Origin of the sequence: Pantoea dispersa, from assembly GCF_014155765.1 — a bacterium.
Classification (GTDB): domain Bacteria; phylum Pseudomonadota; class Gammaproteobacteria; order Enterobacterales; family Enterobacteriaceae; genus Pantoea; species Pantoea dispersa.
In genome coordinates this window covers 603,857-659,548 of the sequence record NZ_SCKT01000003.1, presented here as the reverse complement: position 1 = coordinate 659,548, position 55,692 = coordinate 603,857, and the positions used below count along the sequence as shown (strand labels likewise).

The 55,692-nt window shown below is 60.0% G+C and carries 56 protein-coding genes and 1 tRNA gene (2 of these 57 only partly in view); 11 read left to right on the top strand and 46 right to left on the bottom strand.

The window, feature by feature from the left end; translation table 11 throughout:
- A protein-coding gene (locus H7K56_RS13075; RefSeq protein ID WP_182689022.1) for a mannosyl-3-phosphoglycerate phosphatase-related protein crosses the window boundary here: on the top strand, positions 1-341 show its 3' end. The gene continues 457 nt to the left of window position 1, outside the view; only the last 341 of its 798 coding nucleotides appear in the window; its start codon lies off the left edge, out of view; the stop codon is at positions 339-341.
- A 26-nt stretch (positions 342-367) separates the two neighbouring features.
- The gene (locus H7K56_RS13070) at positions 368-1,588 is read left to right on the top strand and encodes a glycosyltransferase family protein (protein ID WP_058757388.1); all 1,221 of its coding nucleotides are present in this window, start codon (positions 368-370) and stop codon (positions 1,586-1,588) included.
- On the opposite strand, the gene dgcQ is transcribed toward H7K56_RS13070, so the two are convergent.
- The 6 genes from dgcQ to H7K56_RS13045 form a co-directional block, all read right to left on the bottom strand.
- Positions 1,585-3,237 (bottom strand): cellulose biosynthesis regulator diguanylate cyclase DgcQ, encoded by a 1,653-nt coding sequence (dgcQ, locus tag H7K56_RS13065; RefSeq protein ID WP_150361645.1) that lies wholly within the window; start codon positions 3,235-3,237, stop codon positions 1,585-1,587. The two genes, H7K56_RS13070 and dgcQ, sit on opposite strands and share 4 nt — an antisense overlap.
- A 133-nt stretch (positions 3,238-3,370) precedes the next feature.
- Positions 3,371-3,550, bottom strand: a complete 180-nt coding sequence (locus tag H7K56_RS13060; protein WP_010618657.1) for a YodC family protein — start codon at positions 3,548-3,550, stop codon at positions 3,371-3,373.
- 181 nt (positions 3,551-3,731) lie between these two features.
- The gene (locus tag H7K56_RS23400) at positions 3,732-3,866 is read right to left on the bottom strand and encodes a hypothetical protein (RefSeq protein ID WP_254919505.1); all 135 of its coding nucleotides are present in this window, start codon (positions 3,864-3,866) and stop codon (positions 3,732-3,734) included.
- A gap of 36 nt (positions 3,867-3,902) precedes the next feature.
- Positions 3,903-4,814 (bottom strand): DUF808 domain-containing protein, encoded by a 912-nt coding sequence (locus tag H7K56_RS13055; protein WP_058757386.1) that lies wholly within the window; start codon positions 4,812-4,814, stop codon positions 3,903-3,905.
- A gap of 11 nt (positions 4,815-4,825) precedes the next feature.
- Entirely contained in the window at positions 4,826-5,101 is a 276-nt protein-coding gene (locus tag H7K56_RS13050) for a hypothetical protein (protein WP_021509848.1), read from the bottom strand.
- A gap of 70 nt (positions 5,102-5,171) precedes the next feature.
- A complete protein-coding gene (locus H7K56_RS13045; protein ID WP_058757385.1) occupies positions 5,172-5,648 on the bottom strand; it encodes a very short patch repair endonuclease in 477 nt (158 codons plus the stop codon).
- 156 nt (positions 5,649-5,804) lie between these two features.
- Here H7K56_RS13045 and dcm point away from each other — a divergent pair, with 156 nt between their 5' ends.
- Together dcm and H7K56_RS13035 are read left to right on the top strand one after the other, a co-directional pair.
- Positions 5,805-7,202: a DNA (cytosine-5-)-methyltransferase gene (gene dcm / locus H7K56_RS13040; RefSeq protein ID WP_150361644.1), complete on the top strand. Its 1,398-nt coding sequence runs from the start codon at positions 5,805-5,807 to the stop codon at positions 7,200-7,202.
- 150 nt (positions 7,203-7,352) lie between these two features.
- A complete protein-coding gene (locus tag H7K56_RS13035) occupies positions 7,353-8,948 on the top strand; it encodes a methyl-accepting chemotaxis protein (protein WP_104093176.1) in 1,596 nt (531 codons plus the stop codon).
- Between the two features lie 40 nt (positions 8,949-8,988).
- Here H7K56_RS13035 and H7K56_RS13030 read toward each other — a convergent pair whose 3' ends face one another.
- Together H7K56_RS13030 and H7K56_RS13025 are read right to left on the bottom strand one after the other, a co-directional pair.
- Positions 8,989-9,234: a hypothetical protein gene (locus tag H7K56_RS13030; RefSeq protein WP_021509844.1), complete on the bottom strand. Its 246-nt coding sequence runs from the start codon at positions 9,232-9,234 to the stop codon at positions 8,989-8,991.
- Positions 9,235-9,304: 70 nt separating this feature from the next.
- Positions 9,305-10,009 carry a phosphohydrolase gene (locus tag H7K56_RS13025; protein ID WP_058757381.1) on the bottom strand — a complete coding sequence of 235 codons (705 nt, stop codon included), beginning with the start codon at positions 10,007-10,009 and terminating at the stop codon, positions 9,305-9,307.
- A 579-nt stretch (positions 10,010-10,588) separates the two neighbouring features.
- Between H7K56_RS13025 and H7K56_RS13020 the strand changes: the two genes are divergently transcribed.
- From H7K56_RS13020 to H7K56_RS13010, 3 genes are all read left to right on the top strand, one after another.
- The gene (locus H7K56_RS13020; protein ID WP_150361643.1) at positions 10,589-11,269 is read left to right on the top strand and encodes an ASCH domain-containing protein; all 681 of its coding nucleotides are present in this window, start codon (positions 10,589-10,591) and stop codon (positions 11,267-11,269) included.
- A gap of 237 nt (positions 11,270-11,506) precedes the next feature.
- On the top strand, positions 11,507-12,283 hold the full coding sequence (gene mtfA / locus H7K56_RS13015) for a DgsA anti-repressor MtfA (protein WP_150361642.1): 777 nt from the start codon (positions 11,507-11,509) through the stop codon (positions 12,281-12,283).
- Between the two features lie 103 nt (positions 12,284-12,386).
- Positions 12,387-12,462: transfer RNA gene (locus H7K56_RS13010), tRNA-Asn, on the top strand.
- 57 nt (positions 12,463-12,519) lie between these two features.
- Here H7K56_RS13010 and ybiX read toward each other — a convergent pair.
- From ybiX to H7K56_RS12930, 16 genes are all read right to left on the bottom strand, one after another.
- On the bottom strand, positions 12,520-13,197 hold the full coding sequence (gene ybiX, locus H7K56_RS13005; RefSeq protein WP_150361641.1) for a PKHD-type hydroxylase YbiX: 678 nt from the start codon (positions 13,195-13,197) through the stop codon (positions 12,520-12,522).
- Between the two features lie 51 nt (positions 13,198-13,248).
- Positions 13,249-15,534, bottom strand: coding sequence for a catecholate siderophore receptor Fiu (locus H7K56_RS13000; RefSeq protein ID WP_150361640.1), 2,286 nt, complete (start codon positions 15,532-15,534; stop codon positions 13,249-13,251).
- Between the two features lie 348 nt (positions 15,535-15,882).
- Positions 15,883-16,050, bottom strand: a complete 168-nt coding sequence (locus tag H7K56_RS12995; RefSeq protein WP_170264769.1) for a hypothetical protein — start codon at positions 16,048-16,050, stop codon at positions 15,883-15,885.
- 287 nt (positions 16,051-16,337) lie between these two features.
- Entirely contained in the window at positions 16,338-17,528 is a 1,191-nt protein-coding gene (locus H7K56_RS12990; RefSeq protein WP_150361639.1) for a cytochrome c biogenesis protein/redoxin, read from the bottom strand.
- Between the two features lie 136 nt (positions 17,529-17,664).
- Positions 17,665-18,975 carry a sensor histidine kinase gene (locus H7K56_RS12985; RefSeq protein WP_150361638.1) on the bottom strand — a complete coding sequence of 437 codons (1,311 nt, stop codon included), beginning with the start codon at positions 18,973-18,975 and terminating at the stop codon, positions 17,665-17,667.
- On the bottom strand, positions 18,972-19,712 hold the full coding sequence (locus H7K56_RS12980; protein WP_150361637.1) for a response regulator: 741 nt from the start codon (positions 19,710-19,712) through the stop codon (positions 18,972-18,974). The genes H7K56_RS12985 and H7K56_RS12980 overlap by 4 nt, the downstream gene beginning before the upstream one ends.
- Before the next feature lie 73 nt (positions 19,713-19,785).
- Positions 19,786-20,781 carry an alpha/beta fold hydrolase gene (locus H7K56_RS12975; RefSeq protein ID WP_150361636.1) on the bottom strand — a complete coding sequence of 332 codons (996 nt, stop codon included), beginning with the start codon at positions 20,779-20,781 and terminating at the stop codon, positions 19,786-19,788.
- A 17-nt stretch (positions 20,782-20,798) separates the two neighbouring features.
- Positions 20,799-21,251, bottom strand: coding sequence for a DUF6130 family protein (locus H7K56_RS12970; protein ID WP_021509834.1), 453 nt, complete (start codon positions 21,249-21,251; stop codon positions 20,799-20,801).
- Between the two features lie 203 nt (positions 21,252-21,454).
- The gene (locus H7K56_RS12965; RefSeq protein WP_282957661.1) at positions 21,455-21,847 is read right to left on the bottom strand and encodes an aspartate/glutamate racemase family protein; all 393 of its coding nucleotides are present in this window, start codon (positions 21,845-21,847) and stop codon (positions 21,455-21,457) included.
- 297 nt (positions 21,848-22,144) lie between these two features.
- On the bottom strand, positions 22,145-23,566 hold the full coding sequence (locus H7K56_RS12960) for an EmmdR/YeeO family multidrug/toxin efflux MATE transporter (RefSeq protein ID WP_150361634.1): 1,422 nt from the start codon (positions 23,564-23,566) through the stop codon (positions 22,145-22,147).
- 120 nt (positions 23,567-23,686) lie between these two features.
- The gene (locus H7K56_RS12955; RefSeq protein WP_058771132.1) at positions 23,687-24,436 is read right to left on the bottom strand and encodes an ABC transporter ATP-binding protein; all 750 of its coding nucleotides are present in this window, start codon (positions 24,434-24,436) and stop codon (positions 23,687-23,689) included.
- The gene (locus H7K56_RS12950) at positions 24,429-25,304 is read right to left on the bottom strand and encodes an ABC transporter ATP-binding protein (protein ID WP_021509824.1); all 876 of its coding nucleotides are present in this window, start codon (positions 25,302-25,304) and stop codon (positions 24,429-24,431) included. Before H7K56_RS12950 ends, H7K56_RS12955 begins: the two co-directional genes overlap by 8 nt.
- The gene (gene livM / locus H7K56_RS12945) at positions 25,297-26,580 is read right to left on the bottom strand and encodes a high-affinity branched-chain amino acid ABC transporter permease LivM (protein ID WP_150361633.1); all 1,284 of its coding nucleotides are present in this window, start codon (positions 26,578-26,580) and stop codon (positions 25,297-25,299) included. The genes H7K56_RS12950 and livM overlap by 8 nt, the downstream gene beginning before the upstream one ends.
- A gap of 10 nt (positions 26,581-26,590) precedes the next feature.
- Positions 26,591-27,505: an ABC transporter permease subunit gene (locus H7K56_RS12940; RefSeq protein WP_058771130.1), complete on the bottom strand. Its 915-nt coding sequence runs from the start codon at positions 27,503-27,505 to the stop codon at positions 26,591-26,593.
- A gap of 81 nt (positions 27,506-27,586) precedes the next feature.
- Positions 27,587-28,645, bottom strand: coding sequence for a branched-chain amino acid ABC transporter substrate-binding protein (locus H7K56_RS12935; protein WP_021509821.1), 1,059 nt, complete (start codon positions 28,643-28,645; stop codon positions 27,587-27,589).
- 162 nt (positions 28,646-28,807) lie between these two features.
- Positions 28,808-28,969 (bottom strand): hypothetical protein, encoded by a 162-nt coding sequence (locus H7K56_RS12930; RefSeq protein WP_155519940.1) that lies wholly within the window; start codon positions 28,967-28,969, stop codon positions 28,808-28,810.
- 74 nt (positions 28,970-29,043) lie between these two features.
- Between H7K56_RS12930 and H7K56_RS12925 the strand changes: the two genes are divergently transcribed.
- On the top strand, positions 29,044-30,498 hold the full coding sequence (locus tag H7K56_RS12925; RefSeq protein ID WP_150361632.1) for an AMP nucleosidase: 1,455 nt from the start codon (positions 29,044-29,046) through the stop codon (positions 30,496-30,498).
- A gap of 46 nt (positions 30,499-30,544) precedes the next feature.
- On the opposite strand, the gene H7K56_RS12920 is transcribed toward H7K56_RS12925, so the two are convergent.
- Positions 30,545-30,841, bottom strand: coding sequence for a hypothetical protein (locus H7K56_RS12920; protein ID WP_150361631.1), 297 nt, complete (start codon positions 30,839-30,841; stop codon positions 30,545-30,547).
- Between the two features lie 338 nt (positions 30,842-31,179).
- Positions 31,180-32,478 carry an NCS2 family permease gene (locus H7K56_RS12915; RefSeq protein WP_021509817.1) on the bottom strand — a complete coding sequence of 433 codons (1,299 nt, stop codon included), beginning with the start codon at positions 32,476-32,478 and terminating at the stop codon, positions 31,180-31,182.
- A gap of 454 nt (positions 32,479-32,932) precedes the next feature.
- On the opposite strand from H7K56_RS12915, the gene H7K56_RS12910 reads away from it, so the two are divergent.
- Positions 32,933-33,679 carry a response regulator gene (locus H7K56_RS12910; RefSeq protein WP_150361630.1) on the top strand — a complete coding sequence of 249 codons (747 nt, stop codon included), beginning with the start codon at positions 32,933-32,935 and terminating at the stop codon, positions 33,677-33,679.
- On the opposite strand, the gene H7K56_RS12905 is transcribed toward H7K56_RS12910, so the two are convergent.
- The 6 genes from H7K56_RS12905 to H7K56_RS12880 form a co-directional block, all read right to left on the bottom strand.
- Positions 33,616-34,668: a carbohydrate kinase family protein gene (locus H7K56_RS12905; protein ID WP_021509815.1), complete on the bottom strand. Its 1,053-nt coding sequence runs from the start codon at positions 34,666-34,668 to the stop codon at positions 33,616-33,618. The two genes, H7K56_RS12910 and H7K56_RS12905, sit on opposite strands and share 64 nt — an antisense overlap.
- 1 nt (position 34,669) lies before the next feature.
- Positions 34,670-35,530, bottom strand: coding sequence for a ketose 1,6-bisphosphate aldolase (locus tag H7K56_RS12900; protein ID WP_150361629.1), 861 nt, complete (start codon positions 35,528-35,530; stop codon positions 34,670-34,672).
- A 12-nt stretch (positions 35,531-35,542) separates the two neighbouring features.
- Positions 35,543-36,226, bottom strand: a complete 684-nt coding sequence (locus H7K56_RS12895; RefSeq protein ID WP_104093164.1) for a D-lyxose/D-mannose isomerase — start codon at positions 36,224-36,226, stop codon at positions 35,543-35,545.
- A gap of 57 nt (positions 36,227-36,283) precedes the next feature.
- The gene (locus H7K56_RS12890) at positions 36,284-37,222 is read right to left on the bottom strand and encodes an ABC transporter substrate-binding protein (RefSeq protein WP_021509812.1); all 939 of its coding nucleotides are present in this window, start codon (positions 37,220-37,222) and stop codon (positions 36,284-36,286) included.
- Between the two features lie 283 nt (positions 37,223-37,505).
- On the bottom strand, positions 37,506-38,489 hold the full coding sequence (locus H7K56_RS12885; protein ID WP_021509811.1) for an ABC transporter permease subunit: 984 nt from the start codon (positions 38,487-38,489) through the stop codon (positions 37,506-37,508).
- Positions 38,490-38,499: 10 nt separating this feature from the next.
- Positions 38,500-40,005: a sugar ABC transporter ATP-binding protein gene (locus H7K56_RS12880; RefSeq protein ID WP_150361628.1), complete on the bottom strand. Its 1,506-nt coding sequence runs from the start codon at positions 40,003-40,005 to the stop codon at positions 38,500-38,502.
- A 144-nt stretch (positions 40,006-40,149) separates the two neighbouring features.
- Between H7K56_RS12880 and H7K56_RS12875 the strand changes: the two genes are divergently transcribed.
- Complete coding sequence (locus tag H7K56_RS12875; RefSeq protein WP_141495268.1) at positions 40,150-42,735, top strand: ATP-binding protein; 2,586 nt, start codon at positions 40,150-40,152, stop codon at positions 42,733-42,735.
- Here H7K56_RS12875 and phnE (H7K56_RS12870) read toward each other — a convergent pair.
- From phnE (H7K56_RS12870) to phnF, 14 genes are all read right to left on the bottom strand, one after another.
- Positions 42,689-43,573: a phosphonate ABC transporter, permease protein PhnE gene (gene phnE, locus H7K56_RS12870; RefSeq protein WP_125310050.1), complete on the bottom strand. Its 885-nt coding sequence runs from the start codon at positions 43,571-43,573 to the stop codon at positions 42,689-42,691. The genes H7K56_RS12875 and phnE (H7K56_RS12870) overlap by 47 nt on opposite strands.
- The gene (gene phnE, locus H7K56_RS12865) at positions 43,570-44,433 is read right to left on the bottom strand and encodes a phosphonate ABC transporter, permease protein PhnE (RefSeq protein ID WP_058757354.1); all 864 of its coding nucleotides are present in this window, start codon (positions 44,431-44,433) and stop codon (positions 43,570-43,572) included. Before phnE (H7K56_RS12865) ends, phnE (H7K56_RS12870) begins: the two co-directional genes overlap by 4 nt.
- A gap of 209 nt (positions 44,434-44,642) precedes the next feature.
- Positions 44,643-45,572, bottom strand: coding sequence for a phosphonate ABC transporter substrate-binding protein (gene phnD, locus H7K56_RS12860; RefSeq protein ID WP_150360844.1), 930 nt, complete (start codon positions 45,570-45,572; stop codon positions 44,643-44,645).
- 26 nt (positions 45,573-45,598) lie between these two features.
- Positions 45,599-46,426: a phosphonate ABC transporter ATP-binding protein gene (gene phnC, locus H7K56_RS12855; protein ID WP_021509805.1), complete on the bottom strand. Its 828-nt coding sequence runs from the start codon at positions 46,424-46,426 to the stop codon at positions 45,599-45,601.
- An 80-nt stretch (positions 46,427-46,506) separates the two neighbouring features.
- Positions 46,507-47,277 carry a phosphonate metabolism protein PhnP gene (gene phnP / locus H7K56_RS12850; RefSeq protein WP_058774781.1) on the bottom strand — a complete coding sequence of 257 codons (771 nt, stop codon included), beginning with the start codon at positions 47,275-47,277 and terminating at the stop codon, positions 46,507-46,509.
- Positions 47,274-47,810 (bottom strand): ribose 1,5-bisphosphokinase, encoded by a 537-nt coding sequence (gene phnN, locus H7K56_RS12845; protein ID WP_104188816.1) that lies wholly within the window; start codon positions 47,808-47,810, stop codon positions 47,274-47,276. Before phnN ends, phnP begins: the two co-directional genes overlap by 4 nt.
- Positions 47,810-48,946, bottom strand: coding sequence for an alpha-D-ribose 1-methylphosphonate 5-triphosphate diphosphatase (phnM, locus tag H7K56_RS12840; RefSeq protein WP_058774782.1), 1,137 nt, complete (start codon positions 48,944-48,946; stop codon positions 47,810-47,812). The genes phnN and phnM overlap by 1 nt, the downstream gene beginning before the upstream one ends.
- Positions 48,943-49,647, bottom strand: a complete 705-nt coding sequence (gene phnL / locus H7K56_RS12835) for a phosphonate C-P lyase system protein PhnL (RefSeq protein WP_150360843.1) — start codon at positions 49,645-49,647, stop codon at positions 48,943-48,945. Before phnL ends, phnM begins: the two co-directional genes overlap by 4 nt.
- Before the next feature lie 167 nt (positions 49,648-49,814).
- A complete protein-coding gene (phnK, locus tag H7K56_RS12830) occupies positions 49,815-50,576 on the bottom strand; it encodes a phosphonate C-P lyase system protein PhnK (protein WP_150360842.1) in 762 nt (253 codons plus the stop codon).
- On the bottom strand, positions 50,566-51,414 hold the full coding sequence (locus H7K56_RS12825) for an alpha-D-ribose 1-methylphosphonate 5-phosphate C-P-lyase PhnJ (RefSeq protein WP_021509799.1): 849 nt from the start codon (positions 51,412-51,414) through the stop codon (positions 50,566-50,568). Before H7K56_RS12825 ends, phnK begins: the two co-directional genes overlap by 11 nt.
- Positions 51,407-52,483 (bottom strand): carbon-phosphorus lyase complex subunit, encoded by a 1,077-nt coding sequence (locus H7K56_RS12820; RefSeq protein WP_150360841.1) that lies wholly within the window; start codon positions 52,481-52,483, stop codon positions 51,407-51,409. Before H7K56_RS12820 ends, H7K56_RS12825 begins: the two co-directional genes overlap by 8 nt.
- Entirely contained in the window at positions 52,483-53,058 is a 576-nt protein-coding gene (phnH, locus tag H7K56_RS12815; RefSeq protein WP_058771117.1) for a phosphonate C-P lyase system protein PhnH, read from the bottom strand. Before phnH ends, H7K56_RS12820 begins: the two co-directional genes overlap by 1 nt.
- Positions 53,055-53,504 carry a phosphonate C-P lyase system protein PhnG gene (gene phnG, locus H7K56_RS12810; RefSeq protein WP_021509796.1) on the bottom strand — a complete coding sequence of 150 codons (450 nt, stop codon included), beginning with the start codon at positions 53,502-53,504 and terminating at the stop codon, positions 53,055-53,057. Before phnG ends, phnH begins: the two co-directional genes overlap by 4 nt.
- Positions 53,501-54,217 (bottom strand): phosphonate metabolism transcriptional regulator PhnF, encoded by a 717-nt coding sequence (gene phnF, locus H7K56_RS12805; protein WP_021509795.1) that lies wholly within the window; start codon positions 54,215-54,217, stop codon positions 53,501-53,503. The genes phnG and phnF overlap by 4 nt, the downstream gene beginning before the upstream one ends.
- Positions 54,218-54,529: 312 nt before the next feature.
- On the opposite strand from phnF, the gene H7K56_RS12800 reads away from it, so the two are divergent.
- Positions 54,530-55,692 carry the 5' portion of a putative bifunctional diguanylate cyclase/phosphodiesterase gene (locus H7K56_RS12800; RefSeq protein ID WP_150360840.1) on the top strand. The gene runs 1,003 nt beyond the window's last position, so the window shows 1,163 of its 2,166 coding nt (coding positions 1-1,163); its start codon is at positions 54,530-54,532; its stop codon lies off the right edge, out of view.

The window sequence follows — 55,692 nt, the reverse complement described above, 5'->3', positions numbered from 1 at the left end:
CCTTCCGCGCAGCGCTGGCCGGGCACCAGCTGGCCCTGACGCAGGGCGGGCGTTTCTGGCACGTGATGCCGGCGGGCAGCGGTAAAGGCGTGGCGCTGGAACAGTTATTGCAGCACTTGCAGCAGCAGGAAGGCAAGAAGCGCACCACGATTGGTCTGGGCGATGGCCCTAACGATGCGCCGATGCTGGAGCGCGTCGATTATGCCGTGGTGATTAAAGGTTTCAGTAAAACCCCGGTGGTGCTGCAACGCAGCGATCATCATAACGTTTACCACACCGCACACGTTGGCCCTGAGGGCTGGCGCGAAGGTCTGGATTACTTTCTTGCCCAACCTGAATAACGGCAGCTGACCAGAAGGATGAGACGATGAGTGATTTTTACCAGAACGGCGTAATTACCAACTTTCATAATCTCACCCACCGCAGCGTGGAGTCGCTGGAAAAAGAGATGGTGCGCTTTGCGCGCAAGCGCAAAATGGGGCTGATTCTGCCCTCGCTGTTTTCCGAGCTGGAAGGCCCGGCGCTGGATAATATCGTCAATGAACTGGCGAAAGTGCCCTATCTGGAGGAGATTGTGATTGGCCTCGATCGTGCCGATCGCGATCAGTTTCTCTTCGCGCGCGAATTTTTCTCACGCCTGCCGCAGCGCCACCGCATTTTGTGGAACGATGGCCCGCGGCTGAAAGCGCTGGACGCCGAGCTGGATAAAGAGGGTCTGTCGCCCAGCCAGCCCGGCAAGGGGCGCAACGTGTGGTTCTGCACCGGCTACACGCTGGCCTCCGACCGTTCGCAGTGCGTGGCGCTGCATGACTGCGATATCGTGACCTATGAGCGCGGCATGCTGGCACGTCTGCTCTATCCGCTGGCCAACCCGGCATTTCAGTATGAATTCTGCAAAGGTTTCTATGCGCGCGTTGCGGACGGCAAGCTTAATGGCCGCGTCGGACGTCTGCTGGTGGGCCCGCTGCTGCGCTCGCTGCAGAAAGTCTACGGCCATTCGGAGTATCTCGACTATCTCACCAGTTTCCGCTATCCGCTGTCCGGCGAGTTTGCCATGCGCACCCACGTGCTGAACGGCATCAAAATCCCTGGCGACTGGGGGCTGGAGATTGGCGTGCTGTCAGAGATTTATCGCAATTACACCACGCGGCAGACCTGCCAGGTGGAAATCGCGGACAACTACGACCATAAGCATCAGCCGCTGGCAGAAGAGGATGGCACCGGTGGCCTGAAACGCATGAGTAACGATATCGTGCAGTCGCTGCTGCGTAAGCTGGCGACAATGGGCGTGCCGCTCACCAGCGACTCGTTCCGCGTGCTGAAGGCCACCTATTATCGCAACGCGCTCGACATGATGGAGATCTACAACCACGAAGCCACCATGAACGGACTGAAGTTTGATCAGCACATTGAAGAAGCGGCGGTCGAGATGTTCACCCAGGCGATTCTCGACGCCGGCCAGTCGTTCATCGAGCGGCCAAACGAGAAACCGTTTATCCCCAGCTGGAGCCGCGTGCAGTCGGCGTTCCCCGATATCCTGCAGCGCATCTATCAGGCGGTAGAAGAGGATAACGAGGGCAAAGTCTAACCGGCCGCGCACACCCGATTGCGACCGCCGCTTTTCGCCAGATACAGGCGGCGGTCCGCTACCGCCTGCAGGCTCTCTGCATGGTTACTGCCCTGCTCAGTACTGCAACTGACACCTGCTGACAACGTAACGCTAAAGGTGGTGCTGGCGTTGACCAGAATGGTTTTGGCCGCCAGCCGGCTGCGGATACGCTCCGCCACGCCCTGTGCCTCAGCCAGCGTGGTGTGCGGCAGCACGATACAAAACTCTTCGCCGCCGATGCGTCCGGCTACGTCGTAAGGGCGCAGCGTATGTTTGATGACGCCGGCCACGCGCATCAGCGCCTGATCGCCCGCGTGATGGCCCCAGCTATCATTGACCTTTTTAAAATGATCGATATCGAGCTGGATCACCGCCAGCGGCTGTTGCTGCTGTTCGCAGCGCCGCGCCAGCGCGATAAACTGATCGAAAAAGGCGCTGCGATTAAGCAGGCGCGTCAGACCGTCATAATTAGCGCGCCAGGCCAGTCGCGCCGAGAGGTCTTCCAGTCGCCGCACCAGGCGGAAAATCACCTGATGCGCCAGCGCCAGTAACAGCACGAACAGCAGCCACATGCCCAACAGAAACAGCGCTACCCGCCCCAGCTCCTGCGCCAGCCCCTGGCGCAAGCTCTGCACGTTGATTAGCCAGGCATCGACATTTTTTAACTTAACCCAGCTGGCCAGCTGACTGTCCAGCCACAGTGTTCCGGCCGGCTGCTGATGCATCGCCTGCATCAGCTGGCCGCGCTGCGCGGGGGTTAATGCCACATCGTGCGGCGCCGGCAGCCGGGTGATCTCGTTGAGTGCGCGATCTTCGAGCACCAGCTTGCCCTGCAGCACGCTGTGACGCGACTGGTGCAGCAATGCATTAATTCGCTGCTGGGTGAAGTCCATCGACAACACGCCGTACCAGTGCTGATGGGCGATCACCGGTGCGCTCACCGTCAGCATCAACCCTTCGTTGAACTCCCCCTGATAGGCTTCGGTCCAGTGCCATCGCGTCTGCGGCGCCCGGCCCGGCTGCTGGTCGCGAAAATAGGGTCGCTGCGTCATGGTGGCGTAACTTTGTGCCAGCTCCTGCGCGTCGCGCGGCGGACGTGAGCTGATGTAATAGCCCGCGCGTGAGGTGTACCAGAAGCGCGAATGAAAGTCCTGCGCCTCATCGCTGAACTGCATGATAAAGCTGAACTCCAGCGCAGCGCGCAGCTCGGGCAGCAGATAAGTATCATCGCGCTGCAGCAGCGCATCACGCTGCAGCCATTCGTCGCTGACGCCGTTAATCGGCATGCTGCGCAGGTTAGCGATCTGCAACTGCCACACCGGCTGATGGCGCAACTGCTGAAAACGCTGCAGGGCGTGCTGACCATAATCGGCGTCCAGCGGGTGCGTCAGCGCGTAGCTGAGCATCCGCTGATAGTAATTAAGCTCGTCCAGACTCTCCTGAAAGCGGCTATCAAGGCTGCGCTGGATCTCGGACAGCTGGGCGCGCTGCCGCTGCTGATAGTTATTTTTTAATTCCAGCGCTTCATGGACGGTGAGAAAAAGTGAAAAGAGAAAGACCGCCAGAAAACAGAGATGCACGCGCAGCGCAGGCGTCATGCGGCGTGATGACAGTGGCGAGATTGGCATCAGTAGCCAGGCTCCGGATAACAACGAATTGAAGAAGTGTAGTCAGGCGGGAAAACGGCGTACAGGCAGAGATCAGGAAAAACGTGAAAAGTGACAATGACATCGGGACGGCGCGCTGACCGTCCCGAGGGGCTCAGCTGGCCAGCTGGCGCGCGGCCGACAGATGAGTCAGCTCATCACTGCGGAACGCTTCGCGGCGTACACTGTAGCCATCATACCAACGACACTCTACCATTCCGCTGGCATAGCCGGTCACCACCATAGTGGGTCCGCCCTGTTTGTGCTGAACTTCGTCACTGATTGCAAAGGTCATACCGCGCCCTCCCTTCTCACCGTTGAATGAACGGATTAAGGTATAGCAGCTGTGCGCGTTTTTTGCCTATAGGATATTGCTATTACTGTGACAAATTCGGAATAAGCAGTGAAAAATGCCGTAAATAAACAAAGCCGATAAAAGTTATTATCGGCTTTGAACGATTTTCCCGGGTGGAAAATCAGATTTTGCAGCCTTCGCAGTCGGCTTCGTCGCTGATATCCGCCGGCACTTCACTGGCTTTTTCTGCCGCTTTGGCTTCCGCCTGCTCCAGTTGTGCATCGATATCAAATTCAAACATATCGTCGTTCATCATCGTTCTCCTGACCCGTGATTAGAAATTTCCTGCGCTTTATACCGATTTACCGCGCAGCTTCGCAACCAGATTTACCACTAACAGCACAATCGACCCAACGATAAAGCCCAGCACCAGATTCGCGCCGTTGCTCAGCAGCATGGAAACCACGCCCGGGAAGCCGCTGCTGTACTCTTCAATGGCATGATGCAGCGGCGCGATACCGTGCACGATAATACCGCCGCCCACCAGGAACATCGCGACGGTGCCAACCACCGACAGGATTTTCATCAGCCACGGTGCCAGCGCCAGCAGCGCGCCGCCGGTGGCCTGCGCCAGCGTGGAAGACTTCTCACGCAGCCAGTAGCCGAGATCGTCAATCTTAACGATCATCGCCACAATACCGTACACGCCGATGGTCACCAGAATGGCAATACCGGCGAGGATCAACACCTGATTGAGCAGCGGCGCATCCGAAACAATGCCCAGGGTAATCGCCACGATTTCAGCCGACAGAATGAAGTCGGTGCGCACTGCGCCTTTCACCTTATCTTTTTCGAACTGGCGCGGGTCCTGCTGCGCCAGATTATCCAGCCGCTTTTGCCGCGCTTCCGGGCTCTTCTCCGCTTTGTCGTGGTGCAGGCTGTGCAGCACTTTTTCCACTCCTTCAAAGCACAGATAGGCACCGCCAATCATCAGCAGCGGCGTAATCAGCCAGGGCGCAAACGCGGAGATCAGCAGCGCCAGCGGCACCAGGATCAGTTTGTTGATAAACGAGCCCTTCGCCACGCCCCACACCACCGGAAGCTCACGATTGGCCTTCACGCCCGTCACCTGCTGTGCATTGAGCGACAGGTCATCGCCCAGCACGCCGGCGGTCTTTTTTGCCGCCACTTTGCCCATGACGGAAATGTCGTCGAGCAGCGTGGCAATATCATCCAGAAGAGTCAGTAAGCTGGTTCCTGCCAAAATGTCATTCCTTATTCCGGTTCGTGATCCTGACAACAGGGGCACCGCTCAATCGCCGTCACCGTCATATCGGCGATGCCCGCACAGTCCCATTCGACGCGTAACGTTTTCCCGTGCAGATCGTCGGCGTGCAGATACTTGCTCACCGGACTTTCTGTCATGCCGCTTATCTCCTCGGTGGCCACCAGCGTATCGTCCAGGTAAATGCGCGCCGTGGCATGCGCATTGACCATGCGCTCATCGCGCAGTTGATACAGGCGTCTGACCGTCAGTTTGATGCTGCTCATGGTGGTGTTCCGCGTCCCAGAGAAAACGCTGATCTAAACTGTTATGGCAGGTAAAAGCAATCACCCTGCCTTAATCCGCCCGATAGTGATGCAATCCCTGATGATCGATCTCGCTGCTGTGCGTGGCAGCCAGCAGCCACTCTTCCAGCCGCTCCACCAGCGCCTCATCTTCCAGCCGCAGTTTGCCGCGCAGCGCGCATTCCCAGACGATCAGCACCTTCCAGCCGCTTTCCTGCAGCTGCTGCACATAGCGCCGGTCACGCTCCACGTTACTGTTAATTTTGCCGCTCCAGAATTCGGTGCGCGTGGCCGGCATTTTGAACAGATAACAGTGGTGACGATGCCAGAAACAGCCGTGCACAAAGATAATGGCTTTGTGCTGCGGCAGCACAAAATCCGGCCGGCCCGGCAGCGCTTTGTCCTGTACACGAAAGCTAAAGCCGCGATCTTTCAGCAGCAGCGCAATACGCTGCTCAATCGCCGTATCCTGATTGCGAATGGCGCGCATATTTTTGCTGCGAATATCATGCGAGTGGACGTCTGCCATGGCGTCTCCTTTTTTGCGGGCTTCTTCAACTTTAGCGCGTTGAGGCGAAAGCGAAAGTTTGTGCGAAGCAGATTGCGAGACGCTGCGCAGCCATCGTTAATTTCCACGCCGCGCCAGGAGTGGTAGCATAGCCACTTCACTGTTAAGGAAAAACGCATGCTTGCACTCGATCCCGCCGCGACGGCTTCGCCCTCCCCGCACTCCGCTGATGATGACGCCACCGTGTTACTGCTGCAGGTACTGGATATCTACGCGGCCCGCGATCTGGTGGTCATCCTGAGCGAGGCCGGCGGCCGCGACTGGAGTATCACGCAGCTTAACCGTATTCGCGCGGGAAAAAGTGCCGCGCCCGCGCTGTCAGCGGCGGAGGTCGCCCGTCTGCAGGCGCTGCTGCCGTCGCGACCGGCGCATTATGACAATCCCCGCTTTCAGTTTATCGATCTGTTTGCCGGCATCGGGGGAATTCGCCGCGGCTTTGAGCAGATTGGTGGCCAGTGCGTATTCACCAGCGAGTGGAATAAAGAAGCGGTGCGCACCTACAAAGCCAATCACTACAGCGATCCCGCCCGGCATCAGTTCAACAGTGATATCCGGCTGATTACTCAGCCGGCCGGTTTGCCGGATGAGCAGGCGATTTATCAGCATATCGATAAGACGATTCCCGACCATCAGGTGCTGCTGGCCGGCTTTCCCTGTCAGCCCTTTTCGCTGGCCGGCGTCAGTAAGAAGAATGCGCTGGGTCGCGCGCACGGTTTTGAATGTGAAGCCCAGGGCACGCTGTTTTTTGATGTGGCGCGCATCCTCGCCGCCAAAAAACCGCCGTTTTTCGTACTGGAGAATGTGAAGAACCTCAAGAGCCATGATAAAGGCCGCACCTTTGCCATTATTATGGCCACGCTGGATGAGCTGGGTTACGACGTCGCTGACGCGGCTGACGACTCATCGCCGGATGCCAAAGTTGTCGATGCGCGTCACTTCCTGCCACAGCACCGCGAGCGCATCGTGCTGGTGGGGATCCGGCGCGATACCGGCCTGAGCGAGGGTTTTTCTCTGCGCGCGCTGGCGGCGCTCTATCCGCCTGAAGTTCCGCCGCTGCACAGCCTGCTGGAGCCGCAGCCGGCGGCAAAATATACCCTGTCGCCCACGCTGTGGCACTATCTCTACCAGTATGCGAAGAAGCATAAAGCCAAAGGCAACGGTTTTGGCTTTGGCCTCAACGATCCGCGCAATCCGCACTGCTGCGTGCGCACGCTGTCAGCACGCTACTATAAAGACGGGTCGGAAATCCTGATCGATCGCGGCTGGGATCACGCGCTGGGCGAGCAGGATTTTCAGCAGGCCGCGAACATGGCGCGCCGCCCGCGCCGCCTGACGCCGCGTGAATGTGCCCGCCTGATGGGCTTTGAAGCGCCGGGCGAAGCGCGCTTCCGCATTCCGGTCTCCGACACACAAGCCTACAAACAGTTTGGTAACTCGGTGGTGGTACCGGTGTTCGCCGCCGTAGCGAAACTGCTGCTGCCGCTGATTGAGCAGCACGCGCGTCAGCGCCGCTGAAAACGCAGCCGCGCTTCACGCCCCGGTTTTCCGCCCCGCAATTTGCTTTAGTAACGCGCGATGTGCTGTTTTGCCGCCCATCGCGCGCACTGTCACCGGACTGTCACGCATCAAACCAATACTGCGTTTTATTTTTTGCGGAGCTGTTTGATGTCTCTCCTGTCTGTAATCTCCCTGCCGCTGCGGCTGCGACCTCGTTTTACCCTGCGTCTGCCCGTCTGGCTCTCCAGCCTGCGCAGCCAGTTCATGCTGTTTATTGTGCTGTTTTGTCTGCTGCAGTTTGCCGGGGTGCTGTTGCTCAACCAGCACGTGAATCAGACGCAACACTCATTGCAGCAGGCCAGCCAGTTGCGCGAACGGCTGGCCCTGCTGGATAAAGCACGCATTGAGTTACTCACCGCCAGCGACAACAGCCATCGTGCCGGTATTTATCTGATGCAGGACCAGCAGAGCGGTTCGGTCGACAGCTGGAAAAGCCTGGCGGCGGCAGCCACTACCTCATTGCAGCAGGCGCAGCAGCTGTTTGCTGCCTATCAGGCGAAAAGCGATAGCCCGCTGGCACAGGGCTTCGTGCTGCTGGCTGGCGGGCTGCAGGAGCAGCTGAAAGGGCTGGCAGCCAATGATATCAACGCATTTTTTATGGTGCCGATGCAGGCTTTCCAGCAGCAGTTCAACGATGCCTGGTTTAGCGAAATCGAACAGGCCAATCAGCAGCTCGGCAGCGTCAACCAGCATTCGCTCAGCACGCTCAAGCAGAGCCGCAATCTGGCGCTGGCGATTGCCGCGTTATTAATGGCGCTGCTGCTGCTGGCCGCCGCGCTGCTGATGCGCGGCGTGTTGCTGCCGCTGCGTCACGCCAACGCCCAGCTGGCACAAATCGCGACGGGCGATCTGGTCGCCAGCCCGGCACCGACGCGTCGTCAGTCGCTGGAAACGCGCCAGCTGCTCCTGTCCATCGATACCATGCGTCAGGGTTTGCAGCAGATCGTCAGCGACATCACGACGGTAGCAACCCGGGTGGCGGCCGGCGCTGACGAGATGCAGCAGCATAATCAGCAGGTGATGCAGCAGCATCAGGCGCAAAATGCCAGCTTCCATCATCTGTCGCAGCGGCTGCATCGCGTGTCAGAAGAGGTGGAAAAAGGTGCACACTTCTCGCAACAGGCGACGCACGACGCGCAGTCCGCGGATGCGCTGATGCGTCACTGCGCCCATGAAGTCGACAATATGGAACACCAGATGCAGCAGATCGTCGCGGCCGCCGGCGATATCGCTGGCATCGTCGGCATGCTGGACAGCCTGTCGATGCAGACGCGTCTGCTGTCGCTTAATGCGGCGATAGAATCTGCGCATGCTGGCGCTTACGGGCGCAGTTTTTCGGTCGTCGCCAAAGAGATGGGATTGCTGTCGCAGCAGAGCGGCGCATCCACGCGGCAGATCGACGGTTTAATCCAGCACACGCAGCAGCACGTGCAGGATGGCTTTGCGAAGGTGCAGGCGCTGGAAGTGCTGTTTGCGCGGATTGGCCAGGCGGTATCAGGCGTGGTCAGCCAGCTGAATGAGCTGCAGGATAACAGTACGGCGCAGAGCCATCGCGTGAGCAAAATTGCCCGGGAAGTGGTGGAAATGAGTCTTCAGCTCCAGCAAAACGAAGCCCTGACTGATCAGCAAGTGCAGGCAGCGGCGCAGCTGAGTGAACTTTCAGCGCGACTGACGCAGCGCGCGCAGCAGTTCCGCGTTAGCTAAGGCGCAGAAAGAAAAAACCCGTCAGCGACGGGTTTTCGTATTATTTCTTTTTCTTACTTTTCTTCAGCAGTGCACGCACCTGCTTCAGCTCGGCGGCGCTCAGTTGATCGCCCGCCTCTTCAGTATGCAGGCTGTCGACGGCCGGTGGCTCAACGGCATCTAAACTGGCCTGCAGGCGGTTAACAATCTCCTGGCTCATGGAGATTTGGTTATCAGCGGCTAACTGTTTAATGTGCTCTTTCAGCGCCGGGTCAATTTTAATGGTTAAGTTAACGGTCTCGGTCATCTTCACACTCCCTCTTGATTTACAACAACGTAGCGGAAGCAGATGAAAGTTAACAGACTGTCATAAAAATTTAATATTGTGCCGGTATGGGACTGAAATCGCGTAACACGGACTCATCAATATCGGTCAGATTCCCCTGCAGTTCGGCGCACAGCTTCGCCATATAGCGGACGAGAAAATCGGCGTTGTGTTCCGCCAGCAGACGGCCGGTTTCCGTCTGCATGGTCTGCGGCAGGCTCAGCAGTTTCTTCTGGAAATGATCCAGCGTCCACTTTACGTCATCCAGTTCACGGTCTTTACCCAGCGGATCGTCGCTGTCGAACAACGGCCGTCCCAGCGCACCTGCGGTATAGAAAACGCGCGCAAGGCCAATCGCGCCTAATGATTCGAGACGATCGGCGTCCTGAACGATCTTCGCTTCTAACGTTTTTGGCGTAATGCGGGCGCTGAAACTGTGGGCCTGCACCGCATGCGCCACGCTGTCCAGCAGCGCTGAGGGGAAGTCCGGAAAATCCTGTTGCAGAATGCGGCGCGTCTCTTCCGCCGCGTAAGTCGAAGCCAGATGGCGTTCCGGATGGTTTTTCGGCAGGTTCACCACATCGTGAAAATAGCAGGCGGTCAGCACCACCAGCGGATCGGCATTGGTGTTTTGCATAATGCGGGCCGCGCTCATCCAGACGCGGCGCAGGTGCGCGATATCATGGGCTTTATCATCGTGCAGCCAGTTCAGCTGCAGCCAGCTTTCGTAACGGTGTTGCCAATGGGTCAGTGACATCGTGCTTCTCCTGTTATTGCTATTATTTCGCACCGGGTACGGCTTGCGCCCATCATAGCGGCCCGGTGATGACACTTTCTTTACACCCTTCCCGGATGTCCAGCGCAAAAAAATGCGATCCCGATCATGTTATAGCGCTGTTAAAGCCGCTTGCCCAGTCGCGATGCGGTTTTCAGTATTTCCTTAACCTGTTTTAGTTAAGCCACTCTGTTTAATTTCGGTGATGCATTTTCCGCTGGGTGAATTTTCAGCATTGCCAAAGGTCCAGTTTAGCCTGTCGCAACCCCAGCATTAAAACGTCCATTTGCATAGCGACATAATCTGAAAAGATTCCCATTGCGACCGTTATAACGTACTGTATAGGGGAAATATACGGCTCTCACCTGTACCCGGAGCCTTCGTCAGCACACTGTTTGCTTATGAGCCATTTTTAATACCGGAAGCGGCAGTTATTGCCCGATAATAAGGCGACAAATTATTAAGCAAATTGATTCAAACCCATTATGCTAATGCTCTCATCCGAGGATACGGATGTTTCGTCGAAGTTCTCCGGGTACGTGATACAACATGAGGTACATAATGAAAGAACGGCCGATTCTTTTTTCCGAACAGCGGGTGCGCGCCCTGCTGGTTGGCCAGCAAACTCAGACCCGGCGCATTATGAAAACTCAGGCGTTTGGCCCGGGACAGGATCATCATGAAGGCGTGCACGCGTTTGATGTCAGCGCTAATCATCTGCATGGCTATAAGCTGATGTCGATGGCGGACATTGGCGCCCAGTGCCCGTTTGGCCAGGTCGGCGATCGCCTGTGGGTGCGTGAAACCTGGCGGGGTCCGATTGTGCCTGAAGCGCAGCTGGCGGAATACGAGCGCGATCCGCTGCCGTTCCGCAATCCGGCGTTTTGCCAGTATCGCGCCGACAGCCATGAACTTGGACAACAGGAAGACAATCAGCAGGTCGCCGAGCAGTTTGGCTGGCAGACCGCCATCCATATGCCGCGCTGGGCCAGCCGCATCGATCTGGAAATCACGGCGGTACGCGCGGAGAAAATTCAGGACATCAGCGAAGACGACATCATGGCGGAAGGCGTGCAGACCGATTCGCACTTCCTCAATAATTTCTTCACTATGAACATGAATTCCGAATCGCCGAAAGAAGCTTACCGCAAGGCGTGGCAGAAGCAGTACGGCGCCACCAGCTGGGAGGTGAATCCCTGGGTTTGGGTCATCGCATTCCAGCGTGTGGAGCGTGAAAGCTAACCGTTTGCCCTCTTCCGCACGGAAGAGGGCGTCGTCTTTTGCGCGATTCAGTGAGTCACCAGCCCTTGCCTCCTCACCGGCGGCACAGCGCGCCCCTTTCCCACCTTGCCAGTTTGCAATCCCTGTCACAGACAAATCCGCCGCTAACAGGTTGAATAAGCGGCTTTGATTCCACGCTGGCAATTTATCGTCTGCCGCGTCAGGATATGATTTCCGCCCTGCAGAGTGAGTGACGCAATGATCAAATGGCCGTGGCGTGCACAAAAAGATGCTGCCGTGACTGCCCTGCCCTGGCAACAGGCGCTGGGGCAGCCGATCTTTTCTCTGCTGAACAGCGACGAACAGCAGGCGCTGGTAGCGCTGGCGCAACGCTTCCTGCTGCAGAAAAAAATCACCCCGCTACAGGGTCTGAAACTCAGCGAACTGCGCCTGGCTCGCCTGTCGTTGCTGTTTTGCCTGCCGGTATTGAAGCTGGGTCTGGAATGGCTCGACGGCTTCCACGAAGTGCTGATCTACCCGGAGCCGTTCAGCGTTGACGATCGCTGGGAGGACGACAGCGGCCTGGTGCACCACGCGCCGGCCGTGCATGCCGGCCAGAGCTGGACGCAGGGACCGGTGGTGCTGAACGCGCTGGACATCCAGGACTCATACGATCTCTCTGGTTACAACCTGGTGATCCACGAAGTGGCGCACAAGCTCGACGCGCGCGGCAGCGGTTACACCAGCGGTATTCCGGCCATTGCGCTGCGCGATGTGGCCAGCTGGGAGAAAGATTTACTGCAGGCGATGGCCGAGATTGAGGCGGAAGTGGAGCTGGTAGGCGAACAGGCCGCGACCCTCGATCCTTATGCCGCCAGCGATCCGGCGGAATGTTTTGCCGTGCTGTCGGAGTACTTTTTCAGCGCCCCCGACCTGCTCGCCAGCCGTTTTCCGGCCATGTATCGCCACCTGCAGCAGTTTTACCATCAGGATCCGCTGGCGCGTCTGGCGCAGCAGGCACCGGAATCTGCTTAAATCACGATCGCTTTGCCGCTTTGCTAGCCAGTTGAATACAAATGTGTTTTTAGCGGTTGACACCCACAGGGGCTGCCATTAATATTCGCCTCGTTCCAACGATTCCTCTGTAGTTCAGTCGGTAGAACGGCGGACTGTTAATCCGTATGTCACTGGTTCGAGTCCAGTCAGAGGAGCCAGATTTAAAGAAGCCCGCTCAGGGAAACCTGAGCGGGCTTTTTGTTATTGCGTGACGGCTAAACTTCTGTCCAGCCGCGCAGCAGGTTGTGGTACATATTCAGCAGCGACAGCAGTTCTTCGCTGTCACCGTGGCGCGCTTTCAGGCTCTGAATGTTGCGGTCCAGTTCAAACAGCATCGCGCGCTGCTTATCATCGCGCACCATCGACTGAATCCATAAAAACGAGGCGACCCGCGCGCCGCGCGTGACCGGCGTGACGCAGTGCAGGCTGCTGGAGGGATAAAGCACCAGGTCGCCCGCCGGCAGTTTTACGCGGTGCTGACCGTAAGTATCCTCGATCACCAATTCCCCGCCCTCGTAACTGTCGGGTTCACACAGAAACAGTGTGGCGGAGAGATCGGTACGCATCCAGCCGGCCGCGCCATTGTGGCGTACCGCACCATCAACATGAAAACCGTAGGTTTCCCCCTGCTGATAACGGTTAAACAGCGGCGCAGAAAGCGTGCGCGGCAGCGCGGCGGCAAAGAAGAGCGGATGGCTATTCAGTGCCTGAAGCACTGCAGCCTGCAGCCGTTCATAGAGTGGCGTGCCGGTGTCAATCTGCTGGTTATTTTTTACGGTCGCGCCCTGGCTGCCGACCGTCGCCCGTCCGTCAACCCAGTCAGCCTGCTGCAGCTGTGCGGTAAAGTGCGCCAGCTGTTCAGCGTTTAGCACGGCAGGAATGTGATACATCATCGCGGAGTTCTCGCCATTAAGCGTGGAGCGCGAACGCCCCACGGTTGACCATCAGAAATGCACATTAGCCGTCAACAGGAAGGTACGCGGCTCGCCCGGATGATAGCGGTAGCCACTCTTGTTGATCGATGCCACATAGTTGGTATCAAACAGGTTATACACGTTGAGCTGCAGGTCGAGGTTATTGTTGACCTTATACCCAAGCTTCGCGTCAGCCACCCAGTAGCCTTCGGTGTGATCCGGCGTGCCCGCGGCCCCATCGCTGCCGCGACGCAGGCTGCCAACGTAACGTGCGCCCGCGCCCACCGACAACGCATCAGTAGCCTGATAGTTGGTCCACAGCGTAAAGGCGTGCTTCGGCGTATAGGCCAGCGCAGATGAGCCATCCTGCGCCACGCTGGCACCTTCACGCACCGACGCGTGCTGCATGGTGTAACCGGCAATGATTTCCCAGTCCGGCGTTATGTTGCCGGTTGCTGAGAGTTCATAGCCTTCCACGCGCTTCTTGCCGGTTTGCGAGTAAGTGCCGTCATCATTGGCATCGACCTCATTTTCGATGTCGGTGCGGAACAGCGCGGCGTTCAGCAGCAGCCGCTTGTCCAGCACCTGCCACTTGGTGCCCACTTCGCTGGATTTGGCCTTCTGCGGTTTAAAATCGGTACGGTTAGCGCTGTTGCCGCTGCCACCCGCCGCCAGCGCGAAGCTGCTGCCACCCGGCGGCTGCTGGGAGATGGCGTAGTTCACATACAGGTTGCCCTGTTCGGTCAGACGATAGAGCGCCCCCGCTTTCCAGTTCACCAGATTGCCGGATTTTGCCGTATCCACCGTGGTCACCGGCGTATTGCGCGCCACACCCGCCGGACAAGCCAGCGCGCCGCGTCCGGTGCCGCCACAGGCCGTCGCGCTGTCGTACTCGGTGTGATAGTTGTCGAGACGAATGCCGCCGTTCAGCTCAAAGTCAGGGGTAATCGCCAGCGTATCAAATGCGTAGATGCCAAACGTGTCAGTCTGCCCGTTAGCGTTCGCACCGTTGCGGTCCAGACCGCCAATCGAAATGCTGCTGATGGGATGGTAGATATTCACCGCAGGTGGGGTCAGCGCGTTGACGCCATAGGTGGTCTGGTTTTCACGTGTGAACTCTACGCCCGCACTCACATCATGCCCGACGGAACCAGTGGCAAATTTCGAGGTGATATTGGTCTGGTTGGTGAGAATACGGTTGCTGATATCTTTGGTGTTTGCCAGGCGCGACCAGCGCCAGCTGCCAACATCGTTCGGGTTGGGTGCAGTAATGTTACTGGCTCCGCCCATCACCGCCGTCAGCAGATACTCCTGCTTCACCCGCGACCAGCGCGTGGTGTTGCGCAGCGTGGTGTTATCGCTCAAATCGTGTTCAAAGCGCAGCGTGGCACTGTCGGTAGTCGATTTGTCGAAATCAGAATCGGTGCCGTAGTAGTTGCTGGTGGCGACCTTGCCGGAATTGTTCAGCGCAGCATACGCGGCAGACGGTGCCGAATAGCCGGGCAGGCCAACCGTCGGAATACCGCCGTCCGGTGTGTTGTTCTGGTGGACGTGTAAATAGTTGACGTACAGCCGCGTTGCGGTGTCCAGCCCCAGCGCCAGCGAAGGCGCGACGCCATAACGCTCGTTCTGGATGTGGTCACGCGCCGCATCATGGGTTTTTTCACCCATCAGATTAAGGCGAAACGCCGCATTGTCGTTGATTGCCTGGTTGTAATCGAGCGTGCCGCGGCGCATCCACGCGCTGCCGGCGCTGACTGACGCGTCAAGCCCGGTGTCCAGCCGCGGTTGTTTGCTGATCATATTGATCGAGCCGGATGGTGCGCTGCGACCATAGTCGGTGCCGGAAGGCCCTTTGATCACCTCCACCTGCTGCGTGTTGAAGGTGTCACGCGTGACGCTGGCGATGTCGCGAATGCCATCCACGTAAATGCTGTTGGAGGTATCGACACCGCGCATGTACACCGCATCGCCGGTGGTTGAGCTGCCGTTTTCCCCGGCATAAAACGCCCCGACGCCCGGCACGTTTTTCAGCGCGTCGGTCAGATTGGTGACGCCCTGATCTTTAATGACCTGATCCGGAATCACCGTCATGGTGCGGGTGGTATCCACCAGCGGACGGGTAAATTTGGGATCGGCCGAGGCATTTGGCGCGTACAGCGAAGGCGTGCGCGCTTCAACCACTAACGTATCATCAGATTTTTTGCCGGAGTTATCGGCACCCAGCGCCGCAGCCGGCGAAATACCAATACAAAGCCCGGTGAACAGGGTCAGCGAATTGAAGCTACCAAACGGCAGCTGGCGATTTTTATCCATGTTAAAAGGTGAGTTTCTTATCGTTATTAACGCACTCATTGTCTTAACCGCGCCTGCCATTCAGGCATAGCACTGAATCAACACGGTTTTCCCAGACAACACCTAAATGATAACGCCAATGGTTATCATTTACCTTTATATTCTTACACGCACACTGCCGCTTGGGAATACTTTTCTTTACGTTAAAATTACGAAATCAATACAATTGAACAAACCGGCGGGACGTTACGGCAATTTTTTCATCAAGCGGGCAAACAGCATAAAAAAACCCGCTCGGCGTGAGCGGGTTTTTAGTCTGGCGTGCACAGTTCATTCCAGTAGCAATAGCGCATGCGCTGGTGGCGGCGGTTATCGTTCATAGTAGCGATACACGGAAGGATGAAACTCCACGCCGTACAGCTGGCTGATCGGGATCAGCAGATCGATATGCTCACCGGGGTCGAATTCGCGCCCGTCAGGGGTGCCGGCTTTGCTGGCTGCCAGACGCGCCAGCCACTGCTGCAGGATCTTCTTCATTGTCAGCTTCTCCATAAAAGGTTAACGCTGACAGTAAACCCCAGCCCGAACGCGGAACCAAACGACAAGTTATGCGTTGGATTACTGCATTTTGCATATCGGGATGGTCAGGGGGGCTGCGCCATGACGGTCACCCTGAAGAGTGACCCTACGGGCTGGGAGGTCCTGGCAATGCCGCACGCTGTTTACCTGATAGTCCCTGTGTCACCCCCGGCTTCCAAAGTCGTACCCCGCGAACCACAACCTAAATGAGAAGCAGTGGCGGCCCGGGCGGGCCGCCTGACCTGTCATGCACGCGCCTCTTTCAGCAACTGCTGAATTACCCTCTCCTGCTCTTCATAGTTGCCTTCACCAAACGCGGTGTAGCGCAGCTGTCCGTGTGCATCAAAGATGTAGTGCGCGGGCCAGTACTGATTACCAAAACGGTTCCAGATGCTGTAGTGGTTATCCGCCACTACGGTGTAGGGCAGCTGCCAGCGCGTAATCGCGCGCTTCAGCGCCTTTTCATCCCGCTCCCACGGGTACTCCGGCGTGTGCACCCCCACAACGACCAGCCCGTCACGTTGGTACTTACTGGCCCAGTCGCGCACGTATGGCAGCGTATGCTGGCAGTTAATGCAATCCCAGGTCCAGAAATCGACCAGTACCACTTTGCCCTTTAACGTGGCAGGCGTCACCGGCGCCCCGTTCAGCCACGCTGTGCCCCCCTCCAGCGACGGCAACGCGCTGCTGGTTTGCGGCTGGCTAACCGGCTCCAGGCGTACTTTGGGTGCCGGCGTGGTCAGCCACTGGCTCAGCTGCTGCTCCAGGTTCAGGGCAAAAGCGGGCGCTGCCTGCAGCTGGCTCTGTGAGCCGGTAACAATCACGCCCACCGAGGCGAGCATCAGCACGCCCGCCGCCTGACGCAGCCGCGCACTCATCGCCAGCCCCGGACGCAGTCGCGCCACCAGCGATCGTCCGGCGAAATAGAGCAGCGCCAGCATCAGCGCGGCACCGCTGCCATACGCCAGCAGCAATACGCCAACCGACAGGGGATGATCGCCCACGACGGCCAGGCTGAGGATCGCGCCCAGCACCGGTCCGGCACAGGGCGACCACAGCAGACCGGTTGCCAGGCCCGCCAGCAGCGCGGCGAGCACCCCGCTACGTCGCTGGCTGGCATCGTTGAGGAGATTACCCAGCGCGACAAACGGCCGGGTAACGCGTTGGGCGATGCGCGTGGAGATTAACGTCAGTGCGACTATCGCCAGGAACAACAGCGCCAGGTCGCGACCAATGCTGGTGACCTGACTGACCCAGTGGCTGGTAAGCGATACCAGCAGCGCCACCAGCGTGAACATCAGGACCATGCCGCTCAGCAGCGCCAGCAGCTGTCCGCGACGGCCGCGTACGCTGGCAAATACAAAAGGAATAATCGGTAAGGTACAGGGGCTGAGCAGCGTCAGCATCCCGGCGAGAAAAGCGATAAGCAGTGTCATAGAGAACCTCATACGGTGGATAAACGTCTGCGCGTCCGGCAGTACGTCTATTACATCCACCGCATGTGTTCAGGCTGTGTCGCGGGAACGCCGTTTTGTCGGGTTATGTGTGTGGCGGGCAGGCAGATACATCAGGTTACACATCCTGCTGCTGCAGGATGATGCACGCTTCCAGCCCGCCAGCTGCCCGGTTACGCAACTGCAGGCTACCCGCCATCTGGCTCACCAGCTGGGTGGCGATCGCCAGGCCGAGCCCGGTCCCGCCGGTGTGGCGATTGCGCGAACTCTCCACGCGGTAGAAGGGCTCCAGCACCGCCTGTAACGCCTCCTCCGGGATGCCAGGCCCGTTATCACGCACCCGAATCTCTACGCTGTCACCCTGGGGCGAACAAAGTTCAACCTCCGCTTCGCCGCCAAACTTGAGCGCATTATCGATCAGGTTGGTCATGATGCGCCGGAGTGCCTGCGGCCGCACGGCGAAGGTGTCATGGCCGGTGCACGGCACAAAGTTCACCGCTTTACCGACATCCTGATAGTCACAGACTACGCTATCCAGCAGCGCGTTGAGGCTGACGCTCTGGCGCTTCTCCTCCAGCACTTCCGATGAGCGTGCATAGGCGATGCCCTCGCGCACCAGGCGGCTCATGTTATCGAGATCGCTCAGCAGTTTGTCGCGCAGCTCAGGCTGCTCCGCCATCTCCACCCGCAGCTTCATGCGCGTGATCGGGGTTTGCAGATCGTGGGAGATGGCCGCAAGGATTTGCGCACGCGCTTTAAGGTGATCCTGAATCCGCAGCTGCATAGCGTTAAACGCACGCGCCGCCTGCTGCACTTCATCCGGGCCGTGCTCTGCCATCAGCTGTGCGTGGCTGGCGGCCGGTTTGAGCGCATCAACCGCCTGGGTAAAGCGCACAAACGGTCGCACCACCTGCCGCACCGCCAGCCATGCGCAGCACAGCAGCAGCAGCAGCTGACCCATCAGCACCAGCGGCAGCCAGCGCGCAATCGCCGGCATGCGCGGCCAGAGATCGAGCGTGAGCGGCGCGCCGTCATGCAGCGTCAGATGCACCTGAATATGCTCCCGCGGCCCCGGAATCGCATGAATGCTCATCTGATAGCGCCCGCCAAGCGTCTCCTGCAGTGAGCGTACCGCGTCGCGCGTGCGCCAGCCGGAGGGATACGGCCCCGCTTCGCCCGGCGACAGACTGTAGCGATAGTTGCCGCGCGCCAGCTTCGCCAGCCAGCCCGGACGCTCGTCCGCCGGCAGACGATCGAGGATTGCCACGCTGGTCGCCACATCGTACTCCAGGTTGCCCAGCATCACGCTTTTAGCGCTGTTCATGCGTTCAATCAGCAGGCTTGCCAGCGTGAGAGTATTCGCCAGCAACAACCCGCCCAACACGATAATCAGCAGGCGTGACAGCAGCGATCGCGGCCATAGCCTCATTGATGCGCCTCTTTAATCACCACCGTGCTCGCCAGTACGTAACCTTCGCTGCGTACCGTTTTGATGTAGGCCGGTTCACGGGCATCATCGCGTAACCGCTGGCGCAGCCGGCTAACCAGCAGATCGATCGAGCGCTCAAACAGCTCCGCGTCGCGGCCCTGCGTCAGGTTGAGCAGCTGATCGCGATTCAGCACGCGCTGCGGATGGTCGAGAAACACGCGCAGCAGGCGGTACTCTGCGCCACTCAGCGCCACAATCACGCCGTCGCTGTCCAGCAGATGGCGCGCGGAGGTATCCAGCTGCCACTCGCCAAAGGCAATGATTCGGCCGGCCCCGGTAATATGTAAATTCGGCGGCAGCGCCCGGGTACGGCGCAGGATCGCTTTGATGCGCGCCAGCAGCTCACGCGCCACAAAGGGTTTGATCAGGTAATCATCCGCCCCCATCTCCAGCCCGAGAATGCGATCGGTCTCTTCGCTGCGGGCAGTAAGCATCAGTACCGGCAGGTTCTGCCGGGGATCGCTGCGCAGCTGACGGCACAGCGTCAGGCCATCGTCACCCGGCATCATGATATCCAGCACCACCAGATCCACCAGGCTGCTGCTCAGCACGGCGCGCATCTCGCGGCCATTGGCCGCACCGGTGGCGCGGTAACCGGACTTAATCAGATAGTCGGTTATCAGTTCGCGGATATCCCGGTCATCATCCACCACCAGAATGTGATCAACGTGCTCCAAAACAGCCTCCTGTCAGCCACTTATGCAAAAAAGACCGGCACGCGATGGCCGGTCCGGGTCGTGAATTACTCCGCTACAGTGCGGCCGCATCCTCAACGGCTTGCACAAACGCCTGCGGTGCTTCCGCTGGCGGATTGTGTCCGATATTGCCCGTGAAGGTGCGATGCTGGTAGCTGGCGCTGAACCTGGTGCGGTACGTCTCCGGTGCCGGGTGCGGCGCCCCGTTATTATCCCCTTCGATGGTGATGGTGGGGACGCGAATTGTCGGTAACGTGGCTAATGTTTTCTCATAAGCGGCATATTTTTGCTCGCCTTTTTCCAGGCCCAGGCGCCAGCGGTAGTTGCTGATAGTGATCGCCACCTGATCCGGATTATCCAGCGCTTTGGCGCTCTGGTTAAAGGTGGCATCGCTGAATTTCCAGCCGGGCGATGCCTGCTGCCAGATCAGTTTCGCAAAGTCGTGTGTATGGGCAGCATACCCCTGCTGACCGCGCTCAGTGGCGAAATAGAACTGATACCACCACTGCTGTTCGGCCTCTGGCGGCAGCGGTTTTTTACCCAACTGCTGGCTACTGATCAGATAGCCGCTGACTGACACCAGCGATTTTACCCGTTCCGGCCATAGCGCCGCGACGATGTCCGCGGTGCGTGCGCCCCAGTCAAAGCCGCCCAGCACGGCCTGCTTGATATTGAGCGCATCCATCAGCGCCACGACGTCCGCTGCCATTGCCGAAGGCTGGCCGTTACGCGGCGTTTTATCCGACAGGAAACGCGTGCTGCCGAAGCCGCGCAGATACGGCACGATCACCCGATACCCTTTTGCCGCCAGCGCCGGTGCCACCTGAGCATAGCTCTGGATATCGTACGGCCAGCCGTGCAGCAAAATCACCGCCTGGCCGTCACGCGGACCGATGTCCACATAGCCTGTGTTCAGCACGCCCGCGTTGATCTGCTGCACGTGGCTGAAGTCAGCGGCGTAATCGTGTGAGGCCGGGGTGGCGGCAAACGCGGTGCCTGCCGCCGTGAGAACCAGCGTTGCCAACAGAGTCTGACGTAACAGTGTTTTCATAATTTATCTCCGGGTAATCAGTGCGGTGCAATCTGTACGGGCACGTTAAAGGTGATGGTTTTGCTGTCGATCGGTTTATGCGTAGGATCGGCAAGAATAAGGGTGACCTTGTGCGGCCCGACAGGCAGACCGACCAGAATCACCGGCTCACCGCTGGTGTCCGCCCAGTGCCACGGGTTGTCATCCACGATGACGTGAATGTGGCCGATGCGCGGCGTGATTTTCAGCGCTTCCTGGCCAAACACGGGCTCGATGCGCAGATTTTCTGCCCGGTACTGGATAAACACCGCGCCCTTGCGCAGCGGTCCGGCCAGCGGCGCATCGACAATTAATCGCGCAGGCGGCTGGGGATGATCCAGTGGCGCCACGGCCGCCGGGCCGAGCACGTCAGCAGCGCTCAGTCGCTCCGCCCAGGCGCAGGTCGCAGAGGCGCCCATCAGTAACGTTGAAATAAACAGTCGGGTTAACATCGTGGTATCTCCATGCATTCGGTTGATGCGTACAGAAGACCACGGCGATGTATGGCGGATATGTACAGACTGGCGGGTTATGCAACGGCGTGTGTGCTGTGTGGCGGGAGATACAGTGTGATACAAATTGATGTTTACCCCGCCCGGGGGCGGGAAAATTAATGAGTTAAGCGGCCCTTCGACGTTGAAATAATTCGTCCGGCTTAATCACGCAGGCGGCGAAATGATATGGCGCGCAAAGCGGCACGCGCGAGAGCTTCGCTCGAATCAATTAACGTCATTTCCTGCCAGATCGCGCTGTGTTTTAACAAACTCAACTCTGTGCGAGCCAGAATAATGTGCGTAGCGCCCTGTTGCTTCCAGCTACTTACGGCGTCCGCTAACTGGCGCATTGATAGTTCAGTCACGCTTTTTGTGGCTTTTATCTCGTTAATGCAGCGTGTCACTAACTGTTGGGTGGATGCAGCTATATTGACGATCTCGGCGTGCTGTTGCGTAAGCGCATCCTGATACAGCCTGCTCTGGTACAACATTTGCGAACCGAGCACAACGACCTGCTTGCCCTGAGGCGCAATATGCTTAAGTGTGGCATCAATAATCGCGCTGAATCATCGTAGCTGGATGTATAACCGCCACGACGAAGGCAAGCTTTGTGTACTGTACTGTACTGCACAGCCCGCCTGCGTATGCGTGGCAAGGCGCACAGTTGTCGCATCACGTTCGAATTCACGAAAGCGCTGAGTTAGGTTGCCAGCGGAAAGGCAGCGGTCAGCCCGGAAATAGCTGTGCGGCTTGAGGCGGGGCCGGGTATGGCAGGCATAGGGTGCGATCTTTTTTTGCTGGCGCAATAACCCGATCACAAAACCCTGTGCCTGTCTTTTTGTGGGGATTCCTCAGCCCTGTGGGCCACTGCTCTTCGCGAGCATTTTGCGGTAATTGTTCAGCCATTTGCCGCTGGTCAAACGCCACCAGAAACAGATACCGCGCACCGTCCAGTCGAGGAACATACCGAGCCAGACGCCAATCACCCCCATGCCCAGCACAATGCCGAGCAGATAACCGGCCACCACGCGCGCGCCCCACATACTGAACATCGATACATACATGGTGTACCGTGCGTCGCGCGCGCCTTTTAGCCCGGCCGGCAGCACCCAGGAGGCGGTCCAGATAGGCATAAAGGCAGCATTCAGCCAGATCAGGTGTTTGGTTACCTCAATCACCTGCGGATCGCGGGTGTAGAATCGCGCCAGCGTGCCCGCCAGCGGCACGGTGATAAACGCCAGCGTACATAGCCCAATCATCGCCAGCCAGAATACGTGCTTGATCTGCCGCTCCGCCTGCATCACCTGATTTTTCCCTAAGCGCCTGCCGGTGATAATGGTCGACGCAGAACCCAGCGCGTTGCCCGGCAGGTTAATCAGCGTGGCGATGGAGAAGGCAATAAAATTACCGGCGATCTCATTGGTGCCCATGCCGGCGACAAAAATCTGCGTCAGCAGTTTGCCGCCGTTAAACAACACCGATTCGATACTGGCCGGTACGCCAATCCCCAGCACTTCCATCAGGATGTTGCGATCCCAGCGGCGGAAATAGCTGGCCAGCGTGATTTTCAGCGCCGGACTGATGCCGCGATACAGCACGTAAATGGCCGACGCCGCGCCGATATAGCGTGAAATGGTTAATCCCAGCCCGGCACCGACAAATCCCATCCCTTCCCAGCCGAGCGCACCGTAGATCAGCACGCTACTGATGATGATATTCAGGATATTCATGCCGCCGTTAATCAGCATCGGAATTTTAGTGTTGCCGGCACCGCGTAACGCGCCGCTGCCTATCAGCGCAATCGCCGCCGCCGGATAGCTCCACGCGGAGGTTTGCAGATAACTGAGCGCCAGCTCTTTGACCTGCGGCTCGGCGTTACCGGCAATCACATCCACGATCAGATGTCCCCAGAACTCGATGGCGATGACCAGCACAAACGCCAGCACCGTCATCAATCCCAGCGACTGCCGCGTCGCCGCACGCGCACGCTTGCCGTTGCGTTTGGCCAGGCTGAACGCGACCACCACCGTGGTACCGAGATCGATGGCGGCAAAAAAGGAGATGATCACCATGTTAAAGCTGTCAGCCAGCCCAACGCCTGCCATCGCCTCTTTGCCCAGCCAGCTCACCAGAAAAGTACTGAGAACCCCCATCAGCATCACGCACAGGTTCTCAATAAAGATGGGCACCGCCAGTGGGGTGATTTCACGCCACAACAGCGTGCGATAAGCACGGCGTTTGGGATACCACGCCGTGTTTCTGATCGCCCGCATTACTGCTACGCCAGGATTTTGCAAGGGAGTACCAAATCACTTTGGTTAAGAAGTAGAGTAATAATGATGATAGGCTGCTAACGATTATGCAAAGTGTTTCCCGTCACCATTTAATCATTATTACAAACTTTTTGCTGACTCCCCGCCCGCGCCGACGCTGCCGCCCAGATAGGCGCTGCGCACCTCTTCGTTGTGCAACAGTTCGCTGCCGCTGCCGCTCAGACGAATTTCGCCATTGACCATTACATAACCGCGATCCGCCAGTTGCAGCGCGTGGCGCGCGTTCTGCTCCACCAGAAACAGCGTCATGCCCTGCTGCGTCAGCTCGCGCAGGATGCTGAAAATTTGCTTTACCACCAGCGGGGCCAGCCCCAGGCTGGGTTCATCCAGCAGCAGCAGACGCGGCCGGCTCATCAGCGCGCGGGCGATCGCCAGCATTTGCTGCTCGCCGCCGGAGAGCGTCATTGCCCGCTGTTTTCGCCGCTCCAGCAGGCGTGGAAACAGCGTGTACATGCGTTCTTTATCCTGCTTCATGTAGCGCTCGCCGATGGCGATGGTGCCCATCAGCAGGTTCTCTTCCACCGTCATATCCGGAAAGATGCGCCGTCCTTCCGGCGCCTGAGCAATGCCGCTGGCGGCGATAAAATGGGTCGACCGCTGGCTGATGGCTTCTCCGCGCAGGCGAATTTCACCGCTGGCAATGCGCGGCTGACCAAAAATCGACATCAGCAGCGTGGATTTTCCCGCACCGTTGGCCCCAATCAGCGCGACGGTTTCCCCTTCCGCCACGGTCAGCGACACCTGCTTCAGCGCCTGCACCGGGCCGTAAAACACATCCACCTGTTCAAACGCCAGCATTGCTTCAGCCATGCTCGCTCTCCTCTTCCGCGCCGAGATAAGCGGCGATCACCTTCGCATCGTGTCGAATCTGCTGCGGCGTGCCCTGGGCGATCACGTCACCGTGATCCAGCACGACGATGTGATCGGAAATGCGCATCACCATCGGCATATCGTGTTCAATCAACAGCACGCTGATGCGATGATCAGCGCGCAGCTGATGCAGAATCTGGCTCAGCGCCTCGGTTTCGACCGGATTAAGCCCCGCTGCGGGCTCATCCAGGCAGATCAGCTCCGGCCGGGTGCACATGGCGCGCGCAATCTCCAGCCGGCGCTGCTGGCCGTAGGAGAGCGTGCCGGCCAGCCGGTTGGCACTGCTGACCAGATCAACGCGCTCCAGCCAGTAAAAAGCGCGATCGAGCGCGCGACTCTCCGCCGCACGATAGCCACGGGTATTGAGAATGCCGGCCAGCAGCTGACGGTTGACCTGCATATGCTGCGCCACCAGCAGGTTCTCCACCACCGACATCTCGCGAAACAGGCGGATGTTCTGAAAGGTGCGCGCCAGACCGGCGCGGTTGACCAGATGTGCGCCGCCAAACATCTTGTACCAGATACGCGAGCCCAGCCGCGCCGGCCGCAGCCAGTCACCCGGCTGAATCTTCTGGCCCAGCACCTGAATCACATCGGTGCTGCGCTGATGGGCATTGAGCACAATGCGACCGCCGCTGGCGCGATAAAATCCCGTCAGGCAGTTAAATACCGTGGTTTTGCCCGCGCCGTTGGGGCCAATCAGCGCGGTGACCGAGCCGCGCTCTACGCGCAGGCTGACATCATTCAGCGCTTTGATGCCGCCAAAGCGCATCATCAGGTTATCCACCTGCAGGATGGCATCACTCATGGCGTACTCCTTTTCTCAGCGGCACCCCGACGCGCGCGGTGCGTACCAGGCCGCGCGGACGCCAGATCATCATCAGCACCATTAACATGCCAAACAGCAGCACGCGGTACTCGGCAAAGCTGCGCAGCAGCTCGGGCGCCACCGTCAGCACAAACGCGGCCAGCACCACGCCAAGCGTCGAGCCCATCCCGCCCAGCACCACGATGGCCAGAATCAGCGCGGACTCAAAAAAGGTAAACGAGGTGGGATTAACGAACCCCTGATAGCTGGCGAAAAATACCCCGGCAATACCGGCGGTTGAGGCGCCGAGCATAAAGGCCGACAGCTTCACCAGCACGTGATTCAGCCCCATGGCGCGACAGGCGATTTCATCTTCGCGCAACGCTTCCCACGCCCGGCCAATCGGCATGCGCGTCAGCCGGTGCTTGATAAACAGCACCAGCAGCACCACCAGCACCAGCACGACGTAGATAAAGATGAACTTCATGTTGGGGTTGTAATCGAGATGCAGAAACTGGTGGTACGGTATGCCGCCCTCTTTTGCCCGGCGGGCGAATTCAAGGCCGAGAAAGGTGGGTGACGGCACCGAGACGCCGTTCGGGCCCCCGGTGAACGACAGCCAGTTATTCAGCACCAGCCGGATAATTTCACCGAAGCCGAGCGTGACGATAGCCAGATAGTCACCGTGCATGCGCAGCACCGGAAAGCCCAGCAGCGCACCGGCCAATGCCGCCAGCAGCGCAGCGATGGGGATCATGCTCCAGAAACCCAGCCCGAGATACTGATAGCCCAGCGCCAGCCCGTAAGCACCAATGGCGTAAAACGCCACATAGCCCAGATCGAGCAGCCCGGCGAGGCCGACCACGATATTGAGCCCGAGTCCCAGCAGCACGTAGATCAGCCCGAGAATCGCCACCGTCAGCAGATACTTACTGGAGAGAAACGGAAACGCCAGGGCCACAACCAGCAGCAGCGGTATTATCCAGCGCAGGCGCGAGCGGTACCCGGGTTCACGCACGTATACGCCGTCATCGTTACCTTCAAAGTTGCGCAGAAAACGGCGCCCCACGGCGGTATGCAGAAACAGCCCCAGCAGCAAACGTCCTGCCATCACCACCGCCACCAGCAGCGCCACGCGCAGCGGCGACAGCGTAAAACTGTAGCCGCTGAGCACCACGCCCACTACCGGGCCGAACACCACCAGCGCGACGGCACCGGCCAGCAGCGTGTCGAGCAGCACCTGACGGATGCCGCTTGTTTGCGTCATTGCATTCATTCTGGCTTCCTCACACTTTGGCGACCAGCGGCCGGCCCAGCAGTCCCTGCGGACGGAAGATTAAAATCACCACCAGCAGCGAAAACGAGAACACATCTTTGTAATCGGAGTTCACCAGCCCGGCGAACTGCGCCTCGGCCACGCCCAGCAGTAAACCGCCCAGCATCGCACCGGGCAGCGAACCGATGCCCCCCAGCACCGCCGCGGTGAAGGCTTTGATGCCGATAATGAAGCCGGCGTAGAAATCAAACGTGCCGTAGTTCATGGTAACCAGCACCCCGGCCAGCCCGGCCATCGCCGCGCCGATGACAAACACCAGCGAAATCACCCGGTCGGTATTGATACCGAGAATCGACGCCATGCGCCGATCCTGCTGGACCGCACGGCAGATACGGCCCAGTTTGGTGCACTGGATAATCCAGGTCAGCAGCGCCATCCCGCACAGCGCTGCCACCAGGATAAACACTTTGGTCCAGGTGATTTGCACCACGCCGCCGTCGATCTCCATACGCAGCACGCCACTCAGCAAGGTGGGAATGCCCTGCTGATTCGGTCCCTGACTGAGCTGCACATAGTTCTGCAGTATCAGCGACATACCAATGGCAGAGATCAGCGGTGCCAGCCGGGTGGAATTGCGCAGCGGACGATAGGCAATGCGCTCAATGGCCCAGCCGTAAGCGGCGGTGACCACGATGGTGAACAACAGCGTGCCAAAGATCAGCAGTGGAAAGGAGTGAATGCCAAAGTAGCTGAGCAGCGCCAGCCCGATCGCACACAGATAAGCAGAGATCATGTACACCTCGCCGTGGGCGAAGTTGATCATGCCGATAATGCCGTAAACCATGGTGTAGCCGATGGCGATCAGCCCGTAGACCGCGCCCAGCGTCAGGCCGTTAATCAGCTGCTGTATAAAAAAGGCGTCCATATTGTCTCTCGCAGGTGGAAGGCGTGCACAGGTCACGCTCAGATGCGAACGGCCCCGCTGCGCGCGGGGCCGCAGAGCGAATTACAGCTGGTGATATTTGCCTTTGTCATCCCACTGATAGACCACGTAATCCGAGACTTTCAGGTCGCCTTTTTCGTCCCACGCCTTCTTGCCCATCACGGTGTCAACGCTGTTGGCCTTCAGCCAGTCGCTGGCTTTGGCATTGTCTTTACCTGCCGCTTTGTAGGCGGCGGCCAGAGCCTGAATGGAGGCGTAGGCGTACAGCGTATACCCCTCCGGCTCAAAACCGCTGGCGCGGAATTTTTCAATCACCGCTTTGCCATCCGCGATGGTGCGCGGGTCATTGCCGAAGGTCATGTACACGCCTTTAGTGAACTGCGGACCGCCGGCGGCAGTCACCAGTTCTTCCGTCACGATGCAGTCGCCGGAGAAGAAAGCCGCATTGACGCCCTGCTCGCGCATCTGCCGCACCAGCGGACCCGCCTCCGGATGGCAGCCACCGAAATAGACCACATCCGGTTTCACCGCGCCGATTTTGGTGACCAGCGCGTTGAAGTCTTTTTCACCGCGCGACAGCCCCTCATACAGCACCTCTTTGACGCCGCGTTTCTCCAGCGCCGCTTTGGTGGCATCCGCCAGCCCCTGACCGTAAGTATCTTTATCGTGGATCACCGCTACTTTCTTCGCTTTCAGCGTATCGAGAATATAGTTAGCGGCAATTGTCCCCTGCTGGTCATCACGCCCGCACATGCGGAACAGGGTTTTCATGCCGCGTTCGGTGATTTGTGGATTGGTTGAACCGGGCGTAATCGCCAGTACGCCCGCCTCGTCATACACCTCTGAGGCTGGCATGGTCGAGGATGAGCAGAAATGGCCCACCACCGCCATCACTTTGTCCTGATCCACCAGCCGGTTGGCAACGGCCACCGCCTGCTTGGGTTCGCAGGCGTCATCGCCCTGCACCAGCACAATTTTTTCACCGTTTATGCCGCCCGCCGCGTTAATGTCCGCCGCGGCCTGGCTGGCGCCCTTCCAGTATTGTGTACCGTACGTAGCATTCGGTCCGGTAAACGGACCGGCCACGCCAATCTTTATGTCAGCCTGCGCGTAGAACGCCATGCTTAAACAACCTGCCATCACCACCTTCAATGGGTGTTTTATGAATTTCAAAGACATGCTTTCAATCCTCAACGGGTCAGGAACGGAGCCATACCACGGCCTGGGAGAAATCAATCTGAAACACTTCGAGAGCAGTGTGGTCAGCGCGACCACGGTTGAAATTTAAGCAAAAAGCTCGCCAGAGAAGACAATCGGTGACAATTTTTTTGCAGCGGCATCGCAGCCGGGCGGAAAACGTGCGATGTGGCCTCCCTGCACCTGATAAACATAGCCAGCCTTTTGCCGCCTACCAGCACCGTGATGGTGCAGAATGCGGTCGATCACAGATTCTTCATCGTGATGAGAGGTTTATCCGCTATGCTCTGGTCAAATCGGTCCAACTTGCTGAAGGAGAATCTATGAATACGCAACGGAACGGATTGACCACTGAACAGGCGCTGGATCAACTGGAGCGTCTGTATGACGACGCGGTTGAAGCGCTGCGCAACGCCATTCGCACGTTCACTGCCAGCGGCACACTGCCGGACGCCGGGCTGCGCCAGCAGGGGCTGTTTGTCTATCCGGAGCTGCGCATCACCTGGCAGGGTGAAGGCCCGCAGCAAAATCGCACCCGCGCCTGGGGACGTTTTACCCACACCGGCCGCTACAGCACGACCATCACGCGCCCGGCGTTGCTGCGTCACTATCTCAGCGAACAGCTGCAGATGATCGAAAAAGAGTACGACGTGCTGATTGAGGTGGGTCCGTCACAGCAGGAAATCCCTTATCCCTATGTGATTGATGGCTCCGACCTGTCGCGGGACCGCTCCATGAGCGCCAGTATTGCGCGCCATTTCCCGACGACCGAACTGTCGCAGATTGGCGATGAAACCGCTGATGGCCTGTTCAACGCCGACGCGCTGTTCCCGCTGTCGCATTTCGACGCGCTGCGCACCGATTTCTCCCTGGCGCGCCTGCGTCACTACACCGGCACCGCGGTAGAACACTTCCAGCCGTTTGTACTGTTCACTAACTACACGCGCTACGTCGATGAGTTCGTGCGCTGGGCGATTGAGCAGGTGCAGGACCCCAGCACGCCTTACGACAGTCTCGCCTGCGCCGGCGATGTGGTGATCACGGCGGAAACGCAGGACCCAACGGCGATGATGTCGGATCTGGCGTGGAAGAAGCATCAGATGCCCGCCTGGCATTTAACCTCGCCCAATCGTCGCGGCATCACGCTGGTGAATATTGGCGTCGGTCCGTCGAACGCCAAAACCATCTGCGACCACCTCGCGGTGGTGCGTCCACATGCGTGGCTGATGATTGGTCACTGCGGTGGCCTGCGTGAAAGCCAGAGCATCGGCGATTACGTGCTGGCACACGCCTATCTGCGTGACGACCACGTGCTGGACAGCGTATTACCGCCGGATATCCCGATCCCGAGCATTGCGGAGGTGCAGCGTGCCCTGTACGACGCCACCAAAGCAGTCAGCGGTATGCCCGGCGAAGAGGTGAAGCAGCGCCTGCGCACCGGTACGGTTGTCACCACGGACGACCGCAACTGGGAGCTGCGCTACTCCGCATCTGCGTTACGCTTCAACCTGAGCCGCGCGGTGGCGGTGGATATGGAGAGCGCCACCATTGCCGCACAGGGCTATCGTTTCCGCGTACCGTACGGCACCCTGCTGTGCGTCTCGGATAAACCGCTGCACGGTGAAATCAAGCTGCCCGGCCAGGCCAACCGTTTCTATGAGGGCGCGATCTCGGAACATCTGCAGATTGGCATCTGCGCCGTTGAGCTGCTGCGCGCCGAGGGTGACAAACTGCACTCCAGGAAACTACGCACCTTCAACGAACCGCCCTTCCGCTAAATCCGCTGCTCCGGCCCATGGACGGGCCGGATTACTGCTGGCAACCTTAAATTTTCAGCACCGCCACTTTTACAAACCATGCCAGTACGGCGAGGAGAGCCGGCAACATGAGGGTCCAGATCAGTCTGTCATTTAACCGTTCGAACTTTTTATCGATACGCTTCTCCACCTGACCGATCTCATTCATCAGTTGATTGCACATCAGCCCCTGTTCGGTACGCACGCGTTCCACGTCCGCTCTGGTGGCAAAATTTTCAAAACGCGCGGTCAGGACCGCGACATCCTGCTGTAACAGCCGGGTGGTGTTCGCCAGCTGTTCCACGTGTTGGGTTAATCGTACCATTAGCGGTGCTCCCTGATTTCTTAACGCCAGAAGGCGAGGCGGCAACCGATGCGGCAGCGTGCAAACGGGATAATCCATTATCTTGTCCTTCTTCAGCAACCTTGTGTCATCGCCTCACTCCACCGCTATTTAAGCAGAGCGGCAGCGATTAAACATTCCACGATCCCGCCACTGCAGGCAAAAAATTTGCGCATGGCAGAATTTACGTAGAGACAGTAAACAACAGGCCTGAAAGAGAAAAGTGGGGACGGGCAGGAATTGCGAGACATCACGCAAACAATCCTTGCGCAAATGTAACAACTTACACGGAAGCCCGGGCGGGCTTCCGTAACACAGCATCAGGCACTCAGCCAGCCGAGTTTAATCACAAACAGAATCGACAGAATCACCAGCGCCGCATTGACCTCTTTGGTGCGGCCACTCAGCAGTTTCACCACCGTCCAGGTAATAAAACCAAAGGCGATACCGTTGGCGATCGAGTATGTCAGCGGCATGGTCAGCGCGGTCACGGTGACCGGTGCCGCCGTGGTGACATCTTTCCAGTCAATTTCTGCCAGACCGGAAGCCATCAGCACCGCAACGAACAGCAGCGCTGGCGCCGTGGCGTAGACCGGCACGCTACCCGCCAGTGGCGAGAAGAACAGGCTGAGCAGGAACAGAATGGCGACCACAATCGCCGTCAGACCGGTACGGCCGCCGGCGCTGACGCCCGCAGCGGACTCCACATAGCTGGTGGTGGTTGAGGTACCCAGCAGTGAACCGAACAGCGCAGCGGCGCTATCGGCGATCAGCGCACGGCCCATTTTCGGCACGTTGCCCTGCTCATCGGCCAGACCGGCGCGTTTCGTCACGCCCAGCAGCGTGCCGGTGTTATCAAACACATCGACAAACAGGAACGCAAAGATCACGCTCACCAGGCCAACGTTGAACGCGCCGGCGATATCCAGCTGCATAAAGGTCGGCGCAATCGACGGCGGCGCAGAGAACACGCCCGCGAACGGCGTCAGGCCAATGCCCATCGAGATAAAGGTAACAACCAGAATGCCGATCAGTACGGCTCCGGTCACGCGACGCGCTTCCAGCACCACAATGATAAAGAAGCCAAGCAGCGCCAGCAGCGGACCCGGTTTGGTCAGGTCGCCCAGACCGACCAGCGTAGCCGGGTTATCCACCACGATGCCAGCCCCTTCCAGCGCAATCAGTGCGAGGAACAGGCCAATGCCTGCCGCAATCCCGGCACGCAGCGGCAGCGGAATGCTGGCGATAATCCATTCGCGAATTTTAAAAATCGACAGCGCAAAGAAGATCACCGCCGAAAGGAACACCGCACCCAGCGCGATCTGCCAGGTGTAGCCCATATGCAGCACCACGGTGTAGGTGAAAAAGGCGTTCAGGCCCATGCCCGGTGCCAGCGCGATCGGATAGTTAGCGATCAGGCCCATCAGAATCGAACCGATGGCCGCGGCCAGACAGGTGGCAACAAACACCGAGCCTTTATCCATACCGGTCGCCCCGAGGATGCTGGGGTTCACAAACAGGATGTAGGCCATTGCCAGAAAGGTCGTAATACCGGCAATGATTTCGGTGCGCACCGTGGTGTGGTGAGCTTTTAACTTAAAAAGTTTTTCTAACATCATCATCTCTCATCAGCGGAGACGGCCCGCAGGCCTGCTCTCTCTTGCCAAGGCGTTTTCCCGCTATTCCGCGCGTGGTGGCTAAGCTGACGCGGAAAAAGTGAGGAAAATTATTTTTTTATGCCGACGTTTTGCCACCGCTGGCAGCAGAACGTCGTGTGCTATCCCCTGTCCACATAGCAATTGCTATGCCACTCCCTGACGCAATCGTTTCCGTTTCAGCATGCCGTTGCGGCTAAGAAAATTCTGAACCAGAACGAGGCGCGATTATGGTGCATTGCACCACCTGCGCGCAAACGTTTTCCCGCCGTGCGCAGCCGGGGGTGAAATATTGCGGTAACGCACGCTTTCACACTCTGCCAGGCGATGGCGCTCACGTTTCTGCTGCGCGTTTCAGCAGCTTAAAAACGCCGGGTTACACTGCGTTTAACCCTTTCGCAACAAAAGAGGCAGTGCAATGAAGCCCGCGATTCTGGTCGTTGATGATGATCGTGCCATCTGCGAATTGCTGCACGATGTGCTGAGCGAACATGTGTTTACCGTTTATAGCTGTCATCAGGGGCGCGACGCCCTGGCGCTGCTGGCGCAGCATCGGGAAATCTCCCTGGTGATGCTGGATATGATGCTGCCCGATACCAACGGCCTGCTGGTATTACAGCAGATGCAGCGTCAGCGCCCTGAGCTGCTGGTGATCATGCTGACCGGCATGGGATCGGAAGCCGATATGGTGGTTGGGCTGGAGATGGGCGCCGACGACTATATCGCCAAACCCTTTAATCCCCGCGTGGTGGTGGCGCGGGCCCGTGCGGCGCTACGCCGCTGCGGGCGACTGGCGCAGCCGGAAATGGTGATTGATGAGGGCTGGCAGTTTAATGGCTGGCGGCTGGATGATGTGCGTTGTCAGCTGTTCAATCCACAGCGTGAAAGCGTACCGCTCACCCAGGGTGAATACAGCCTGCTGCGCGCGCTGGTCGGCCACGCGCGTAAGGTTCTGACGCGCGACCAGCTGCTGGAGCTGACCCACAGCGAGAGCCTCGACGTGTTCGATCGCACCATTGATGTGCTGATCATGCGCCTCAGACGCAAAATCGAGGCTAATCCGCATCAGCCGATCCTGATCCGCACCATTCGCGGACTGGGCTATGTTTTTTCCGCCGATGTGATGCGCCCGTCCGCCGCGGCGCGCGAAACGCAAATCGCCTGATCCATCCAGCGCTGCATCTCGCTCAGTGGCCGGATGCCGTCCAGCGCGTTGGCCGCATGCAGATTAAAGCTCGCGCAGGTATGGGCCAGCTTTAACGTCTGCTGCAGGCTGTAGTTCTGATGGCTGGCGTACAGCACGCCGGCGCAGAACGCATCGCCTGCCCCGACGCTGCCGACAATCTCCTCTGCCGCTAAGCACCAGGCGGGCTGCCACAGGCCGTCGCCCGCTGGCTGCTGGCCCCAGGCGCCTTCTGGTGCATGAATCACCACGCGCTGGCGCACACCCTGCGCCAGCAGCCAGCGTGCCGCCGCAGCAAACGCCGCCGGCGACGCCAGCGTACCACTGCTGCGCAGCTCGATGCCGGTGAGCGCCTGCGCTTCCAGTTCGTTAATCACCAGATAATCGAGCCAGCGCAGTGCCGGCTTCACCAGCGTCTGATACTCGCCGGCGCGCGAAACCAGATCGAGCGAGGTGAGATAGCCGCGCTGCTGCATCTCCGCCAGCAGCCGGGCACTGCGGGTACCGTACTGCGCATCGGGCTGGTCGAGCTTATCCAGTAACAACAGATAGCCGAGGTGGAAGATGCGGTGCGCGGTGGCAAGGTGAGCGAAGTGCGCCACATCGAGCTGCGCATTGGCCCCGCGCGCATGAAAAAAGGTGCGCTGACCGTCCGGCGCGGTCATCACCTGCGTCATCGCCGTGGCTGCCGCACCGGTGCGCTGCACGTGCTGACGATCCACATGATGTTCATCCAGCAGCTGCAGCAGATAATCGCCGTCGCTGTCCTCGCCCAGCATCCCCACGGCGGCCAGCGGCAGACCGACCTGCATGCGCGCCAGGGTAAACAGCACATTCAGCGCTGCACCGCCGCTGCATTTCTCGCTGTGGCTAATCTCCGCCAGCCAGCCCTGTTCTGGCCAGTGGCTGATGCGCTGCACGTGATCCACCAGCATGTTACCCGCCGCCAGAATGCCGTTGCGTGCTGCCATGTCAGGCCCTCCCGGCGCTGCCAAACACCTGCATCTGCTGGGCCACAACGCTGGCGATGTCGCGTTCGACCGCCATTAACAGTTCGGCGAACGAGTCGTAGCGCACGTCGCGCTGGGTGATTTGCGTTTCAATCGCCCCGAGCGCCGCCTGCGACATACCGGTGTAGAAGTTGATTTTGTGGATGCCGAGGCTGATGGCGCGACGGAAATCGGCGTCGCTGATGCCGGAACCACCGTGCAGCACCAGCGGAATGCCGGCCGCTGCGCGAATCGCCGCCAGACGGTCAAAATCAAGCTTTGGCTCGCCTTTGTATTTGCCGTGCGCGTTGCCGATGGCCACTGCGAGGCAGTCGATGCCGGTTGCCTGGACAAATTCCGCCGCCAGCGCCGGGTCGGTGAATTTATTGCTGTCCGCTTCGCCAAACAGCGCGCCCCCCTCATCGCCGCCCACGGCGCCCAGCTCGGCCTCAACCGAAATACCCAGCGCGTGGCACATCTTCACCACTTCCCGCGTCTGGCGAATGTTCTCGTCATAGCTCAGGGTTGAACCATCGAACATTACCGAGGTGAAGCCGAGGCGAATTGCCTGCATCACCGCATCAAAATGCAGGCCATGATCAAGGTTGAGCACCACCGGGATGGCGTTTAGCGCCGCTTCGGCACGGATAGCGGCGATTAGCGGTTCCAGGCTGACGTATTTAAAATGCACCTCGGCAATGTTGATGATAAACGGCGAACGCTGCTGCTCCGCCGCATGGAACAGCGCGCGCAGAAAGTGGGTATCGAGAACGTTGAACGCGCCGAGCGCGTAACCGTGCTGCTGCGCATGGGCGAGGCCCTGCGCCAGAGAGATCAGTGCCATGAAACACTCCTGTTATGCCAGCCAGCGGTGATATTCGTTACACAGCAGCCAGCGCGGCGCTTCATCCTCATCAATCGGATTAAAGCGCGCCAGCGGGGTAAGAAAGACGTTGTCGTGCTCATCGTCATTGGGCATGGAGACTTCGCCCACCAGCACATCGCCGTAGCCGGTTTCGCCCCAGAAGCTGTGCCAGACACCGGGCAGTAACGTGACGCTTTCGCCCGGTGACAGCCGCAGTTGGGAACCGGCGGCATGAGTCTGGCAGATGCCATCCAGCGTGACCTGTACCGGCGTATCCGCCAGCCGATCGCCGTCGCGATTGTGTAGCGTGACAATCAGGTTGCCACCGCCGCGGTTGATGATGTCTTCCATTTTTTGCGGATGATAATGCATCGGCGTCACCTGCCCTTCGCGCACGTGCATGATCTTCTCCGCATACGGTTTGCCCCACGGTTGTCCGCCGCGTGAACCGTTGCGCAGGGTAAACAGCGTCAGGCCGGTCTGGCTGAAATCATCGGCACCAAAACTGGTGACATCCCAGCCGAGGTGCAGCGCCAGCAGTTCGGCGGCGGCTGAGGTGTCCAGCGCGCGCCACTGGCTGAGACCGTAATCGGCCCACGGCGGCAGATGCACATCCTGCCGCAGAAAGAATTCGCGGGTCAGTTGCAAAATAGCGTTAACTTCGGAACGTTGCATAGCTGCGTCTCCGGCGGACGTCGCGGCGCGCAAGGTGCACCGCGACGCCCGTGTGGCTTATTTCACCGTCCAGCCTTTGTAGCTGCTGACATTGTTACGATCGATCAGCGTTACCGGAATCAGCACCGGCTTATCCGGCGCTGGCTTGCCCTGCAGGATGTCATAGCCAATCTCAACCGCTTTGGCCGCCATCACCTGCGGATCCTGGGCTGGCGTCGCGACAAACAGCGAGCCTTTGCGCTTCAGCGCCTCTTCGCCGTCTGGCGATCCATCGACGCCGACGATAAAGAATTCGTTGCGCTGCGCCTGTTTCGCCGCCAGATCGGCACCGATAGCGGTAGGATCGTTGATAGCGAATACGGCATCAATCTTCGGGTTGGCCGACAGCAGGCCGGTCATCACTTCCAGTCCGCCTTCGCGACTGCCTTTGGCGTTCTGGTTGTAAGAGAGCAGTTTGATATCCGGGTGGGTTTTCAGCTCATTCATGCAGCCTTCCACGCGGTTCTGCACCGCTGACACCGGTGGTCCGTTGATGATGACCACGTTGCCTTTGGCTTTCAGGCGGTCGGAGATGTATTTACAGGCCATAGCCCCGGCCTGGGTGTTGTCAGAGGTGATGGTGGCATTAGCACCGTCCGCAGCCACGTCCACCGCCACTACCACGATGCCGGCATCACGCGCGCGCTTCACCGCCGGCGCGATGCCTTTGGAGTCAGCGGCGTTGAGGATGATCATATCCACTTTAGCGGCAATGAAGTTGTCAATCTGCGCCACCTGCTGGCCAAGATCATAGCCGCTGGAGACCAGCGTCACGTTGACCTTATCGCCCGCCAGCTGACGCGCCTTGAGCTCCGCCCCTTTGGTGATCTGGACGAAGAACGGGTTAGCCAGATCGCCCACCGTCACGCCGATGGATTTCAGTTCTTTGGCCTGCACAAATGGCGCACTGAACAGCGTCGCGGCCAGCAGTCCGGTGATAATCGGATTAAAACGCATAGTCGATGTTCTCCTGCTTTTTTGGTTTTATGCCCTGATTGCCTTTGCCCTCACCCTGGCCCTCTCCCGCCCGCGGGAGAGGGAACCGTTCTGCGTGGTGTTCAGGTGAAGCACTTGTTTTCTAAATCTTCCCTCCGGACAGCCCCCTCTCCCGCCCGCGGGAGAGGGAACCGTTCTGCATGGTGTTCAGGTGAAGCACGTTAGTTACCTCTTCGCTCCGGACAGCCCCCTCTCCCGCAAGCGGGAGAGGGTTGGGGTGAGGGCCAAAGCCAGCGCCCGCCCCTCACCCCACGTGATGCCGCGTACGGTACTTATCGATCAGCACCGCAATAATGATCACCCCGCCCTTAATCACCAGTTGCCAGAAGTACGACACGCCCATCAGCGTCATGCCGTTGTTCAGCGTGGCGATAATCAGCGCGCCAATCAGCGTGCCGGTAATGGTGCCAATGCCGCCGACAAAGCTGGTCCCGCCCAGAATCACCGCGGCGATCGCGTCCAGCTCATAGCCCACGCCGAGGTTGCCGTTAGCGCTGTACAAGCGCGATGCGCTCATCAGGCCACCCAGCCCGGACAGCAGGCCGCTCATGGCGTAGACAAACACCAGTACCGCGCCGACTTTAATACCGGTGAGGCGTGCTGCCTGCATGTTGCCGCCCACCGCATAGATGTGCACGCCAAGCGTGGTGCGGCGCAAAATAAACCAGCACAGCGCAATCACCGCAAAGGCAATGATAATCAGCCACGGGATCGGTCCGAGATAACCGTTGCCTATCCACTCAAAGTTGATATCCGAGTTGATCACCGTGGTGCCGTTAGCCAGCAGATAGGCCGCCCCGCGCAGCGCGGTATAGGTGCCCAGCGTGACGATAAACGGCGGCAGGCCCGCCCAGGCGACCAGAATGCCGTTGAACAGCCCCATGATCAGCCCGGCTCCGAGCGCGGCGGGGATGGTCAGCCCGGCAAACGCCGGATCGAGCGACACCACCATCGCCACCACCGCCGTGGTACCCAGCATTGAGCCAACCGACAGGTCAATGCCGCCGGTGAGAATGACAAACGTCATGCCCGCCGCCAGCACAATGTTGATGGAGGCCTGACGCGTGATATTCAGCAGGTTAGCTTCAGTAAAAAAGTTCGGGGCGACAAAGCCAAATACCGCCACGATCAGGATCAGAATCGGCAAAATACCCACGGTTTGCAGCAGGTCACTCATCAACGCACGTTTTAGCGTTGGACTTTTTACGCGTGCGGTTTCACTGGTCATTCCCGTCTCCTCAGGCCTGGACCGGCTGCGCGCCGGTGGCCAGTGTCATTATGTTTTCCTGGCTAATCTGCTCGCCGCTCAGCTCGCCGGCGATGGTGCCTTCGCGCATCACGTACACGCGGTCGCTCATGCCCACCACTTCCGGCAGCTCGCTGGAGATCATCAAAATTGCCACCCCCTGCTGCGCCATCTGGTTCATCATGCGGTAGATTTCACTCTTGGCGCCGACATCCACGCCGCGCGTCGGCTCATCCAGAATCAGGATGCGCGGCGCTATCGATACCCAGCGCGAAATCAGCAGCTTCTGCTGGTTGCCGCCGGATAAGCCGCCAGCGCGCACCTGGGCGTGCGGCACGCGGATATTCAGTGATTGAATCGCCTCGCTGGCGATCTTCTGCCCTTTGCGCCGGTTAAGCAGGCCGTAGCTGGCATCGCGCTCAAGCGTGGCCATCACGATGTTTTCCTGCGCCGCCAGTTCCAGAAACAGCCCCTGCTCTTTGCGGTTTTCGGTCAGGAAACCGATGCCGCGCGCAATGGCGTCTCGCGGCGAGTGAATCTGTACTTTTTCACCGTCGATCCAGATTTCCCCGCCGGCTGGCTGATGCACACCAAAAATCAGCTGCGCCAGCTCGCTGCGGCCGGCACCGACCAGCCCGGCCAGCCCGACAATCTCCCCGGCGCGCACCGCCAGGCTGCAGGGATGCACTTTGCGGTTGTCGGTCAGATGATTTACCGCCAGACGAATTTCGCCGAAGCTAATGGCGCGATCTTTGTTGAACAGATCGCTGAGCGGACGGCCAACCATCATGCGCACCAGTTCGCTGGCGTTCAGCTGTTCGCGCGTCAGGCTGCCGACGTACTGGCCGTCGCGCAGCACGCTGACGCGATCGGAGAGTTCATACACTTCCGCCATGCGGTGGCTGATGTAGATGATCGCCATGCCTTCGCTGCGCAGGCGTTTGATCAGTGCAAACAGCTGTTCGGTTTCGCGGTTTGAGAGCGCAGCGGTGGGTTCGTCCATCACCAGGATGCGGCTGTTGCGATGCAGCGCGCGGGCAATTTCCACCTGCTGCTGCTCGGCGATGCTCAGGCGGCTCACCAGATCGGTGGCGCTGAACTGCGCGCCAAGGCGGTTAATCACCTGCTGCGCTTCTTCCGCCATCTGGCGACGCTTCACCAGCCCGCCACGGGAAATTTCACTGCCGAGAAAGATGTTCTCTGCCACCGTCAGATTCGGTGCCAGGTTGATTTCCTGATAAATCAGGGTGATCCCTGCCGCCAGCGCCTCTTTCGGGCCTCTGATGGTGTAGGGTTGACCATCGATAAGAATTTCCCCGCTGCTGGCGGTATACGCGCCGGCCAGAATCTTCATTAAGGTACTTTTACCGGCACCGTTTTCGCCCATCAGCGCGTGCACTTCACCCGGCCAGACGGTCAGGTCGACGCCTTTCAGCGCATAGAAGCTGCCGAAGCGCCGGGTAATTGCCCGCATTTCTAATATCGGTGTCGCCGCCATCTTCAGGCTCCTGCTGCCAGTGGATAGCCGCGAGTTAAGCAACGCCAGATAAATGGAAAATGTCAGACGCCGTTCATATTTGTCATATTGCGCCCCGGCCGCGCTTCTATACTCGCCGGAGTTGAGCGGTAAGGAGCGGCAGCAATGAGTCACAGTCTGCACTGGCACGCCGGCGCGCGCGGGCGCCTGCTGATGTTTAACCTGCTGGTGGTGAGCGTTACGCTGGCGGTGAGCCTGGTGGCTATTTTCGGTTTTCGCCACGCCGGTCACATTCAGGAGCAGGCGCAGGCACAAACGCTGGCCGATATGAACGGCAGCCTGGCGCTGGCGCGTGATACGGCCAATGTCGCCATCGCCGCGGTGCGGCTGGCGCAGGTGGTGGGCGCGCTCGAATACCAGAGCGAGTCGGCGCGTCTGCAACAGACCCAGCAGGCGCTGCAGCAGTCGCTGAGTCAGCTGGCCAGCGCGCCGCTGGCCGCACAGCAGCCGGCGCTGCTGGCACGCATCCGCGAGCGCAGCCAGATGCTGGAGCAAAGCATCAGCCAGCTGCTGCTGGAGGGGCATCAGCGCCATTTACAGCGTAACGTGATGCTCAGCGGCCTGTGGCAGGCGCAGCTGCTGCTCAACCGTATCGACCTGCTGGCCAGCGACGGTGCGTTTCTGCCGCTGCGCCAGCAGACGGCCGCGCTGTTAACCGTGGCAATTCAGTCCGCCACGCCGCAAGCCGCAGTGCAACAGCTCAACAGCGTGCTGCCGATCTGGTCTGCGCTGCCGCTGCAGGGCGTGCTGGCGATGCAGCGCGCGCGGCTGGTCAGCACCAGCCAGCAGCTGCTGCCGGTGGCCGGTCAGCTGGAGCAGAGTGACATCGCCATCGCCTACGCCACGTATCGCATCAAGGCGCTGGTGGCGATGCTCAACGAAGACATCACTCACTACGTTGAGCTGGTAGCGCAGCAGAGCGATGCGCGCAGCGCCACCGCCCATCAGGAACTGGATTCAATCATCGGTTTCATCGGTCTGTTTATGCTGCTGGCGCTGCTGATTACCGGTTACGCCGGTTACTACATCTACCGCAATCTCGGCTCCAGCCTTACCGCCATCGCGCACGCCATGACGCGGCTGGCGCAGGGGGAGAAAAGCGTCAGCGTGCCCGGCCTGGCACGGCGCGATGAGCTGGGCGATCTGGCGCGCGCCTTTAACGTGTTCGCCCGCAACACCGCTTCGCTGGCGCACACCTCGCAGCTACTGAAAGAGAAAAGTAACCAGCTGGAATCGACCTTCCTCGCCATGCGCGACGGCTTCGCGCTGTTTGATAACAGCGGTCAGCTGGTGGTGTGGAATGCGCAGTACGCCGAACTGCTGGGCTTCGCGCCGCGCGAGCTGCATCGCGGCATGCACTATCAGCGTTTGCTCGATCGCGTCGATGTGCAGCTCAGCAGCCTGCACGACGCGCAGGAAGTCAGGTTGCCGGATGGCCGCACGCTGGAACTGCGCTTCAGCCCGGTACCGCGGCGCGGCATGGTCAACACGGTGCTGGAGCGCACCTCACGTAAGGCGCTGGAAGCGGCACTGCTGCACAGCCAGAAGATGAAAGCGGTCGGTCAGCTGACTGGCGGCCTGGCGCACGATTTCAATAATTTGCTAGCGGTGATCATCGGCAGCCTGGCGCTGACTGTCGATCAGCTGCCGCCCGGCACGCTGGCCAGCCGCATTGAGCGCGCGCGGCTGGCCGCCGATCGTGCCGCTCAGCTGACGCAGCGTCTGCTGGCCTTCTCACGCAAACAGGCGCTTTATCCGCGTGCCGTTGCGGTGGTGGAGCTGGTGGAAAATCTGCAGTCGCTGCTGCAGCACTCCCTGCTGCCCGGCCAGCATCTGGTGGTGGATGCGCAGCGCCCCGGCTGGCCGGCGTGGATTGATGCCGGCCAGCTGGAGAACGCCCTGATGAATCTGGTGGTGAACGCGCGCGATGCCATGGAGCGCCAGAGCGGCGAAATCCGCCTGCGCATCTGGAATCAGCGAATTCAGGAGGCCGATGGCAAGCGCGACCGCGTCACTATTGAAGTGATTGACCACGGCTGCGGCATGTCCGCCGAGGTGCGGGAACAGGTGTTTGAACCCTTCTTTACCACCAAAGCCACCGGCAGCGGCAGCGGGCTGGGGCTGTCGATGGTGTACGGATTTGTGCGCCAGTCCGGCGGACAGATCGAACTGGAGACCGCGCCGGGCCAGGGCACCACGGTGCGTCTGCTGCTGCCGCGCGCGCCGGAAGCCGCGCAGCCGCTGGTGAGCGCGCCGGTGCTGACGCCGCGCGCCAGCCGCGATCGCCTGATACTGGTGCTGGATGACGAGCCGGCGGTGCGCCAGACGCTGTGCGAACATCTGCATCAGCTGGGTTATCTGACGCTGGAGTGTGCTGATGGCGAGAGTGCGCTGACGCTGCTGCGCCAGACGCCGGATATCGATCTGCTGATCAGTGACCTGATGCTGCCGGGTGCCCTGAACGGTGCGGATGTGATTCGTCAGGCGCAGCAGCAGTGGCCACAGCTGGCCACCCTGCTGATCAGCGGTCAGGATCTGCGCCAGACGCCGGTGACGCTGCCGCTGTGTGAACGGCTGGCGAAACCCTGGCAGCAGGCGCAGCTGGTGCAGGCGCTGGAGCGCGCCTGGCAGCGCAGTGAACGGCTCAGTCGCGCGCGGCAGGCTGCCACAGCGGCACCCCTTTCCCGGTGATGTAGCGTTTACGCAGCCGGCTGGAGATGGCGTCCATCACCATCACGACTACCACCAGAATCACGGTCAGGAACATCACCACATCCCAGTTCCACAGGCGCATGTTTTCGGCGTAGACCAGCCCGACGCCACCGGCGCCGACAAAGCCCAGCACCGCCGCCGAGCGGGTGTTGGACTCAATCTGATACAGACTCAGCGCGAGAAAGGTGGGAAACGATTGGGTAAAAATGCCGTAACGGTGTTTTTGCAGGCTGTTGGCCCCCACCGCGCTCAGGCCGCGACTGGGTGAGCGTTCAACCGCTTCATGCCCTTCGGCATACAGCTTGCCCAGCAGGCCAACGTCCTGCATCACAATCGCCAGCACCCCGGCCAGCGGGCCCATGCCCACCGCCCGCACGAAGATCAATCCCCAGATGGCCATGTCGATGCCGCGCAGCACATCCAGCAGCCGGCGCACCAGCAGCGATATTGGCCGCGTCAGCGGATCGTGCATCACATTGCGCGCCGCCAGAAACGAGATCGGCAGCGCGATGACGGTGGCGGTGAGCGTGCCGGCAAACACGATCGCCAGCGTGATACCGACCTGCGAGAAATAGTAGCCAAACGGCCAGTTGACGAAATCCTGCCAGACGAACATGCGCAGGAAATAGCGTCCGAGCTGCTGGCAGCCGATGACAAAGCGCTGCCAGTCGATGCCGAACACGCTGAAGAAGAACAGATAGTAGAGCACCAGCGCCAGCGCAATCAGCGCGATGCGCCGCAGATAACGGTTTTGCGCGGCAAACAGTGCAGCGTGCTGCTGTTTCAGTTTCGCCACGTCGGGCGCTAAGGCGATCATTTTACGTCTCCTTCAACTACACGGCGGCGCAGCCAGCCGGATAGCGTATCCAGCAGCGATACCACCACGATGATCAGCAGCAGCGTCATGCTGACCTGATCGTAGCGATCCAGTTTGATGTTGGTCATCAGCTCCTGACCGATGCCGCCCGCGCCTACCAGCCCGAGGATGGTGGAGGAGCGGAAATTAATTTCCAGCCGCATAAAGCTGTAGGAGAGAAAGGTCGGTTTCACCTGCGGCCAGAAGGCGAAGCGCATACGCTGCAGCTTGCTGGCACCACAGGCGGCGAGACCGCGCACCGGTTTGTCGGAGGCGCTCTCAATTGATTCGTAGAACAGTTTGGTCAGACTGCCGATGGTGTGCAGCGCCAGCGCCAGAAAGCCGGGGATAGCGCCGATGCCGAACGCCATCACAAACATCACCGCCCACGCCAGTTCCGGCATGGTGCGCAGGAAGGCAACAAAGGCGCGAATCGCCATGCGCAGGCTGCGCGGCGTCTGGGTGTTATCGGCGGCGAAAAACGCCAGCACGGCGGCGATCAGTACCGCAATCAGGGTGGAGGACAGCGCCAGCTGCAGGGTTTCCCAGATCAGCGGCAGCTGAAAGTGCAGGCGATAGCCCCAGTAAGCCAGCGAACCCTCGGTTTTGACGTCCGCGAACAGCAGCGGCAGGTGCAGCACCGGCAGCGTTGCGCCGATGTAGTCAAAGAAGTGAGGCAGCGATTGCCAGACCGTGACCAGGTTGAATTCCGCCACGTTGCCGGCCGCGAGATAAAGCGCCACCAGCAGCAGCGACCACAGCAGCGTGTCGCGCTTTTGCTGGCGGCGAATACGTTGGTAGTAGTGTTCGAAATCGGTCAAGGGAGAGATCCTTTGTTGATGGCGAGGGATTGCCCTCACCCTAACCCTCTCCCGCCAGCGGGAGAGGGAATTGTCCGGCAGATTGATGCAGGCACGTACCCTATCCTTTGCTGCCAGCGGCGAGGGAATTGTCCGGTAGCACGTGCGGCCCCCTCTCCCCCCGGGAGAGGGCTGGGGTGAGGGAAATACCGCACGAAGCCACCCGCTCGTTACCCGCGAGCACCCTTCATCAGGTCGCGCTTCATATCGATGATATTCTGGTAATCCGCGACGCTGGCGGCGCCGATGTGCTGGGCACCGCCCACCGCTTTAACAAAGCAGCTGTGATCTTCTTTATCCAACTTCTTGATAGCGGCCACCACTTTCGCTTTGAAGTCAGCGGGCAGGTTATTACTCACCAGAATCGGGCCGTTAGGAATCAGCGGCGACTGCCAGATGATGCGGATCTGCTTCATCAGATCCGGGTGATCCATACGAATCAGACGACCAAAGGCCCCCGAGGTATAGCCACTGTTGTAATCGCCAATCAGCGACGTCCAGGTCACCGCGCCGTCGAACTGGCCGTTCAGCACGCCGAGGATGTCCTGCTCGTGGCCACCGGAAAACGTCACGCTGGAGAAGCTGTTGTTGTACTTATCATCCACCGTACCGCCAAACTCTTTCTTAAAGGCCTGATTGGGCATCAGGAAGCCGGAGGTGGAATCCGGATCGGCCATGCCAAACGATTTACCTTTCAGATCTTCCAGCTTCTTATACGGGCTGTCGGCTTTGACGATCACCACCGAGTGGTAACCTTTCGAGCCATCTTTGTCATCCACCACGATACCGACGATATCTACGGCCTTTGGGTTTTGCAGATAGACCGAGGCATAAGACGCCGGCGACATGCTCAGCACCATATCGATCTTGTTGCCCAGCAGTCCCTGAATCACGCCGGCATAGTCAGACGAGTTGCGCAGCTGCGTATCCACGCCCAGCTCTTTGTCGAAGAAGGTTTTCACACACTGGTTATCGCCAATCTGCTGGGTGGCGTTCTGCCCGCCCAGAATTCCCAGGTTCAGCTGTTTCGGTGCATCCGCTGCGTTAACGCCAAAAGCCATCAGAGCGCCTGTCAGTAAAGCTAAAGCAGTCAGTTTCATTGTGAGATTTTCTCTTGCCGTGGGAGTTAGTGGAGCTGGTTAATTTCGTCGCCGTACAGCGCATGCAGCAGGCTGTCGGTCAACTGAGCGGGATGGCCGTCAAACAGCACTTTGCCGCGCTGGATGCCGATCACCCGGGTGCAATACTGCTGCACCAGTTCAATCGAGTGCAGGTTGACCATCACGCTGATGCCCTGCTCGCTCACCTGGCGCAGCACATCCATGATGCGTTTGGTATTTTTGGGATCGAGCGACGCCACCGGCTCGTCAGCCAGCAGGATTTTCGGGCGCTGCATCAGCGCGCGGCAGATGGCGACGCGCTGCATCTGGCCGCCGGACAGATTCTCCGCCCGCTGCAGCGCCTGCGGCAGCATGTTCATCCACTGCAGCAGTTCAATGGCCTGCGCACGGTCGGTGTCGGAGAAGATTTTGAAAAAGGATTTCAGCGTTGAGGTCTGGCTGAGCCGGCCCAGCAGCACGTTGGTCAGCACGTCGAGGCGCGGCACCAGGCAGAAGTCCTGAAAGATCATGCCGCACTCGCTGCGCCATTCGCGCATCTGCCGGCTGTTGAGCGTCACCACATCGCGGTCCGCCTCGCCGTGACGCATGCTGAGAATCGCGCCTTCGCTGCTGGCAATGGTGCCGTTCAGCATATGCAGCAGGGTCGATTTGCCTGCGCCCGAGCGGCCGATTACCGCCACCAGCTCGCCCGCATGCAGATCGAAACTGACATCATCCAGCACGCGGTTATCACCGAAGGCTTTGCACAGCCCCTGCACCGACAGCACCTTGTCGCCATGGCGCTGGGCAGGATGTGCATTGTCGACGACGGTTTTGAGTAGTGCCTGTGCCATGTTGCGCTCCATCTCTTCTGAGGTGTTGATTGCCCGTTATTACGGACACTGGCGATGAAGGTCTGATGACAGAACCATGATTAAACGGTGACAGCGTCGCGCAAACCGACAGCAATCTGCTGGCCGTCGAACGGTACGCTGACGTTTTCCGGTAACCCATTGTCCAGCAACCAGTTATCCATCTCATGTGACAGGTGCACCAGCCATGCCTGGCGCGGAGCCAGCCGGGCCACGATGTCCAGTGCGCGGGTGACGTCGTTGTGATTACCCACCGCGGCGCGCGGCGCATCGTTGCAGTCGATCACCAGCTGATCGAGCGGCTGGCCCTGCAGGAAATCGGCGGTGTCCGGTGGCAAACCACAGGTGTCGCACAGCCACGCCAGCCGCGTGCCATGCCAGTCGAACAGGTAGCCGTAAGTCAGCCGCGAATGCTGCAGTGGCAGCGCCGTCACCTGCAGGCTGCCGAAGCTGTGCGCGACAAAAGGCGTCAGCGCCGGGCGAAACGCCAGCAGGCCGGGATGCTTAAACAGATCGTCGCAGCCCTTTTCATCCGGTGGCGCCCACACCGGAATCGGCGCGCCCCGGCCCCAGCGCAGACTGAACAGGCCGGCCACGTGGTCCATGTGGAAATGCGTCAGCAGAATGCGGCTCAGCTCACCGGGCTGGAAGCGCTGATGCAGATCGGGCAGGCCGGCATCGAGCAGGATGCGCTCGCGACCGGTGTCGATCAGCGCGCTGGTGGCGTGACGCGCATAGCGTGGCTGCTGCCGGGCGCGTTCACAGGCGCGGCAGTCGCAGCCGAACAGCGGCGCGGCCTGCACGCCGCCCGTACCGAGAAAGGTCAGATTCATGGCGGATGCTCCAGTAACTGGCGCAGCTGATGGAGCGTGTCGATCAGCGCGCCGTCGTTGTTGAGCGCGTGGCAGTGGGCGGGCAGCGGTTCTGCTGCGCGCGCCAGCCGTCGCTGAATGTCGGCTTCACTTTCGCGCCCGCGCTGGCGCAGCCGTGCCGCCAGTACGGCTGGCGAGACCTGCAGCACCAGCGGCAGCAGCTGCTCGCCGTAGTGCTGGCGCACGACTGGCAGATGCAGACGTGAACCGTTGACCAGCACGTTAAGACCGCGCGCCAGCCAGTGGTCAATCTCCTCGCCGAGCGCGTAGCTCAGGCCGTGTGCGCGCCAGCTGATGGCGAACAGGCCGAGCGCTTCCCGCCGGCGGAATTCGGCTTCGCTCAGCGCCACGTGGTTTTCACCACCGGCATCGGCCGGCCGCGTGATATAGCGATGGGCGATCACCAGCTTGTCCGGCGGCGCCTCGCGCAGCGCATTCAGCAGGCTGTCTTTACCCGAGCCCGAGGGCCCGGTCAGCCAGATGAGGCGCGCCATCAGAACACCAGTCTGCCCTGTGACCAGACGTGGCGAATGTGCACATGACCGTGATCGGTGTGTGCCAGCACCAGATCGGCGCGCAGCCCTTCCGCAATCGTGCCGCGATCGTGCAGGCCAATCGCCTGTGCCGGGTTGCGCGTGACCAGCGCCGCCGCCTGCGGTAGCGTCAGCGCATTACGCTCGTCGGCCACCAGGCGGAATACCGCATCCAGCAGGCTGGCCGGATAGTAATCCGACGAGAGGATGTCCAGCAGGCCGTGGCTGGCCAGCTGCCACGCCGCGACATTGCCGGAGTGCGATCCGCCGCGCACGATGTTGGGCGCGCCCATCAGCACCCGCATACCGCAGTCGCGCGAGGCGCGAGCCGCTTCAAGCGTGGTCGGAAACTCGGCAATGGCGCTGCCCACCGCGTGTGACTCCGCGACATGCGCCGCCGTGGCATCATCGTGGCTGGCAACCGGAATACCGCGCGCCTGGCACAGGCCAGCGATGGCGTTGCGGTTCGGCGTGGAGAATTCGGCAGCCAGCGCCAGCTGTTCGCGCTCAAACTGATCCATCTGCTCATCGTTGAGCTGATATTTGCCCTGATAGTAGGTGCGGTACATCTCCAGCGACGCATACTGGCGCTGGCCGGGTGAATGATCCATCAGCGACACCAGCGACAGCTCCGGGGTGCTCATCAGCGCTTCAAACAGCGGCAGCGTGGTGTGATGGGGTAGCTCACAGCGCAGGTGCAGCTGGTGGTCGGCGCGGTTGATGCCCTTGCGGTTGCTGTCCTGAATCGCCGTAATCATTTTGCTCAGGTTTTCAAGGCGATGACCGCCGTCGCGTACATCACCGACGCCGATGGCGTCCAGCACCGTGGTGATGCCGCTGGCGACCATCAGTGCATCGTGGCTGCTCATCGCCGAATGCGCCGGCCAGTCGACTTTGGGCCGTGGCGTAAAGAATTTATCGAGGTTGTCGGTATGCAGCTCGACCAGCCCCGGCAGCAAAAACGCGTTCCCGCCGTCCAGCGCGCCCGGCTGCTGACTGCCACTGTCGCTGAAGCTGGCGATCCGGTCGCCGCGCATCTCCAGCGATCCGCTGACGACCTCATTTTCCAGCACCAGCCGGACATTATTCACGATCATGCCTGTTCTCCTGTGTGCAGCGGCTGCATGACGTGCAGGCGGTCGGCCACCCGGGCGCGCACCGCTTCGTCATGGAAAATACCTACGATAGCGGCCCCGCGGGCGCGCGCCTGTTCAATCAGCTCCACCACCGCCGCGCTGTTAGCGCTGTCGAGTGACGCCGTGGGTTCATCCAGCAGCAGCACCGGATAGTCAGCGATAAAGCCGCGTGCGATGTTGACGCGCTGCTGTTCCCCGCCGGAGAAGGTCGAGGGGGCCAGCGACCACAGGCGCTGCGGCACGTTAAGACGCGTCAGCAGTTCGCGGGCGCGCTGTTCACAGCGGGCGCGTTCGACGCCGCGCTCCAGCAGCGGCTGCATGACAATCTCCAGCGTCGGTACGCGCGGAATCACGCGCAGAAACTGGCTGACCCAGCCGACGGTGTCACGGCGGATCGCCAGCATCTGACGCGCCGGTGCCTGTGCCAGATCGACCCAATGGCCGTGATGCTGCAGCCAGATGTGACCGCTGTTGGCCTGATAGTTACCGTACAGCGCACGCAGCAGCGTGGATTTACCGCTGCCGGAGCGCCCGTGCAGCACCACGCATTCGCTGGCTGCCACCTCAAGACTGGCGTGCTGCAGCACCGGCAGCTCGGCGCTGTTCTGGTTGTGCATCACAAAGGTTTTGCTGAGATTCTCTACGCGCAAAATGGGTTGCATGTTGATGTCCTGATAATGATTCGTGCAGCCGCACGTAACCGTAGCGGCGCGATTTATCGCGCATTTAACAGCAACGCTCGCTGTTCAACTGAGCGCAATAAATTGCGCCGCTACGATTGGTGCACACCTCATGAGTAGGGCGCATTAATGCGCACCGCCAGCGTGTTCTATGCCAGCACCGATGAAACCAGCAGCTGGGTGTACGGATGGTGCGGATCGTCGAGCACCCGGTCGGTGAGCCCGCTCTCCACCACTTTGCCCTGCTTCATCACCAGCAGGCGGTGCGCCAGCAGACGCGCGACGCCGAGATCGTGGGTGACGATAATCACCGCCAGATTCAGTTCGCGTACCAGCGTGCGCAGCAGATCCAGCAGGCGCGCCTGTACCGAAACATCCAGCCCGCCGGTCGGCTCATCCATAAACACTAGCGTCGGCTGCGTCACCAGGTTGCGCGCAATCTGCAAACGCTGCTGCATGCCGCCGGAAAAGGTGGTGGGCAGATCGTCGATGCGGTTGGCCGGAATTTCGACGTCCCGCAGCCAGCGCAGCGCCTCGTTACGGATGTCGCCGTAATGGCGCTGTCCAATCGCCATCAGACGCTCACCAATATTGCCGCCCGCCGTCACCTGCGGACGCAGGCCATCCAGCGGATGCTGATGCACCACGCCCCACTCGGTGCGCAGTAACCGCCGGCGCTCGCTCTCGCTGAGCTGATACAGATCGCGGCCGTGGTAAAGAATGTTGCCCTGCTGGGGCGCCAGACGCGCCGACAGGCTGCGCAGCAGCGTGGTTTTCCCCGAGCCGGATTCACCGACAATCCCCAGCACTTCTCCGGGATAGAGCGCAAAACTGACGTCTTCAAAACCTTTGCCCGGCGCGTAGAGGTGCGTCAGGTTATTGACCGCGAGCAGCGGCTGTTCACTGTGCATGCTGTTGTTCCTGCTGCTGGTGGCAAAAATCGGTATCGGAGCAGACAAACATGCGCGTACCGGCATCATCCATCACCACTTCGTCGAGATAGCTGTGGCGCGAACCGCACAGCGCACAGGGTTGTTCCCAGCTCTGCACGCTGAACGGGTGATCGTCGAAATCAAGACTTTCCACTTTGGTGTAGGGCGGCAGCGCATAAATGCGTTTTTCACGTCCGGCACCAAACAGCTGCAGTGCCGGCATCATGTGCATCTTCGGATTGTCGAATTTGGGAATCGGCGACGGATCCATCACGTAGCGATCGTTAACCTTCACCGGATAGGCATAGGTGGTGGCGATATGGCCGTAGCGGGCAATATCTTCATACAGCTTGACCTGCATGATGCCGTACTCCTCCAGCGCGTGCATGGTGCGGGTTTCCGTCTCTCGCGGCTCAATAAAGCGCAGCGGCTCCGGGATCGGCACCTGGAAAATCAGCACCTGATCCTCTTCAAGCGGCGTCTCCGGAATGCGGTGCCGCGTCTGGATCAGCGTGGCGTCTTTGGTGGCTTCGGTGGTTGCCGCCCCGCTGACGCGCTGGAAGAAGCGCCGGATAGAGACCGCGTTGGTGGTGTCATCCGCGCCCTGATCGATCACTTTCAGCACGTCGCTGTCGCCAATAATGCTGGCGGTGATCTGGATGCCGCCGGTACCCCAGCCATACGGCATCGGCATTTCGCGGCCGGCAAACGGCACCTGATAGCCAGGGATCGCGACCGCTTTCAGAATGGCGCGGCGGATGGTGCGTTTGGTCTGCTCATCCAGGTAGCCGTTGTTGTAGCCGGTTAACTCACTCATCATTCTGCTCCTGATGCTGTTGGCGCAGCCGCTGCAGCAGCTCCAGCTCCGCCTGGAAATCCACGTAATGCGGCAGTTTCAGGTGCGAGACAAAGCCGGCGGCTTCGACGTTATCGGCGTGCGACAGCACGAACTCTTCGTCCTGCGCCGGCCCGGCAATGCGCTCCTGATACTCGGGTGCCTGCAGCGCACGGTCCACCAGCGCCATCGCCATCGCCTTACGCTCTGCGCGTCCGAACACCAGACCATAGCCGCGGGTAAAGTGTGGGGCGCTGTCGCCCTGGGTGGTGAAGCCGTTGACCATTTCGCATTCGGTCAGCAGGATCTCGCCAATTTCAATCTCAAAACCCAGCTCTTCGGGGCAGATCGACACGCTGAGATAGCCGGTGCGGATTTCACCGGCAAACGGATGGTTGCGGCCATAGCCGCGCTGGGTCGAATAACCAAGCGCCAGCAGAAACCCTTCGTCGCCGCGCACCAGCTGCTGTAAGCGGGCAGCGCGTGACGCCGGATAACCGGGCGGCTGGCGCGTGATGTCGCACGGCTCGCTGCCGTCATCCTCTTCACGCGCTGCCAGCCCTTCACGCGTCATCATGCTGAACACATGCGGGCAACGCTGCGCCAGCGCCTGATCGTCACGCGCGGCGGTCGGCGTTTCGCCGTTGGCCAGCAGGGTAAAATCCAGCAGGCGGTGGCTGTAGTCATAGGTCGGGCCCAGCACCTGGCCACCGGGCAGATCTTTGTAAACCGCCGAGATGCGGCGCTCGATGCGCATTTCCGCGGTTTCCAGCGCCAGGCTGTCCGCGAGGCGCGGCAGCGTGGTGCGGTAGGCGCGCAGCAGGAAAATCGCCTCGACCAAATCACCACTGGCCTGTTTGATGGCTAAGGCCGCCAGCTGTGTGTCAAAGATGCCGCCTTCGGTCATCACCCGGTCCACCGCCAGCCCCAGCTGTTGCGCCACCTGGTCGCAGCCCAGCTCCGCCACGCTGCGATCGCCACGGCGCAGATCGGCCTGCAGCTGATGGGCGCTGGCAATCGCCTTTTCGCCCCCTTTCACGGCTACATACATCAGCACACCTCCACGTCGGTGGTGCGTGGCAGCGCCATCATCGCTTCACCGCAGGTGAAAATCAGATCCACCCCCTGCGGGAACGGATGCGGGCGCTCACGCAGATAGGTCAGAATGGCGGCCGGCAGCTGCGGCGCGATGGCGCGCGGCTCACGCAGGCCGGGCCCGGAGAGGCGCAGCGTCAACCCGCCGTTGAGCGACGGCACTTCGACAATCAGCGTGGTGCTCTTCTCAGGGGACAGATTGTCACCGGCGGCGAAGCAGGCGGGATCGGGATTGGCCGCCGCGTGGGTCAGCGCAAACGGGGCATCGCGCTCATCGACAATCGGTACGCCGGTGTGAAAGCGCAGGTTGCTGCGCACGATATCGCTGTCCACGCGGCGATCCAGCCACAGCGCGCTCTCCTGATCGACCAGCGTCAGCAGCACCGCCGTTGCGGCCGGGGAGAGATCGCCCCAGCCCTGCGCCAGCGGCAGCGAGACCATCACGCCCGGCTCGCTCATCGCTTTGAGAATGCGGCGGAAGGCGCGCTGGGCGTCGGCAACCGGATGGTTAAAACTTGCCAGTAATGTCATTCGTTATCTCCGCGAACCAGCGTAAAGAAATCCACTTTGGAGCTGGCGATCTCCCGCGCGCGCAGCTGGCGCTGCTCTTCACGCAGTGCCGCCAGCGGCGCAATAATTTTTTCCTGCAGCAGCGCCTGGGTTTCAGGCTGTTGCAGCAGCGCATCAATCAGCGCGCAACGTTCGGCATGCGCCTTATCGCGCCCCAGCACATAGCTAAAACCCAGCATGCCGTCGTGCAGTCTGATCACCGCGCGGGTGACGGTGGCATCGCCCATGACGAAGCGTTTCCCGCTGCCGCCCATGCGCGCCTGCAGGCGGGTTAAACCGGTTTCCGCCGGGCGCAGGCGCTCGAAAGCGGGTGTAAGCTGTAGCGACTGCCAGTGGCTGGCCAGCGCGCTGGCTTCACTGTGCGCCAGCACCGAAAGCCAGTGCTGACGGGCGGTTTGCTGTTTCATTGGTGCTCCAGGGTGAGTTCAATCATGTCGCCACGCGTCAGGCTGACGGAGTACTCCGCCACCTGACCGTCCGGCTGTGTATTCAGGGTGCGCACGCACAGCAGCGGCGCGTGCAGCGTAATCTCCAGCTGTTTGCACTCTTTGGCCTGTGCGCGGCGGGTACTGATGCGGGTCTGACGGCGGCTCAGCTGCAGGCCGAGCTGCTGCTGCATGAAGTCGTGCAGGGAACCGTGCTGGAACGTCTGCAGCGCCGGCCACCAGCGCAGGTCGGCAAGATAGTGGTTGATTACGCACACCGGCACACTGTTGACGCGGCGCAGGGTGCGTAAGTGAATGACGCTGGCGCCCTCGTCACTGCCCAGCGCGGCAGCCACGTCGCTGCTGGCCGGACGCAGTACCGCCAGCAGCCGTTCGCTGGTGGGATGACTGCCCTGCTCCAGCAGGTTCTGGCTAAAGCGCGCCTGGGCATGCAGCGGATAGTCGTACGGGCGCATCAGCACCAGGATGCCGACGCCATGGCGCCGCTGCAGCAGGCCTTTGTTCACCAGCTCATCCACGGCCCGGCGCAGCGTATGGCGATTGACGGCATAGTGATCGGCCAGCTGCTGTTCAGACGGCAGATAATCGCCGCAGCGATAGCGCTCCTGCAGCGCCTGCTCCAGCTGGGCGGCAACCGCCTGATAGACAGTGGTCGGATGTCTGGATATCTCCATCACGCTCAATACCTCATTCGCTTCAGGTTGAGGGGCGCAGCGGAAGAGGCTGCGGAATGGCGACTACAGTGCGGGAGACAGATGACAGTGCCGTGACGGCTCAGTGACGTGCGGATGAATTTGCTTTAAGGCAGCAGGATGGCAGCCAGACAGCGGCCAATTCAATAAAATCCACTTAACTGTTACCTTTGTGACTATGCGCAAAAAAATCGCGTGCAGTTTCACGCCTTTAACGCTTCCCTTACCAGATGCAGGCTGCGTAAATTCTGCTAATTTATTCAGTAAGCCCTGCCCGGAGCGCGAAACCTTAAAATGATAAACACCTTCAAACTTTCGCACGGTTTTCGCCGCAATTTTTTGCGCGAAGTGATCCTGCCGCTGGTGGCGATTTTGCTGCTGACTTTTCTCGGTGCCGGTTTCGGCCTGTTCTGGAGCACCTCGGCCACCAACCATGAGGCGCGCGAGCAGCAGCAGCGGATGATCGCCGCCTCGTTCAATCAGAGCCTGAGTGAACATCTGCGCCAGCTGCGCAGCCTGACGCGCTGGTCCCCGCTCGCCGATCAACTGGCGCAGCCGCAGCCGGACAGCGACTGGCTGAATCAAAACGTCGGTAGCTGGCTGTACGATATGTTTGATCATCAGCTGATTGTGCTGCTTGACCGCACCAATCAGCCGACCGCCGTGTGGCGCAACGGCCAGCCAGTGGCGGATCTGCGCATCGGACCGTACCTGCGCGATCTGTTGCAGACGCCACTGGTGCAAAGCAGTGATGAGGTACCCGGTCCGGCCGACCGCGCGGATTTTGTGCGCATCGGCCAGCGTGCGGCAGCGCTGGCGGTGGGCGATATCAGCAGCACGCGCGAGGCCGGGCGCTACCGGCTGGTGAGTATTAAGTTTCTTGATGATGGCTATCTGCGCAACCTGTCTGAACGCAGCCAGCTGCGGCAGCTCTTCTTTAGCGATGGCGTACCGCAGAACGAACACAAAGCGCGCTATCCGCTGACCTCGCGTCAGGGCGATATCGTCGGCTACCTCAGCTGGGATCCGGACAAGCCGGGCGCGCAGATGTTGCGTACCCTCGGCCCCTCCACGCTGATTTCGGTGCTGCTGATCACCCTGCTGTGTCTGTTTATGGTGCGGCGTATCTGGACTTCCTCGCTCGATTTATCGCAGTCGCTACTGAAGCTCGGGGCCAGCGAGGCGCAGGCGCAGCATCTGGCGTTTCACGATGTGCTGACCGGGCTGCCGAACCGGGCGCTGGTGGAAGATCGGCTGACTCAGGCACTGGCCGCCGCCACCCGTCATGACCAGCGCGTGGCGTTACTGCTGCTGGATCTGGATCGCTTCAAAATCATTAACGATACCTGGGGCCATCACGCCGGCGATGATTTGATTATCGAGGTGGCGCGCCGCCTGAGCCACCTGGTGCGCGCCAGCGATACCGTCGGGCGTATTGGCGGCGATGAATTTATCAT

Excerpts from the sequence above, each read along its gene's own strand:
- phnL (WP_150360843.1), bottom strand. The coding sequence starts at position 49,647 with ATGCAACCCATTTTGCGCGTAGAGAATCTCAGCAAAACCTTTGTGATG.
- H7K56_RS12910 (WP_150361630.1), top strand. The coding sequence starts at position 32,933 with ATGAAGCCCGCGATTCTGGTCGTTGATGATGATCGTGCCATCTGCGAA.
- H7K56_RS12875 (WP_141495268.1), top strand. The coding sequence starts at position 40,150 with ATGAGTCACAGTCTGCACTGGCACGCCGGCGCGCGCGGGCGCCTGCTG.
- H7K56_RS12975 (WP_150361636.1), bottom strand. The coding sequence starts at position 20,781 with ATGAAAACACTGTTACGTCAGACTCTGTTGGCAACGCTGGTTCTCACG.
- H7K56_RS13070 (WP_058757388.1), top strand. The coding sequence starts at position 368 with ATGAGTGATTTTTACCAGAACGGCGTAATTACCAACTTTCATAATCTC.
- dgcQ (WP_150361645.1), bottom strand. The coding sequence starts at position 3,237 with ATGCCAATCTCGCCACTGTCATCACGCCGCATGACGCCTGCGCTGCGC.
- H7K56_RS12905 (WP_021509815.1), bottom strand. The coding sequence starts at position 34,668 with ATGGCAGCACGCAACGGCATTCTGGCGGCGGGTAACATGCTGGTGGAT.
- H7K56_RS12895 (WP_104093164.1), bottom strand. The coding sequence starts at position 36,226 with ATGCAACGTTCCGAAGTTAACGCTATTTTGCAACTGACCCGCGAATTC.
- H7K56_RS12890 (WP_021509812.1), bottom strand. The coding sequence starts at position 37,222 with ATGCGTTTTAATCCGATTATCACCGGACTGCTGGCCGCGACGCTGTTC.
- H7K56_RS12915 (WP_021509817.1), bottom strand. The coding sequence starts at position 32,478 with ATGATGTTAGAAAAACTTTTTAAGTTAAAAGCTCACCACACCACGGTG.
- H7K56_RS13020 (WP_150361643.1), top strand. The coding sequence starts at position 10,589 with ATGAAAGAACGGCCGATTCTTTTTTCCGAACAGCGGGTGCGCGCCCTG.
- H7K56_RS12820 (WP_150360841.1), bottom strand. The coding sequence starts at position 52,483 with ATGTATGTAGCCGTGAAAGGGGGCGAAAAGGCGATTGCCAGCGCCCAT.
- phnG (WP_021509796.1), bottom strand. The coding sequence starts at position 53,504 with ATGAAACAGCAAACCGCCCGTCAGCACTGGCTTTCGGTGCTGGCGCAC.
- H7K56_RS12900 (WP_150361629.1), bottom strand. The coding sequence starts at position 35,530 with ATGGCACTGATCTCTCTGGCGCAGGGCCTCGCCCATGCGCAGCAGCAC.
- dcm (WP_150361644.1), top strand. The coding sequence starts at position 5,805 with ATGCTTGCACTCGATCCCGCCGCGACGGCTTCGCCCTCCCCGCACTCC.
- phnD (WP_150360844.1), bottom strand. The coding sequence starts at position 45,572 with ATGAAACTGACTGCTTTAGCTTTACTGACAGGCGCTCTGATGGCTTTT.
- phnC (WP_021509805.1), bottom strand. The coding sequence starts at position 46,426 with ATGGCACAGGCACTACTCAAAACCGTCGTCGACAATGCACATCCTGCC.
- H7K56_RS12940 (WP_058771130.1), bottom strand. The coding sequence starts at position 27,505 with ATGGACGCCTTTTTTATACAGCAGCTGATTAACGGCCTGACGCTGGGC.
- H7K56_RS12950 (WP_021509824.1), bottom strand. The coding sequence starts at position 25,304 with ATGAGTGATGCCATCCTGCAGGTGGATAACCTGATGATGCGCTTTGGC.
- phnM (WP_058774782.1), bottom strand. The coding sequence starts at position 48,946 with ATGATCGTGAATAATGTCCGGCTGGTGCTGGAAAATGAGGTCGTCAGC.
- H7K56_RS13030 (WP_021509844.1), bottom strand. The coding sequence starts at position 9,234 with ATGACCGAGACCGTTAACTTAACCATTAAAATTGACCCGGCGCTGAAA.
- H7K56_RS13050 (WP_021509848.1), bottom strand. The coding sequence starts at position 5,101 with ATGAGCAGCATCAAACTGACGGTCAGACGCCTGTATCAACTGCGCGAT.
- H7K56_RS13025 (WP_058757381.1), bottom strand. The coding sequence starts at position 10,009 with ATGTCACTGACCCATTGGCAACACCGTTACGAAAGCTGGCTGCAGCTG.
- H7K56_RS12970 (WP_021509834.1), bottom strand. The coding sequence starts at position 21,251 with ATGTTAACCCGACTGTTTATTTCAACGTTACTGATGGGCGCCTCTGCG.
- H7K56_RS12985 (WP_150361638.1), bottom strand. The coding sequence starts at position 18,975 with ATGAGGCTATGGCCGCGATCGCTGCTGTCACGCCTGCTGATTATCGTG.
- phnF (WP_021509795.1), bottom strand. The coding sequence starts at position 54,217 with ATGGAGATATCCAGACATCCGACCACTGTCTATCAGGCGGTTGCCGCC.
- ybiX (WP_150361641.1), bottom strand. The coding sequence starts at position 13,197 with ATGATGTATCACATTCCTGCCGTGCTAAACGCTGAACAGCTGGCGCAC.
- H7K56_RS12925 (WP_150361632.1), top strand. The coding sequence starts at position 29,044 with ATGAATACGCAACGGAACGGATTGACCACTGAACAGGCGCTGGATCAA.
- H7K56_RS13045 (WP_058757385.1), bottom strand. The coding sequence starts at position 5,648 with ATGGCAGACGTCCACTCGCATGATATTCGCAGCAAAAATATGCGCGCC.
- H7K56_RS12955 (WP_058771132.1), bottom strand. The coding sequence starts at position 24,436 with ATGGCTGAAGCAATGCTGGCGTTTGAACAGGTGGATGTGTTTTACGGC.
- H7K56_RS12920 (WP_150361631.1), bottom strand. The coding sequence starts at position 30,841 with ATGGTACGATTAACCCAACACGTGGAACAGCTGGCGAACACCACCCGG.
- H7K56_RS12995 (WP_170264769.1), bottom strand. The coding sequence starts at position 16,050 with ATGAAGAAGATCCTGCAGCAGTGGCTGGCGCGTCTGGCAGCCAGCAAA.
- H7K56_RS13035 (WP_104093176.1), top strand. The coding sequence starts at position 7,353 with ATGTCTCTCCTGTCTGTAATCTCCCTGCCGCTGCGGCTGCGACCTCGT.
- phnK (WP_150360842.1), bottom strand. The coding sequence starts at position 50,576 with ATGCACAGTGAACAGCCGCTGCTCGCGGTCAATAACCTGACGCACCTC.
- phnN (WP_104188816.1), bottom strand. The coding sequence starts at position 47,810 with ATGGCGCGCCTCATCTGGCTGACCGGGCCCTCGGGCTCGGGTAAAGAC.
- H7K56_RS13060 (WP_010618657.1), bottom strand. The coding sequence starts at position 3,550 with ATGACCTTTGCAATCAGTGACGAAGTTCAGCACAAACAGGGCGGACCC.
- H7K56_RS13000 (WP_150361640.1), bottom strand. The coding sequence starts at position 15,534 with ATGGATAAAAATCGCCAGCTGCCGTTTGGTAGCTTCAATTCGCTGACC.
- H7K56_RS12880 (WP_150361628.1), bottom strand. The coding sequence starts at position 40,005 with ATGGCGGCGACACCGATATTAGAAATGCGGGCAATTACCCGGCGCTTC.
- phnE (WP_125310050.1), bottom strand. The coding sequence starts at position 43,573 with ATGATCGCCTTAGCGCCCGACGTGGCGAAACTGAAACAGCAGCACGCT.
- mtfA (WP_150361642.1), top strand. The coding sequence starts at position 11,507 with ATGATCAAATGGCCGTGGCGTGCACAAAAAGATGCTGCCGTGACTGCC.
- H7K56_RS12960 (WP_150361634.1), bottom strand. The coding sequence starts at position 23,566 with ATGCGGGCGATCAGAAACACGGCGTGGTATCCCAAACGCCGTGCTTAT.
- phnP (WP_058774781.1), bottom strand. The coding sequence starts at position 47,277 with ATGAATCTGACCTTTCTCGGTACGGGCGGCGTGCAGGCCGCGCCGCTG.
- H7K56_RS23400 (WP_254919505.1), bottom strand. The coding sequence starts at position 3,866 with ATGATGAACGACGATATGTTTGAATTTGATATCGATGCACAACTGGAG.
- H7K56_RS12990 (WP_150361639.1), bottom strand. The coding sequence starts at position 17,528 with ATGACACTGCTTATCGCTTTTCTCGCCGGGATGCTGACGCTGCTCAGC.
- phnH (WP_058771117.1), bottom strand. The coding sequence starts at position 53,058 with ATGACATTACTGGCAAGTTTTAACCATCCGGTTGCCGACGCCCAGCGC.
- H7K56_RS12825 (WP_021509799.1), bottom strand. The coding sequence starts at position 51,414 with ATGAGTGAGTTAACCGGCTACAACAACGGCTACCTGGATGAGCAGACC.
- H7K56_RS12935 (WP_021509821.1), bottom strand. The coding sequence starts at position 28,645 with ATGGCGTTCTACGCGCAGGCTGACATAAAGATTGGCGTGGCCGGTCCG.
- livM (WP_150361633.1), bottom strand. The coding sequence starts at position 26,580 with ATGAATGCAATGACGCAAACAAGCGGCATCCGTCAGGTGCTGCTCGAC.
- H7K56_RS12885 (WP_021509811.1), bottom strand. The coding sequence starts at position 38,489 with ATGACCAGTGAAACCGCACGCGTAAAAAGTCCAACGCTAAAACGTGCG.